The 56,082-nt window shown below is 61.9% G+C and carries 53 protein-coding genes and 4 pseudogenes (1 of these 57 cut by a window edge); 26 read left to right on the top strand and 31 right to left on the bottom strand.

The features are described 5' to 3' along the window. Positions 1-1,150, top strand: the 3' portion of a protein-coding gene (locus tag ACZYTC_RS30965; protein WP_441773532.1) for a PQQ-dependent sugar dehydrogenase. It extends 167 nt beyond the left edge of the window; the window shows 1,150 of its 1,317 coding nt (coding positions 168-1,317); the start codon falls outside the window, past its left edge; its stop codon occupies positions 1,148-1,150. A 314-nt stretch (positions 1,151-1,464) separates the two neighbouring features. Here the strand turns inward: ACZYTC_RS30965 and ACZYTC_RS30960 are convergent, their stop codons facing one another. Then, a complete protein-coding gene (locus ACZYTC_RS30960; protein WP_488991369.1) occupies positions 1,465-2,043 on the bottom strand; it encodes a GMC family oxidoreductase in 579 nt (192 codons plus the stop codon). Positions 2,044-2,099: 56 nt separating this feature from the next. Here ACZYTC_RS30960 and ACZYTC_RS30955 point away from each other — a divergent pair, with 56 nt between their 5' ends. Then, positions 2,100-2,318 (top strand): FCD domain-containing protein, encoded by a 219-nt coding sequence (locus ACZYTC_RS30955; RefSeq protein ID WP_488991368.1) that lies wholly within the window; start codon positions 2,100-2,102, stop codon positions 2,316-2,318. Between the two features lie 59 nt (positions 2,319-2,377). Here the strand turns inward: ACZYTC_RS30955 and ACZYTC_RS30950 are convergent, their stop codons facing one another. The 10 genes and pseudogenes from ACZYTC_RS30950 to ACZYTC_RS30905 form a co-directional block, all read right to left on the bottom strand. Continuing rightward, positions 2,378-3,454, bottom strand: a complete 1,077-nt coding sequence (locus ACZYTC_RS30950) for an ABC transporter ATP-binding protein (protein ID WP_488991367.1) — start codon at positions 3,452-3,454, stop codon at positions 2,378-2,380. Further along, positions 3,451-4,251, bottom strand: a complete 801-nt coding sequence (locus ACZYTC_RS30945; protein WP_454817329.1) for an ABC transporter permease — start codon at positions 4,249-4,251, stop codon at positions 3,451-3,453. The genes ACZYTC_RS30950 and ACZYTC_RS30945 overlap by 4 nt, the downstream gene beginning before the upstream one ends. 1 nt (position 4,252) lies before the next feature. Beyond that, a pseudogene (locus ACZYTC_RS30940) lies at positions 4,253-5,044 on the bottom strand (ABC transporter permease); the annotation flags it as partial. A gap of 232 nt (positions 5,045-5,276) precedes the next feature. After that, on the bottom strand, positions 5,277-6,287 hold the full coding sequence (locus ACZYTC_RS30935; protein WP_441773528.1) for an ABC transporter substrate-binding protein: 1,011 nt from the start codon (positions 6,285-6,287) through the stop codon (positions 5,277-5,279). 18 nt (positions 6,288-6,305) lie between these two features. Then, positions 6,306-6,656: an NIPSNAP family protein gene (locus ACZYTC_RS30930; RefSeq protein WP_434960334.1), complete on the bottom strand. Its 351-nt coding sequence runs from the start codon at positions 6,654-6,656 to the stop codon at positions 6,306-6,308. 4 nt (positions 6,657-6,660) lie between these two features. Further along, positions 6,661-8,124 (bottom strand): aldehyde dehydrogenase, encoded by a 1,464-nt coding sequence (locus tag ACZYTC_RS30925; protein ID WP_488991366.1) that lies wholly within the window; start codon positions 8,122-8,124, stop codon positions 6,661-6,663. A gap of 4 nt (positions 8,125-8,128) precedes the next feature. After that, a complete protein-coding gene (locus ACZYTC_RS30920; RefSeq protein ID WP_434960332.1) occupies positions 8,129-9,166 on the bottom strand; it encodes an LLM class flavin-dependent oxidoreductase in 1,038 nt (345 codons plus the stop codon). Then, positions 9,163-10,098 carry a flavin reductase family protein gene (locus tag ACZYTC_RS30915; RefSeq protein ID WP_488991365.1) on the bottom strand — a complete coding sequence of 312 codons (936 nt, stop codon included), beginning with the start codon at positions 10,096-10,098 and terminating at the stop codon, positions 9,163-9,165. The genes ACZYTC_RS30920 and ACZYTC_RS30915 overlap by 4 nt, the downstream gene beginning before the upstream one ends. After that, entirely contained in the window at positions 10,095-10,940 is an 846-nt protein-coding gene (locus ACZYTC_RS30910) for an alpha/beta fold hydrolase (protein ID WP_488991364.1), read from the bottom strand. Before ACZYTC_RS30910 ends, ACZYTC_RS30915 begins: the two co-directional genes overlap by 4 nt. Before the next feature lie 15 nt (positions 10,941-10,955). Continuing rightward, the gene (locus ACZYTC_RS30905) at positions 10,956-11,558 is read right to left on the bottom strand and encodes an amino acid synthesis family protein (RefSeq protein ID WP_488991363.1); all 603 of its coding nucleotides are present in this window, start codon (positions 11,556-11,558) and stop codon (positions 10,956-10,958) included. A gap of 94 nt (positions 11,559-11,652) precedes the next feature. Between ACZYTC_RS30905 and ACZYTC_RS30900 the strand changes: the two genes are divergently transcribed. Further along, positions 11,653-12,351, top strand: a complete 699-nt coding sequence (locus ACZYTC_RS30900) for a GntR family transcriptional regulator (protein ID WP_434960328.1) — start codon at positions 11,653-11,655, stop codon at positions 12,349-12,351. Positions 12,352-12,725: 374 nt separating this feature from the next. Here ACZYTC_RS30900 and ACZYTC_RS30895 read toward each other — a convergent pair. Beyond that, positions 12,726-12,889, bottom strand: a pseudogene (locus ACZYTC_RS30895) (IS6 family transposase); the annotation flags it as partial. Positions 12,890-12,954: 65 nt separating this feature from the next. Between ACZYTC_RS30895 and ACZYTC_RS30890 the strand changes: the two are divergent. Next, on the top strand, positions 12,955-13,848 hold the full coding sequence (locus ACZYTC_RS30890; RefSeq protein WP_488991362.1) for an ATP-binding cassette domain-containing protein: 894 nt from the start codon (positions 12,955-12,957) through the stop codon (positions 13,846-13,848). 41 nt (positions 13,849-13,889) lie between these two features. Here the strand turns inward: ACZYTC_RS30890 and ACZYTC_RS30885 are convergent, their stop codons facing one another. Next, a complete protein-coding gene (locus ACZYTC_RS30885) occupies positions 13,890-14,087 on the bottom strand; it encodes a hypothetical protein (RefSeq protein WP_434960326.1) in 198 nt (65 codons plus the stop codon). 50 nt (positions 14,088-14,137) lie between these two features. Between ACZYTC_RS30885 and ACZYTC_RS30880 the strand changes: the two genes are divergently transcribed. Further along, the gene (locus ACZYTC_RS30880; protein WP_434960325.1) at positions 14,138-14,260 is read left to right on the top strand and encodes a hypothetical protein; all 123 of its coding nucleotides are present in this window, start codon (positions 14,138-14,140) and stop codon (positions 14,258-14,260) included. A gap of 29 nt (positions 14,261-14,289) precedes the next feature. Further along, positions 14,290-14,556, top strand: coding sequence for a ChaB family protein (locus ACZYTC_RS30875; RefSeq protein WP_488991361.1), 267 nt, complete (start codon positions 14,290-14,292; stop codon positions 14,554-14,556). A 53-nt stretch (positions 14,557-14,609) separates the two neighbouring features. On the opposite strand, the gene ACZYTC_RS30870 is transcribed toward ACZYTC_RS30875, so the two are convergent. From ACZYTC_RS30870 to ACZYTC_RS30860, 3 genes are all read right to left on the bottom strand, one after another. Then, a complete protein-coding gene (locus ACZYTC_RS30870) occupies positions 14,610-15,050 on the bottom strand; it encodes a DUF6691 family protein (RefSeq protein WP_434960323.1) in 441 nt (146 codons plus the stop codon). Then, positions 15,047-15,454 (bottom strand): YeeE/YedE family protein, encoded by a 408-nt coding sequence (locus tag ACZYTC_RS30865; RefSeq protein WP_434960322.1) that lies wholly within the window; start codon positions 15,452-15,454, stop codon positions 15,047-15,049. The genes ACZYTC_RS30870 and ACZYTC_RS30865 overlap by 4 nt, the downstream gene beginning before the upstream one ends. Positions 15,455-15,609: 155 nt before the next feature. Continuing rightward, positions 15,610-16,467, bottom strand: a complete 858-nt coding sequence (locus ACZYTC_RS30860) for a universal stress protein (protein ID WP_454817305.1) — start codon at positions 16,465-16,467, stop codon at positions 15,610-15,612. Positions 16,468-16,676: 209 nt separating this feature from the next. Here ACZYTC_RS30860 and ACZYTC_RS30855 point away from each other — a divergent pair, with 209 nt between their 5' ends. The 5 genes and pseudogenes from ACZYTC_RS30855 (at position 16,677) to ACZYTC_RS30835 (ending at position 23,295) form a co-directional block, all read left to right on the top strand. Beyond that, on the top strand, positions 16,677-18,080 hold the full coding sequence (locus ACZYTC_RS30855) for a bifunctional enoyl-CoA hydratase/phosphate acetyltransferase (protein WP_488991360.1): 1,404 nt from the start codon (positions 16,677-16,679) through the stop codon (positions 18,078-18,080). Beyond that, on the top strand, positions 18,077-19,327 hold the full coding sequence (locus ACZYTC_RS30850) for an acetate/propionate family kinase (protein ID WP_488991359.1): 1,251 nt from the start codon (positions 18,077-18,079) through the stop codon (positions 19,325-19,327). Before ACZYTC_RS30855 ends, ACZYTC_RS30850 begins: the two co-directional genes overlap by 4 nt. Before the next feature lie 77 nt (positions 19,328-19,404). After that, a pseudogene (locus tag ACZYTC_RS30845) lies at positions 19,405-20,099 on the top strand (HAD family hydrolase); the annotation flags it as partial. 238 nt (positions 20,100-20,337) lie between these two features. Next, positions 20,338-21,234: a universal stress protein gene (locus ACZYTC_RS30840; RefSeq protein WP_488991358.1), complete on the top strand. Its 897-nt coding sequence runs from the start codon at positions 20,338-20,340 to the stop codon at positions 21,232-21,234. A 213-nt stretch (positions 21,235-21,447) separates the two neighbouring features. Further along, entirely contained in the window at positions 21,448-23,295 is a 1,848-nt protein-coding gene (locus tag ACZYTC_RS30835) for a heavy metal translocating P-type ATPase (RefSeq protein ID WP_488991357.1), read from the top strand. Between the two features lie 46 nt (positions 23,296-23,341). Here ACZYTC_RS30835 and ACZYTC_RS30830 read toward each other — a convergent pair whose 3' ends face one another. Continuing rightward, positions 23,342-23,827, bottom strand: a complete 486-nt coding sequence (locus ACZYTC_RS30830) for an NUDIX hydrolase (RefSeq protein WP_488991356.1) — start codon at positions 23,825-23,827, stop codon at positions 23,342-23,344. Positions 23,828-23,841: 14 nt separating this feature from the next. On the opposite strand from ACZYTC_RS30830, the gene ACZYTC_RS30825 reads away from it, so the two are divergent. After that, positions 23,842-24,765, top strand: coding sequence for a universal stress protein (locus tag ACZYTC_RS30825; protein ID WP_434960315.1), 924 nt, complete (start codon positions 23,842-23,844; stop codon positions 24,763-24,765). Between the two features lie 54 nt (positions 24,766-24,819). Here the strand turns inward: ACZYTC_RS30825 and ACZYTC_RS30820 are convergent, their stop codons facing one another. Both ACZYTC_RS30820 and ACZYTC_RS30815 read right to left on the bottom strand, forming a co-directional pair. After that, positions 24,820-26,079 carry an MgtC/SapB family protein gene (locus ACZYTC_RS30820; RefSeq protein WP_488991355.1) on the bottom strand — a complete coding sequence of 420 codons (1,260 nt, stop codon included), beginning with the start codon at positions 26,077-26,079 and terminating at the stop codon, positions 24,820-24,822. A gap of 33 nt (positions 26,080-26,112) precedes the next feature. Next, a complete protein-coding gene (locus ACZYTC_RS30815; protein ID WP_488991354.1) occupies positions 26,113-27,726 on the bottom strand; it encodes a bifunctional aminoglycoside phosphotransferase/ATP-binding protein in 1,614 nt (537 codons plus the stop codon). A 459-nt stretch (positions 27,727-28,185) separates the two neighbouring features. Between ACZYTC_RS30815 and ACZYTC_RS30810 the strand changes: the two are divergent. From ACZYTC_RS30810 to fixJ, 3 genes and pseudogenes are all read left to right on the top strand, one after another. Then, positions 28,186-28,832 (top strand): annotated as a pseudogene (locus ACZYTC_RS30810) (BON domain-containing protein). A gap of 99 nt (positions 28,833-28,931) precedes the next feature. After that, a complete protein-coding gene (gene fixL / locus ACZYTC_RS30805; RefSeq protein ID WP_488991401.1) occupies positions 28,932-30,473 on the top strand; it encodes a sensor protein FixL in 1,542 nt (513 codons plus the stop codon). Beyond that, entirely contained in the window at positions 30,463-31,080 is a 618-nt protein-coding gene (gene fixJ, locus ACZYTC_RS30800) for a response regulator FixJ (protein ID WP_434960312.1), read from the top strand. Before fixL ends, fixJ begins: the two co-directional genes overlap by 11 nt. Before the next feature lie 49 nt (positions 31,081-31,129). On the opposite strand, the gene ACZYTC_RS30795 is transcribed toward fixJ, so the two are convergent. Continuing rightward, positions 31,130-31,780, bottom strand: a complete 651-nt coding sequence (locus ACZYTC_RS30795) for a BON domain-containing protein (protein ID WP_434960311.1) — start codon at positions 31,778-31,780, stop codon at positions 31,130-31,132. A gap of 207 nt (positions 31,781-31,987) precedes the next feature. Here ACZYTC_RS30795 and ACZYTC_RS30790 point away from each other — a divergent pair, with 207 nt between their 5' ends. The 4 genes from ACZYTC_RS30790 (at position 31,988) to ACZYTC_RS30775 (ending at position 36,491) form a co-directional block, all read left to right on the top strand. Next, positions 31,988-32,398 (top strand): response regulator, encoded by a 411-nt coding sequence (locus ACZYTC_RS30790; protein ID WP_434960310.1) that lies wholly within the window; start codon positions 31,988-31,990, stop codon positions 32,396-32,398. Positions 32,399-32,488: 90 nt separating this feature from the next. After that, the gene (locus ACZYTC_RS30785) at positions 32,489-33,193 is read left to right on the top strand and encodes a cyclic nucleotide-binding domain-containing protein (RefSeq protein ID WP_434960309.1); all 705 of its coding nucleotides are present in this window, start codon (positions 32,489-32,491) and stop codon (positions 33,191-33,193) included. A 58-nt stretch (positions 33,194-33,251) separates the two neighbouring features. Then, the gene (locus tag ACZYTC_RS30780) at positions 33,252-35,624 is read left to right on the top strand and encodes a phosphoketolase family protein (protein WP_488991353.1); all 2,373 of its coding nucleotides are present in this window, start codon (positions 33,252-33,254) and stop codon (positions 35,622-35,624) included. A 132-nt stretch (positions 35,625-35,756) separates the two neighbouring features. Beyond that, complete coding sequence (locus ACZYTC_RS30775; RefSeq protein ID WP_441773509.1) at positions 35,757-36,491, top strand: CBS domain-containing protein; 735 nt, start codon at positions 35,757-35,759, stop codon at positions 36,489-36,491. Positions 36,492-36,589: 98 nt separating this feature from the next. Here ACZYTC_RS30775 and ACZYTC_RS30770 read toward each other — a convergent pair whose 3' ends face one another. Further along, complete coding sequence (locus ACZYTC_RS30770; RefSeq protein WP_488991352.1) at positions 36,590-37,420, bottom strand: universal stress protein; 831 nt, start codon at positions 37,418-37,420, stop codon at positions 36,590-36,592. Positions 37,421-37,700: 280 nt separating this feature from the next. Here ACZYTC_RS30770 and ACZYTC_RS30765 point away from each other — a divergent pair, with 280 nt between their 5' ends. Both ACZYTC_RS30765 and ACZYTC_RS30760 read left to right on the top strand, forming a co-directional pair. Further along, complete coding sequence (locus tag ACZYTC_RS30765) at positions 37,701-37,994, top strand: hypothetical protein (RefSeq protein ID WP_434960305.1); 294 nt, start codon at positions 37,701-37,703, stop codon at positions 37,992-37,994. Continuing rightward, the gene (locus tag ACZYTC_RS30760; protein ID WP_488991351.1) at positions 37,966-39,453 is read left to right on the top strand and encodes an NRAMP family divalent metal transporter; all 1,488 of its coding nucleotides are present in this window, start codon (positions 37,966-37,968) and stop codon (positions 39,451-39,453) included. Before ACZYTC_RS30765 ends, ACZYTC_RS30760 begins: the two co-directional genes overlap by 29 nt. 740 nt (positions 39,454-40,193) lie before the next feature. Here the strand turns inward: ACZYTC_RS30760 and ACZYTC_RS30755 are convergent. Genes ACZYTC_RS30755 through ACZYTC_RS30740 form a run of 4 tightly spaced genes read right to left on the bottom strand, consistent with a single transcriptional unit; the run spans position 40,194 to position 44,904 of the window. Continuing rightward, positions 40,194-41,174 (bottom strand): ABC transporter permease, encoded by a 981-nt coding sequence (locus ACZYTC_RS30755; protein WP_434960303.1) that lies wholly within the window; start codon positions 41,172-41,174, stop codon positions 40,194-40,196. An 11-nt stretch (positions 41,175-41,185) separates the two neighbouring features. Then, complete coding sequence (locus ACZYTC_RS30750) at positions 41,186-42,676, bottom strand: sugar ABC transporter ATP-binding protein (protein WP_434960302.1); 1,491 nt, start codon at positions 42,674-42,676, stop codon at positions 41,186-41,188. Between the two features lie 23 nt (positions 42,677-42,699). Then, positions 42,700-43,749: an ABC transporter permease gene (locus ACZYTC_RS30745; RefSeq protein WP_488991350.1), complete on the bottom strand. Its 1,050-nt coding sequence runs from the start codon at positions 43,747-43,749 to the stop codon at positions 42,700-42,702. 12 nt (positions 43,750-43,761) lie between these two features. Beyond that, positions 43,762-44,904 (bottom strand): sugar ABC transporter substrate-binding protein, encoded by a 1,143-nt coding sequence (locus ACZYTC_RS30740; RefSeq protein ID WP_488991349.1) that lies wholly within the window; start codon positions 44,902-44,904, stop codon positions 43,762-43,764. A gap of 98 nt (positions 44,905-45,002) precedes the next feature. Between ACZYTC_RS30740 and ACZYTC_RS30735 the strand changes: the two genes are divergently transcribed. Further along, the gene (locus ACZYTC_RS30735; RefSeq protein WP_434960299.1) at positions 45,003-45,377 is read left to right on the top strand and encodes a nuclear transport factor 2 family protein; all 375 of its coding nucleotides are present in this window, start codon (positions 45,003-45,005) and stop codon (positions 45,375-45,377) included. Positions 45,378-45,547: 170 nt separating this feature from the next. On the opposite strand, the gene ACZYTC_RS30730 is transcribed toward ACZYTC_RS30735, so the two are convergent. The 6 genes from ACZYTC_RS30730 to ACZYTC_RS30705 form a co-directional block, all read right to left on the bottom strand. Continuing rightward, the gene (locus ACZYTC_RS30730; RefSeq protein ID WP_434960298.1) at positions 45,548-46,438 is read right to left on the bottom strand and encodes a sugar phosphate isomerase/epimerase family protein; all 891 of its coding nucleotides are present in this window, start codon (positions 46,436-46,438) and stop codon (positions 45,548-45,550) included. A 59-nt stretch (positions 46,439-46,497) separates the two neighbouring features. Further along, the gene (locus tag ACZYTC_RS30725) at positions 46,498-47,391 is read right to left on the bottom strand and encodes a sugar phosphate isomerase/epimerase family protein (protein ID WP_434960297.1); all 894 of its coding nucleotides are present in this window, start codon (positions 47,389-47,391) and stop codon (positions 46,498-46,500) included. A gap of 110 nt (positions 47,392-47,501) precedes the next feature. After that, entirely contained in the window at positions 47,502-48,209 is a 708-nt protein-coding gene (locus ACZYTC_RS30720; RefSeq protein WP_434960296.1) for a GntR family transcriptional regulator, read from the bottom strand. A gap of 310 nt (positions 48,210-48,519) precedes the next feature. Then, positions 48,520-49,320 (bottom strand): SDR family NAD(P)-dependent oxidoreductase, encoded by an 801-nt coding sequence (locus ACZYTC_RS30715; protein ID WP_434960295.1) that lies wholly within the window; start codon positions 49,318-49,320, stop codon positions 48,520-48,522. Positions 49,321-49,401: 81 nt separating this feature from the next. Continuing rightward, a complete protein-coding gene (locus ACZYTC_RS30710) occupies positions 49,402-50,370 on the bottom strand; it encodes a VOC family protein (protein ID WP_434960294.1) in 969 nt (322 codons plus the stop codon). Positions 50,371-50,398: 28 nt separating this feature from the next. Beyond that, positions 50,399-51,313, bottom strand: coding sequence for a fumarylacetoacetate hydrolase family protein (locus ACZYTC_RS30705; protein WP_434960293.1), 915 nt, complete (start codon positions 51,311-51,313; stop codon positions 50,399-50,401). A gap of 208 nt (positions 51,314-51,521) precedes the next feature. On the opposite strand from ACZYTC_RS30705, the gene ACZYTC_RS30700 reads away from it, so the two are divergent. Genes ACZYTC_RS30700 through ACZYTC_RS30685 form a run of 4 tightly spaced genes read left to right on the top strand, consistent with a single transcriptional unit; the run spans position 51,522 to position 55,448 of the window. Beyond that, positions 51,522-52,247: an SDR family NAD(P)-dependent oxidoreductase gene (locus ACZYTC_RS30700; RefSeq protein ID WP_434960292.1), complete on the top strand. Its 726-nt coding sequence runs from the start codon at positions 51,522-51,524 to the stop codon at positions 52,245-52,247. Positions 52,248-52,280: 33 nt separating this feature from the next. Beyond that, the gene (locus tag ACZYTC_RS30695; RefSeq protein ID WP_434960291.1) at positions 52,281-53,381 is read left to right on the top strand and encodes a zinc-binding dehydrogenase; all 1,101 of its coding nucleotides are present in this window, start codon (positions 52,281-52,283) and stop codon (positions 53,379-53,381) included. Then, a complete protein-coding gene (gene hisD / locus ACZYTC_RS30690; RefSeq protein WP_434960290.1) occupies positions 53,374-54,687 on the top strand; it encodes a histidinol dehydrogenase in 1,314 nt (437 codons plus the stop codon). The genes ACZYTC_RS30695 and hisD overlap by 8 nt, the downstream gene beginning before the upstream one ends. Then, on the top strand, positions 54,684-55,448 hold the full coding sequence (locus ACZYTC_RS30685; RefSeq protein WP_434960289.1) for an SDR family NAD(P)-dependent oxidoreductase: 765 nt from the start codon (positions 54,684-54,686) through the stop codon (positions 55,446-55,448). The genes hisD and ACZYTC_RS30685 overlap by 4 nt, the downstream gene beginning before the upstream one ends. The last annotated feature ends 634 nt before the right edge of the window (positions 55,449-56,082 follow it).

Here is a 56,082-nt window from a genome sequence, read left to right as displayed (position 1 = left end):
CAAGATTGCCCCTGCCAGAGGTTGGGCTTCCGGCGCGGCTCCAATCGCTGGCAAGGGAGTGAGCATAACCGCGATTGCCCGGGGGCTGGAGCATCCTCGCTGGCTCTACGTCCTGCCGAATGACGACATCCTCGTCGCCGAGACCAATGCGCCACCAAAACCGGAGGATTCCAAAGGATTGAAGGGATGGGTCACAAAGCTGGTGATGAAGAGGGCCGGTGCCGTCACGCAGAGCGCCAACCGTATCTCGTTGCTGCGCCGGCATCCCGGACGCGAGACCTATGACCGCTTCATTCTCATGGACGGCCTCAACTCGCCTTTTGGCATGGCGCTGCTCGGCGATGGACTCTATGTCGCGGATAGCGATGCGCTGTTGCGGTTTCCGTTTCGGCTCGGACAGACACGCGTCAACGACGCCGGAGTGAAGGTCACGGATTTGCCGGCCGGGTCCATCAACCACCATTGGACCAAGAACGTCGTTTCCAGCGCGGACGGTAGGACACTCTTTGTGGCCGTCGGCTCCAACAGCAATGCCGGCGAGAATGGCATGGCTGCCGAAAGCGGCCGCGCGGCGATCTGGGCCGTCGATCCGAGGACCGGGAGCCATACGATTTTTGCCTCAGGCCTGCGTAATCCGGTCGGGATGGGCATCGAACCCAGGACAGGAGCCCTATGGGCTGCCGTTAACGAGCGCGATGAACTCGGCAGCGACCTGGTGCCCGACTATATGACCCGGGTGCGCCGAGGCGCCTTCTATGGCTGGCCGTATTCCTACTATGGGCATCATGTCGACCCGAGGCCGCAGCCGCCGCGGCCAGACCTGGTTGCCAAGGCCATCCCTCCGGATTACGCGCTGGGACCGCATACAGCGTCACTCGGCCTAGCATTTGGCGAGCATGGCGCCTTCATTGGCCAGCACGGTTCCTGGAACCGCAATCCGCCCAGCGGCTACAAGGTGATCTTCGTTCCCTTCCACAAAGGCAGGCCCTCCGGTCCGTCCAGAGACGTATTGACGGGATTTCGGGATGAACACGGGAACGCCTATGGAAGACCTGTGGGCGTGGCGATCGATGGCAAAGGCGCTCTGCTGGTGGCGGATGATGTCGGAAACACGGTATGGCGTGTATCGCCTGCGTTGCCCACCAATTGATATCCAGGTTGGTTGAGCTGGAGGAAGAGGCTTTGCCGGTGGCGGCGCCTTAACCGGTTAGAGCGGGCAGAGTGGAACGATATTTGAGAGACATGACCGACGGCTCGCGCCGGTTAAGGCGACGCCCCCCATCAGCGCTGCGCGAGTTCAGTGACTAGTTTCGACGGCCAAGCCTTGCAGCTTTCCAGTACGCGGACCCATCCGGGAAATAGCATGGTTGGATACCCTTTGCCTGCGGAACGGTAACCGCATCCGGTGCCGATATGCATCGTGGGCCTCGGCAATGGGCAATAACCTCGTTGTCGCGCAACAACTCAAAACAACCGCTCTTCCAGCTCTTCGTAAGGCATATTGATGTCGGGGACATTGATATTGGCAGCGGGAATGGATGGAAACAGGGAGGCATCGCAAACACGCAGTCCGTCGAGCCCCTTCACCCGGCCCTGGGCGTCCGTAATGGCCAGGGGGTCCCCGTTCGCGCCCATCCGGCAAGTTCCGCAAGCATGCTTCACACCAGTGACAGCCTCGTCGAGGAAACCATTCAGGGCGACTTCATCGCCGATCATGCGCTCCAGCAGGGTGTCCGTGAGCGGACCGCCCAGATCGAGCAGCATGCCGGCCAGGCCGGTGAGAGCCGTGTTGCGCAGGCTCGGAAAGCCGAAGCGCCGCGCGCGATCGGAAAGGCGCGCCGCCGGGACCCTTGTGCGCGTCCCTTGCTTCCCCAGCGCGCGCAGGACGCCCGCGCCCAGGCGGAAGGCATCGGAAAGTCGCACCCGGTCACGCTCATCGCTCATCATTCGAAAGTCGACATGCATGCCGGGCATGCCCTCGGCCTGTCTCACGAGACCGACCGTACCGCTCGAATAGAATTTGTTGACCCAGAAGAACAGCAACCGGCACGAGGCAGGCGCGAGCGCGCCGGCAGGTGCCAGATCAGGCCTGATGAGGAGTGTTCGAGCAGGTTCTTTCCCACCCCCGGCTCGTCGAGAATGGGAGCAAGCCCGAACTCCTTAAGTTGTTCGACCGATCCCACGCCGCTCTGCTGGCGAACTTCCGCCTCACGAACCGGGCAAGCGAGTCACATGGGAATGCCATCATGAAGCACCGGGCCGTCTTCAAGGCCATCCGATTGCGCGAGCCCGAGGCTGCCCGGCAGGCGATGATGTAGCCCGCGATGAGATCACCGAAGCGTTGCGCAAGGCCAAGACCTAGACCCTATAGCATTGGTCAACCGAAGACGTGGGCCGATCCTGCATCGAACCGCAGCCACGCGGCGTCTCCACGCCCCAGGCTGGCAATGGCCTCGTGGCCGAACGGCAACCGCACGGACAATTCGTCACCCCTGCCCGTCCTGGTCACGACGTGAATGTTGTTGCCCAGGAAGGTGATGTCGCTGACCGTGACGGGCAGTCCCCGTTCCTGCTGGGTCTTCGACAGGAACAAGCGCTCCGGACGCAACATGACGGAGGCTTTGCTGCCCGTGGAGGCCAAACCGTGTACCGGCACATCGGACACCGTCATCGAATCGCAGATCGAAATATCGGCGCGGCCTATGGTGGTCGAAAGCACGTCGCAGGGCAGGAAATTACTGTCGCCTATGAATTCGGCCACGAAGCGCGTCGCCGGATTGGCGTAAAGTTCCGGCCCGGTTCCGATCTGGTCGATCACGCCCTTGGAAAAGACGGCAATGCGATCGGACAGGCGCAGTGCCTCCTCCTGATCGTGTGTCACATAGAGGATCGTTACGCCGGTCTGCTGATGGATGCGCCGGATCTCGTACTGGATTTCCTCGCGAAGCTTCTTGTCGAGCGCAGACAGGGGTTCGTCCATCAGAAGGACCGGCGGATCGTAGGCTAATGCCCTGGCGAGCGCCACGCGCTGCTGCTGGCCGCCCGACATGTTCGCCGGCTTGCGATCCTCATAGCCCTCCAGCCGGACCAGCCGCAGCATCTCCTTGACCTTGGCATCGACCTCGGCCTTGGGCTTGCGCCGGACCTTGAGGGGAAAGGCGATGTTTTCGCCGACGGACAGATGCGGAAACAGGGTGTAGCGCTGAAACACCATGCCGATATTGCGCCGATGAGAAGGGGTGGACAGCAGGGTCGTCCCGTTCAGCCTGATATCGCCAGCCGTCGGGTTGTCGAAGCCGGCAAGAATGTAGAGCGTCGTGCTCTTGCCCGAGCCGGAGGGACCGAGAAAGGTGAGGAATTCGCCCTTCTCGACCTCGAGATTGACGTTCTGAACCGCGACGACCGCTCCGTATTCCTTGCGGATGCCTTGGATTTGCAGGAAGGGCTGCGTCATGATTTCAATCCTTTGCGCACAAGTGCGACAAGCGCCATGAGGACCAGGGTCAACAGGATCAGCAATGTCGAAGCCGCCGCGACGACCGGTGTCAGATCCTGGCGCAAGGTCGCCCAGACCTTGACCGGCAAGGTCTGCAGAGTGGGGCTCGCCATGAAGATCGCCACCACCACCTCGTCCCACGAGGTCAGGAAGGAGAAGATGCCGGCCGAAAACAGGCCGTGGCTGATCGAAGGCAATGTGATCCTGATCTTCGCCTCGAGCGGCGACGCTCCGCACAGGATGGCCGCGTCCTCAATCGACTTGTCGAAACCCTCGAGCGCACTGCTGATCGAGAGGATGGAGAAGGGCAGCGCGAGCACCAGATGGGAAATCACGAAACCCGTCATGGTGCCGTTCAGCCCGATCTTCAGGAAAAAGGCATAGAGGCCGACGGCCAGCACCACCACCGGCAGGATCATCGGCGTCAGGAACAGGGCCTTCAGCCCTTCGCGGAACCAGAAGCGGCCGCGCACCAGGCCGAAGGAGGTGACGAGTCCCAGCAGAACAGAAAGCACCGTCACGATGGCCGCGATCTTGAAACTGGTCCAGGCCGACTGCAGCCAGCGGGGATCGGCGAACAGATCCGAATACCATTTCAGCGTCCAGCCCGGCGGCGGAAAGATCAGCCATTGCGACGAGCCGAACGACAGGGCCGCGATGAACAGGATCGGCAGGAGCAGGAAAGCAGCCGTCAGGGCGGTGATGGCGAGCAGGACAAATTTCCACCAGCCCAGGCGTTCGAAATTCAGCAGCATGCTAGCGCCCTCCCGGATTCTGGCCGCCGAAGAACCGCAGTTGCACAGCATAAAGCGCGAGCGTGACGACGAGGAGTACCAGCGCCGCTGCCCCGCCCATGCCCCAATTGACCAGCGATTGCACGAACTGGGCGATGAGTTCCGCCAGCATCATGTTGGCCGTACCGCCAAGCAGCGCGGGGGTGACGAAATAGCCGAGCGACATCACGAAGACCATGAGCGCGCCCGCAACCATGCCCGGTAGCGCCAGCGGCAGGAGAACGCGCGTCAGCGATTGCCAGCGCGTGGCGCCGCATAGGGCCGCAGCCTGAAGAATTGCCGGATCGATCTTCCGGATCACGCCGTAGAGCGGCAGTACGATGAAAGGCAGCATGATGTAGACCATGCCGATCGTCACGCCGACGAGATTGTTGACCAGGGCGAGCGGCTTGTCGATAAGGCCAAGGCTCATCAGCAGCTTGTTGATCACGCCGGTGCGCTGCAACAGCACCATCCAGGCATAGGTGCGGGCGAGCAGGTTCGTCCACATCGACAGCAACAGGATCGCAAAGACGAGGGCGGCGAGCTTCTTGGGCATGATTGCCAAGGCCCACGCCACGGGAAAGCCGATGGTGAGCGACACGATCGTCACCACCGCCGACACCAGGAACGTGTTGAGGAAAATCCGCAGATAGGTGGAGGAACCCAGCAGTTCGGCGTAGTTGCCGAAACCGGCTACGGGCTCGAGGACACTGCGCAGCAGCAATAGGGCTACGGGCACGACGAAGAAAAGGGCGACGAAGACAAGGGCCGGCATGATCCAGGCCAAGCCTCGCGGCCGCGCCGGAAGCGAAACGGCCAGCGCCGCGGCGCTGGCTTGTATCTGCTGGGACATGGCCGTCCTTTCCGCATGGAGCTACGTCGGAATATGGGTGCCGTGGAGCAAAGCCCGTCCTGTCAATGTTCGAGGTTTCCACCGAACCTCGAACGCCCTGGACAGGAGACAGGTGGGAGGGATCGCCCCTCCCCTCCGGGGCCGATGCGATCTACTTTGCCTGCCAGGCGTACCAGCGCTCGCCGATCGCATCGCGGTTGGTAGCCCAATAGGCCATATCGGCGTTGATCTGGCTAGCCTTCTGCTGATCCGGAAGTGTCTTGACCGTCTCCGCATCCATGATCTTGGCGGAATCGAGATTGATCGGGGCATACCCCGTCGCAGCAGCCATATCCGCCTGGGCCTGGGCCGAGGTAGCGAAGGCGATGAACTGCATGGCAGCATCCTTGTTCTTCGTGCCCTTGGGCACGACGAGCGAATCCGCTGCCGTGATGTTCTGCTCCCAGGAAGTCTCGACCTTGACGCCGGTCTTCGCCAGAGCCGTCATGCGCCCGTTCCAGACGCTGCCGAACGGCGCTTCCGCGGATGCGATGAGCTGCTGCGATTGCGCACCGCCCGACCACCAGATGATGTCAGCCTTGATGGTATCGAGCTTCTTAAACGCGCGATCGAGGTCCAGCGGGTAGAGCTTGTCCGCGGGCACGCCGTCAGCCAGCAGGGCGGCTTCGATGACGCCCGGCGCCGACCATTTGTAGAAGGTACGCTTGCCGGGAAACTTCGTCGTATCGAACAGATCCGCCCAGGTCTTCGGGCAGGTCGCAACCGCATCGGCATTGCAGCCGATCACGAAGGAATAATAGAAGCTGCCGACCGAATAGTCGGTCACGAAGCGCGGGTCGAGCTTGGACTTGTCGATGACGCCGAAGTCGAGCTTTTCGAGCAAGCCTTTCGGACCGGCCTGCGCAGCGTAGTCACCTTCGACGTCGACCACGTCCCAGGTGACGCTGTTGGCCTCGACCATGGCCTTGATCTTGCCGTAGTCGGTCGGGCCGTCCTGCACGACATTGACCCCGGCCTTGGCCGTGAACTTGTCCGCCCATGCCGCCTTCTGGGCATCCTGGGTGGTTCCACCCCAGCTTGAGAAGACCAGGTCCGCTGCGGCTGCAGGCGAAGCCATGATCAGCAATACCGCACAGGCGGCGACTATCGACGTCGATTTCATGTTCCCACGCTCCGGTTGTCAGGGCTCTTGTCTGGATGCGCCATGGTGACCGGCCACCTTCGAAGGGGAGAAGGCAGCCGGTTTCATGATCTTGTTTTCGGCGATTTCAATGAGGTCGCGGATTTTTGGCAGGAAGGCCTGCCAGCGCGGATCGGCGGCGAGCGAGGCCCGGCGCCGTTCCCGGTCATCGAGGCTCGTATAGGCCCAGATATGCATGATTTCGTTGATCGGCCCGATCTCGGAGAAGAAATAGCCGACCAGATGCCCCAGATGCTCCTTCTGGATCGCGATGCCTTCCTCCTCGACGACCTTGAGGTAAACGGGCACGGCACCGTTCCTGAGCCTGTATGTGCGCACCTCGTAGTACATGGTGTCACCGCATCACGAAGGGATCGGGGATGGGATCGTCGGAGGTTCGGAGCCAGACCGTCTTTGTCCGGGTATAGTCCAGCGCCGCGGCCAGGCCGCCTTCGCGGCCATGCCCGGAAAGCCCGAAGCCACCGAAAGGCGCGATCGGCGAAACGGCGCGGTAGGTGTTGACCCAGACGACGCCGGCCCGAATGCCCTTCATCAGGCGATGGGCACGCGTCAGGTTTTGGGTGAACACGCCCGACGCCAGCCCATAGACGGTGTCATTGGCGAGACGCAGGGCTTCCGCTTCGGTCTCGAAGGAGACGATGGAAAGAACCGGCCCGAAGAATTCTTCCGCCAGCGACGGCGAATCCACGCCGTCACAATCAAGAATGGTGGGAGGATAATAGAAGCCCTCCCCTTCGGGCACCCGGCCGCCGGTAACGATCCTGGCACCCATCGCGGACGAGCGCTCGACCAGCGCGTCGATATGCTGGCGCTGGCGCGCCGTGGCGAGGGGCCCGACCTCGGTTGCCATGTCGAGCGGGCTGCCGATGCGCACGGCCTCGGCCTTGCGCTTGAGAAGGGCGACGAAGCGGTCCTTGACGCTTCTCTCGACGATCAGGCGCGAGCCGGCCACGCAGGACTGGCCGGTTGCCGCGAAGATCCCCGCGACCTGGGCATTGGCCGCGCTTTCAAGATCGGCATCGGCAAACACGATGAAGGGCGACTTGCCGCCCAGTTCCAGCGAGGTGGAGGCCAGATTCTCGGCGGAGTTGCGCACGACATGGCGCGCAGTTTCCGGCCCTCCGGTAAAGGCCACATGGGCGATCTTGGGGTGCCGCCCGAGCGTCGCGCCGCAGGAAGGGCCAAAACCGGTGATGATGTTGACGACCCCCGGTGGGAATCCGGCGTCATGCACCAGCCGGGCGAATTCCAGGAGCGGTGCCGGCCCGTCCTCGGAGGCCTTCAGCACCAGGGTGCAGCCGGCGGCGAGCGCCGGGCCGACCTTGACGGCAGATAGGAAGAGCTGGCTGTTCCAGGGCACGACCATGGCGACCACGCCGATCGGTTCACGACGCAGCCAGACCTCCATGTCCGGCTTGTCGATCGGCAGATAGGCGCCCTCTATCTTGTCGGCGATGCCGGCATAATAGCGGTAATACTCCGCGACATAGGCGATCTGGGCGGAGGTCTCGCGGATGATCTTGCCGGTGTCGCGGGTCTCGAGTTCGGCCAGCCTGGGCGCGTTGGCGGCGACGAGATCGGCCAGCTTGTAAAGCAGCTTTCCACGCTGGGTAGCCGTCATCGCCGGCCAGGGGCCTTCGTAAAGCGCCCTGTGTGCGCTCTCGACCGCCCGGTCGACGTCGGCCTCGCGCGCTTCGGGCATATACGCCCACGCGGTGCCCGTTGCCGGGTCGATACTTTCGAAGGAAGCCTCGCCATCGCAAAAGGCCCCGTCGATGTAGAGCTGGAAACGCTGCATCGCCTCAATCCTTGAAGGCAGGCATGACGTCGGCGATGAAACGTTCGAGCGAAGCCTTCTTGCGCTCGAAACTCACGCCGGTATCGATCCAGAACGAATATTCGTCATAGCCCAGCGCCTCGTAGTGCTTGAGGCGGGCGATGATTTCGTCGACCGTGCCGAGCGCCAGATTGGCGCGCATGACTTCGGGCGAGAGCGTGGCGTTCGCCGCGATCTCCTCCTCGCTCAGCCGCTGGATCAGCCCCTGATGGATCGGCCGCTCATTCTTGAACCAGGCGAAGAAGTAGTTGTAGTAGACGCTCAGTTCCCGGGTCGCCTGCGCCACATCGGCCGCGTCCGCGCCGACATAGGTGTGCAGTAGGAGCATGATCTTCGGCCTGGGGACCTCGGGCGCCTTGGCACGGGCCGCCTCGAAGCGTTCCATCAGGCTTTCGATCTCCCGATCGCCGTTCCAGAGCGGGGTGACCTGCACATTGCAACCATTGACGACTGCAAACTCATGGCTGTTGGGGTCACGGGCGGCGACCCAGACCGGTACCGGATCCTGCAATGGTTTGGGCGCGGAGGTGGTGGCCGGGAATTTCCAGAACTCGCCCTCATGGGCATAATCCCCAGCCCAGATACCTCTGACGGCGGGAATGAGTTCGCGCATGCGCTGGCCGGCCTGCCAGGCATCGAGACCGGGCAGCAGGCGTTCATATTCAAAGGAGTAGGCGCCGCGTGCGATGCCGAGGTCCAGACGCCCATCGCTGATCAGGTCCGCCATCGCGGCCTCGCCGGCCAGCTTGATCGGATGCCAGAACGGCGCGATCACCGTGCCGGTGCCGAGGCGGACATGGCTGGTGCGCCGTGCCAGATCGGCAATGGTGACGAAGGGGTTGGGCGCAATGGTGAAATCCATGCCGTGATGCTCGCCGGTCCAGATGGCGTGCATGCCTCCCTTGTCGGCGATTTCACACAGCGCCACGAACTCGTCATAGAGCTGCTTGTGGGTCTGGCCGGCATCCAGACGCTCCATATGGACGAACAGCGAGAACTTCATGGGCGGGCCCCCTTCATGGGAATGGAATGCACCTTGCCGGCCGTCTCGTTCCCGAAATAAACGCCGAAATTGCCGATGGAGCTTTCCAGGGCAAAGCGCGAGAGGATGTCAAAAGTGGCCTGGTCCTTGACCTCGCCTGCCCCGATCGCGTCCGGGCGGACGAACCGTCCTGTCCGTGGCTCGCCCTCGCCGGCAAAGGCACGGTAGACGATGTGCTGGCAGCCCGACGTCTTGTCCTCATAGACCGAATAGAGGAAGCCGATCGTAACGGGCAGCCCCGTCAGGTTCCCGAGATGGTTCGCCAAGACCTCGGTGGGATTGCCATCGCCGCCCAGGCAGGCCGGCAAGATCATCGGCCGGTCTCCGAGCAGCAGCACCTCACCCTGGCGCTCGAGAACGGCGGCGAATTCGATCTTGCCCTCGGCCGCAGCCGATACCGCCCTGGCGGACAGGTTGGGCGTGAAGTAGCCGCCGCGCGCATAGCCCAGGCCGTTCAGGCCGGAATTATCGAAAGCAAGGATTCGCCCGACGAGGATGACATGGTCTCCGGCCCCGACCACCTCGTGCATCGCGCACTCGAACCAGGCCGATACCCCGGACAGGATAGGACAACCATTTTCGCCAACCCGCCAGTCCACTGTCGCAAAGCGATCATCGACCGGCCGTGCGAAGGTGTTGGACACATCCTTTTGCACCTCGGACAGAATATTGATGGCAAAGGAGGCCGCCCGCGTCATCGCCTCGTAATTGCGCGAACTCCTGGCGAGGCAGACGAGCAAAAGGGGCGGGTCGAGCGAAACGGACGTGAAGGAATTGGCCGTGAAGCCAATGGGTTTTGCGCCAGCGTCGTGCGTCGTCACCACGGTCACGCCGGTGGCGAAAGCGCCGAAGGCATCCCGCAGTGCCTTGGGATCGAAGTTTTGCGCGTTCATGCCGGCCTCTCCTCTGCCACCAGCCATTCCGCCAGGGAGGCATTGACCGCATCGGGCGCCGTCAGATTAACCATGTGGCGATGCCCCTCGATGATACGGGCCCATCCCTTCGGGGCGGCGGCAGCCATCGCCCTTGCCATCTCCGGCGTGGAATTGGGATCGCCCGAGGCGGTGAGGAAAAGCGCGGGGCAGGCCACCGAGGGCCAGCAATCGGCATATGCTTCATCTCCGCCGGCAAAGGCGGTGTAGGCGGCCGCATATCCTTCCGGATCGACCTGTTCGAGCCAGGTTCGGGTCAGGTCGCGTGCTTGGCGATTGTTAGGTTCGTCATCGAACCATCGCGCCAGCGGGCCTTCCTTGTCGATGCCTGCCGCACGGATGGCCTCGGCCCGGGCCAGCACGGCCGCCTTCGCCTGAGGATCACGCCGATAGACACCGTTCAGGCAAGCGACACGGGCGATAAGCCTGGGAAAGTTGGCAACGGCGCCCCCCGAAATCATCGCACCCATGGAATGGCCGGCGAGGCTGGCGCGATTGAGGTTCAGATCGTCGAGAAATCGGCCAAGCCAGGCGACAAAATCCGGGATGGCGCTCCCCGCTGGCAGCCTTTCGCTCTCGCCATGCCCGGGCATGTCCACGGCGATGACACGGTGCGTTTTCGAGAATTGCTCGATCTGGGGGGCCCAGGCTTCAAGACGCATGCCGACGCCATGGATGAGGACCAGCACGTCGCCCTTGCCCGCTTCGAAATAGGCGGCGCCCCTCGAACTCTTCTTGCGCGGGAGTGTCTCGCCCTGCGCCCGACCGATATCGGCGGATGTCGTCGCGGACTCAGTCTGCATGACGGCCCCGCTCGTTCAGACGCCGGCCGGATTGGTGACATCCTGTCCAAGATCCTTCAGATCCTGGTAGCGATCACCGATACGGTGATGGGGGCGCCCGCCAACGGAGGCGCCCAATGCCACGACGATCTCGTCGGCGGCAGGAGCATCCGCGATAGCGGTTTGAATGGTCAGGTAGTGGGAACGTCGCCCCTCATCATTCTTGTCCATCAGCGGGATCATGATGGGAGCATTGGCCGGGCCGCGTGTGTTGCAGAAGGCGAGATAGGATTTGGCACCAACCGCCTGACGATAATGATTGCCGAAGCGCAGCGTATGGATCAGGGCGGAGGCATGCTCAATCTCGCCGTCCAGTCCGACCACGGCGGACTTGCCGTAGCCTTCCACCGCCTCGCCAGAGCCGACCGCGTCAAGGATCATCTTGGTCAGCAATTCACCCAGGACGGGTGCGGCGGCATGGATCTCGGGCTTCAAATCATCGACGAAACCCCTGCCCGCCCAGGGGTTCTTCACCACGGCTATGGCCGCGAAAAGCTTCAAGGGCGTGGAGGCAGCCCTGCCCCCCTCGATCAGCGTTGTTTCGACATGGAGCAATGTCTTGCGGACCTGAGCAGTCATGGCACGTCCTCACATAATCATGCTATCTTATGGTATACCATATTATCACGTGTCAATGCCTTGCCGGGATGATTTTTTGCGGCTACACCAAGACATGAGCAAGAACGCTGACAATCTCGCCGCCCTCAGAATCGAGAATCCGCCTGCGACATTGCGAGAGATCGCCCTCGACAGGATGCGGCGGGCGATCATCAATGGCCTCTTCGAGCCTGAGGAGCGGCTCGTCGAACGCACGCTGTGCGACCAGCTCGGCGTTTCCCGATCCGTCATTCGCGAGGTCATTCGCCATCTGGAAGCAGAGGGGCTGGTGACGATGCTCCTCAACAAGGGGCCGATCGTGGCACGGCTCGATTGGGACGATGCTCGCCAGATCTATGCCATTCGCGCTGCAGTTGAATCGACGGCCGTTGCCGACTGCGCCCGCCTCGCCGATGCGAACGTGAAGAGGCGGCTAAGGAAGGCACTGGACAATCTCGATCGCACGTCGCGGCAGCGTTCCCCGGCCGCCATCATCGACGCGACGACCGAGTTCTACAAGATCATCTTCGAAGCCGGTGGCCACAAGATCGCCTGGGATATCGTCAGCCGTCTGAACAGCCGCATCTCTAGGTTGCGCGTGATGACGCTTTCGACCGCCAATCGCATGGTCACCGGCCCGGCGCAGATACGCGAGATCTTCGACGCCATCGAGAAGAACGATCCGGACGCCGGAGCCGCGGCCTGTCGACGGCACATTTCGGCCGCTGCGACGATTGCCGAGGTGGTTTTGGGAGATATGCGACCGAAAGCCTAGTGCTCTGAGGCGGATTACGAAGATGCGCTCGCCGAAGTCGAACGGCTTAGGGGAGCCGAAACCGGCACGCCCGAGGGTGGTCGCCTCGATGTCCTCGCGACTTTGATCGATGTCCATGAGGCCAAGTATCATCCGATAGACCCGCCGGATGCGATGGAGGCAATCCGTTTCAACATGGAGCAAAGGGTCTCACCCGGAAGGGTCTTGAGCCAATGATCGGGCCGCGCAACCAGGTTGCGGATATCCTGAGCCGCCAGCGCAGCCTTGCGATCGAGATGATCCGGCCGGGCCGGTTCGACAAAGCCGCGTAAGAGGAACTGGCTCTGTTGCAAACTGGAAGCAGAGACGTGGGATTCCAGTTCGTTAACCCCGTATCACGCAGCGAGGATCTCGAATTGATCGGCGAGCGATGGAGCTGGATTATAGGCGTATCTTGCCTGTCGTTTTCGCATCATGTGGATCATCTCAATCCATCCAGGATGTCCGAGGCGTAAGTCGTTGATTTGAAGTCAAGCATGGAATGTACATGGCGTTTGATAGCGCAGGCTGGCTTGGGGGCAGACGAGACTCACATGGATTACGGCGGGCTATGGCTGGATTGCCTTGGTCGTACCGAACGGCGTGGCAGCACCGGCCTATTTTTCCGGAACTCTCTCGTTCGGCGGCCTGATGGTTACAGTCGGTGCATTCAATCAGGTCCAATCCTCGCTACGCTGGTTTGTTGATAATTTCAGTGTGATCGCAGATTGGCGAGCCACGTTGCTACGGGTTTCGAGTTTTCGACGGGCAGCGGCAGAAGATGACGAGGCAGGCGACGAGAGCGATCGAATCGTCTTGGCGGAAGGAGATTCCGGACACTACCGCCTGGATCGTCTCGCCGTGTTCTTTCCAGGTGGAAGCACGCGACTGCGGGAGGAAAGCGCCAACCTCGAGGCCTGCGAGAGGGTGGCAATTGTCGGAGAGCGACGCAGTGGCAAGACATCGCTTTTTCGGGCCTTGGCCGGGCTTTGGCGGTGGGGATCGGGTACGGTAACCCGCCCGCGTGGAGAGGCGATCATGTATATGCCGCGCACCCCTTATCTGCCGCCGGGCAGTTTACGCGAGGTCCTCGCCTACCCCGATCCCATACACCTCTTTGAGACCGACGCTTACGAGACAGCTTTCAAGGAAGTTGGCTTGGCGTCTCTCTTGCCCGCCCTCGACACATCAAAACGTTGGGATCGCGATCTGAATGAAGACGAGCAGCAAGCGGTTGCGTTCGCCCGCCTTGTGCTGCACAGGCCAGCCTGGATCATCATGGACGAAGTGCTGGATGCGGTAACGGGAGAGGCGCATCGACGCTTCCTCCAGATCCTCAACGAGGATCTAAGACATAGTGGTGTCCTCCACATCGGCCGCAGTGAAGGCCACGATCATGTCTTCGGGAAGATCCTCCACCTCATTCTTGCAAGGACACCCGTTGAACCGACGGAGAAGGTGCACACCGCACCAGCATGATTGGCCGAGCACGAACACGTATAGCTCCCGCGAGCATGCCCCTATTTTTCTCCCGTGAACCTTGAAACATCTGCAGTACCGCACTTGAACCCCGTTCCTTTGCGATAGATCAACGTCATCATCCCTGCTCCAATCAAAATAAGAAGACCATCGTGTCCGGACCGGGCCGCTATAGCGGGCATCAAGAGTATTTTAGTCGGCTGAACAGGATGTCCATAGTCACTCAGGCTGTCGTCCATGACGTTGCCATCCTCAAGACAGGCAGAACCCCAGCAAAGGAGAGGCCATTATGATCGAAGTCATCGTGGACCAATTTACGGCCGACCTGAGGACGTTGGCCTGGTTGATAACGCTTCTCGTCGCAACCAGCCTGACTACCCTTGTCGTCTACAGGATCCTGCGCCGGCGCTGAGCCGTTTTCTCCCGCTACGGAAACCGGTCATGCCATATCCCACGACTGAAGATCTACCGCTCCTGTTGCGTGCGAGGTTGCCCTATCATGCGCAGGAAATCTACCGGGCAGCGTTCAATCACGCATGGGAAAACTATAGCCGGTGCACGCGAGACCGGCGCGAAGGGATGGCCGACGGGTCGCCTGGGCCGCCGTCAAAACCAGATATTACAAGGATGGCGATCACTGGGTCGAGCACGCATGACCGTCCTCTTCTTTCGAGCGCCTATTTCATGATTGCTCGTACCAAGGCATAGGACAGCATCATGGAAATCGAGACCTGAAAATCTCCCTCCGATTGCCTTCCAAATCAGTTGCCAGTTCTGGTACCGAAACGATCATGCAGCAGCATCCCCAACGTCATTGCTGCCACAAATGGGAAGACTAGCGCCCGCCCCGTCGACAGTGCGGCTACCGCAGGTCCAGGACAAAATCCAGCAACGCCCCATCCCACGCCGAAGATCGTCGCCCCGAGAAGCAGCGGCCTATCGATCTTCGTATTTGTAGAAAGATGGAAGCGATCATCCAGACATGGGCGGGATAAATGGCGCTGAAGGAAGACACCAGGAATCGCAACCATCGCCGCACCGGCGAGGACGAAAACCAGGCTTGGATCCCAATGACCGCTGGCAATATTCAAAAACCCAAGCACGCGGGCAGGATCGATCATTCCCGATATCGAAAGGCCCAAACCAAAAAGGGTGCCGGCCAGAAGCGAGATCGCCAGTCTAAGAATAGCCTGCGCGTTCATCGCACCAGCTCCATCAGGGACGCTGTCAATATACCGGCAGCCAGGAACATGACCGTCGCGGCAAGCGATCGGCGTGAAAAGCGAGCAAGGCCGATAATGCCATGACCGGAAGTACACCCCGATCCCATGCGCGTACCAAAACCGACCAGAAGGCCTGCAAGCATGACCCATGGCCATGATGCAGAAATCGTCATGGCTGGAAGGGAACCGTTCAAGCCTGCGAAGACGAGCGGGCCGAGAACCAGCCCCAGGACAAAGGCGCCGTTGTCAAGAACCCGCTGTCCAGCCAGAAGGCGGCCAACAATCCCACTGATGCCGGCGACCCTCCCATTGGCAATGAGCAGGAGCACGGCTGAAACACCGATCAACAGCCCACCAAACAACGCGTTCCAATAGGCAGTCATGACGTCCTTCCCGGTTGGGCCGGCCGTAAAGCGCCCCGCGAATGCAGGTTCATTCCATTCTCTTTCAAAGCTTCCATGCCGGTATGGAGCGAGCGCGCGCAGATGTGCAATGTGGCTGGCGCAAATGCAAGGCGGGGCGGGGCGGGGAGACTTGGTCAATGAGCCATGAGGACGGGCAAGTCTGCCTTGTCGAGAACATGCTGGGTCAACCCGCCGAGGAAAGCCTGCCGCAAGCGGCTGTGAGTATAGGCTCCCATCACCAGAAGCGTCGCCGCGGCGTGATGGCAGGCTGCCAGGATCCTCTCGCCATCGCTTCCGGTAAAATCAGGCACCAGCGCCGCATTCTCCACGACCACGCCATGCCAGTGCAAATAATCCCCGAGATCCGCGATCCCGGCCTGCCGATCCTGTTCGGAGGGGATGGTAATGATCGAGATTTGCTCCGCCTCATGCAGCAACGAAATGGACTGGCCGACAACACGAGCGCCTTCCAGACTGCCATTCCAGGCGATGACGACATGCCGGAGAAGGTTGTCCGGCAATCGTTCCCCCAGCATCAACGCCGGCCGCCCCGATGAGAACACCGCCGCATCAAAAGCTGCGGCTTCGAAGGGACCTGCCTTGGCGGGATTGTCGACGATGATGAGATCACTGACTCGGCCGTTTAGCGCCACCAGCGTTTCAACATCGCCCCCTTTCTCATTCCAGGAGGCGAAGGTGGCATCCAGCCTTTGATTGGGCTGCATCGCAACCCGAGCACCGGCGCACCAGCGCTCGAAAGCCTGTTGTCCCGTTGTAGCGAGGGCCTTGGCTTCACAGGAGTCGTTGCATTGCGGCAGGATGCCGGCCGCACCGACCGGAAGGATCGAGGGCACCGCGATCTGCAGGTCGGGCCTGACATAGAGTGCATTGATATGGGCATGGGTGCGCTTGGCCAGCCCCAACGCAGCCTCGAGGCGGCGCTCGGGCCTCACGCCTGGGCCGGTTGGAACCAAAATGCAGCGAAGAGGCACGGCAAATCTCCTTGGGTGATCATCTCCTTCTAAGATCCGGATGGGATGCTGCATTGAGCTGAATCAAATTCCGCCACGCCCGCGGCTAAAACAGTGCGCGTTGCGGTGCGGATGCTCACCCTTGATCCGCATCAAGGTCGACCATCACCTCGTTGGCATAAGGTTCGGGCCTCTACTCGCCGATGCACCGGAACCTATGCGCAGCAGACATGGACGAACTGACTTTCCCCCACACGCTGGTCAATCGCCCCTTCGACGAGTTGGCGATCGGAGATGCCGCAAGCCTGAAACGGACACTCCGCGATGACGACATCAGGCTCTTCGCCACGGCATCTGGCGACCTCGACCCAATGCATCCCGAGCCTACATATGCGGCCCGCTGCGTCTTCGGCCATGTCGGCACGCATGGCATGTGGACGACGGGATTGATCTCCACGCTCCTGGGCACGCAATTGCCAGGCCCGGGAACGATCTATCTCAGCCAGCAAACCGAGTTCCGTCACCCCGTCTCGGTTGGTGACACGGTAACGGCGACCGTGACGGTCTGTGACAAGAACCCCGAAAACTGCGCCGTCAGGCTGGCGACACGCTGCGTCGATCAAGTCGGGCGAGAGGTGCTCACCGGCTTGGCAACCGTCATCGCGCCGAGGGAAAAGGTCACGCTTGCCCCGATGGTGCTGCCGTCCGTACCGATCCAGCGTCAGCATCGCTTCGACCCCTTTCTGCGTGAAGCGCGCGCCCTGCCACCTCTCGTCACGGCCGTGGTCCATCCGTGCCAACCAGAAGCCATCCAGGCCGCGCTTGAGGCGCGCAATGAAGGATTGATCGATCCCATCCTGGTTGGACCCGAATCCAAGATCAGGGCTCTTGCCGACCTGGCTGGTTTGAGTGTGGACGGTGTGCGGATCGAGGCGACCGAACACAGCCATGCTGCCGCCGAACGGGCCGTCGCTCTGGCGGCCAGCGGCGAGGCGGCCGCCCTGATGAAGGGCAGCCTCCATACAGACGAACTCCTCGGCGCAGTGGTTTCCCAACGCTCCGGCCTCCGCACACAAAGGCGAATCAGCCATGCCTATGTCCTGGACGTGCCAGCCTATCCGAAGCCAATCGTCGTCACCGACGCGGCGATCAACATCGCTCCTACCCTCGAGCACAAGCGTGACATCTGCCAGAATGCCATCGACCTGCTGCACACGCTCGGCATTGCCGAACCCAAGGTCGCGATTCTCGCCGCCGTCGAGACGGTGAATTCCGCCATGCCCGCGACGCTGGATGCGGCAGCACTGAGTGTCATGGCCATACGAGGCCAGATCACCGGGGCCAAACTCGATGGCCCGCTTGCCTTTGACAATGCCGTCGATCTGGTTGCTGCCCACATGAAGGGCATCGTCTCGCCGGTCGCCGGCCAGGCGGATATTTTGGTTGCTCCGGATCTCGAGGCCGGGAACATGCTGGCCAAGCAACTCATTTACCTGGGAGGAGCGGACGCAGCGGGCCTCGTTCTCGGTGCACGGGTGCCCATCATCCTCACCAGCAGATCGGACTCGCTAGGGGTCCGCCTTGCTTCGATCGCATTCGCCAAGCTTGTGGCCAAAGGAAGGTCTTCTCGATGACCAGCATTATCCTCACTTGCAATCCTGGTTCGTCCACGATCAAGCTCGGCCTGTTCATGCGCAAGGGCAACGCGGCCGAACGGCTCGGCATGGGCGTCATCGATCTTCGACGCAAGCCTCTCGGTCTCCATATCGTGGAAGGCCCCCAGGCCGTGGACATCCCCCTCAAAGCTAGGGACAGTGATGATTTTCACGACGTCATCGATGAGACATTCGATGTCCTGGCCAAGCATTTTTCCCTTTCGGGCCTGACAGCCGTCGGTCATCGGGTCGTCCATGGCGGCGATACCTTCGCAGGGCCGACATTTGTCGACGATGTCACGTTGAACGCCGTCGAGGGATTGGTGCCCCTGGCGCCTCTACATCAGCCCCAAAGTGTACGGCTGATCCGGGCCATCCGGCATCTGCGCCCCAATCTGCCGCAGATGGCTTCCTTCGATACGGCTTTCCATCACACGCAGGCCGACATCGTTCGACGTTTCGCGTTGCCGCGTGATCTCTTCGACCAGGGGATCAAGCGCTATGGTTTCCACGGGCTGTCTTACAAGTTTATAGCCGGCAAATTGAAAGAGATTGCTCCGCGCCTGGCCGCGGGCCGTGTGGTGGTCGCTCATCTGGGAAGTGGTGCAAGCCTGTGTGCGCTCGCCAATGGCATCAGCCGCGACACTTCGATGGGTTTCTCCACCTTGGATGGCATTCCCATGGCCACCCGATGCGGAGCCCTGGATGCTGGCGTTCCCCTGCACCTGCTGAAGCAAGGTGGTTACTCGCTGGAGGCCCTGGAGGACTTGCTCTACCACCGTTCCGGCCTGCTTGGGCTTTCGGGCTTGAGCGCTGACACGCGTGACCTCCTCGCCAGCGACGCGGTCGAGGCAGCCGAGGCCATCGATCATTTCTGCTTACGCATCGCCCGGGAGATCTGTGCGCTGGCGACCACTGTCAGCGGGCTGGACGCCCTGGTCTTTACGGCCGGTATCGGCGAGAACCAGCCTCTGATCCGCGAGAAGGTGTGTGCCCACCTGGCCTGGCTTGGCCTCGATCTCGACCGGCAGGCCAACGACCGGAACGCAAGGCGGATCAGCGCCGACACCAGCGAAATATGCGCCCTGGTCGTCGCGACCAGTGAGGAACAGGTCATCGCCGACGAGGTGCTGAGCCTTCTTGTCCAAGCAGAGCGGGCAGACGCTCCCGATCTTGCGGCGGGGGAAACCGCAACCGCACTCGCCGATGGGCGCACCTATCCCTGATGGAGCGGCACCATGGCATCGACGGCATCACCCGAGCCGACGCGCGTTGACGCCACAGACGATGCCGCGTTCTGGACGCGACCATTCATGATCTCGGTGCCATGACCGTGCTGTGCACCGACAAGACCGGCACCCTCACCTCGGCCCAGATCACCCTCGCCAGCAGTATCGACGTCCACGGCCTGCAGACGGGGCGGCCAGCCACTCTGGCGGCGGTCGCGGCGGATCTAGGTGGTGACCGAGGCTGTCCTGGATTTGTGCTCGCATAAGAACGACGGGGCTCCAGATCATACCCCTGCCGCCTGAAGAGCGGAGGAGAGCACTGGAGATCCTGCACAGTATGGCCCAAGAGGGCTTGCGCAGCATCGCCGTGGCGACGCGCCCATGGTCCGTACCAAGGCAGGAGGTCACAGAGGAGGACGAAAAGGGCCTGACCCTGGAAGGATTTTGTGCTTTCGCAGATTCTCCCAAGCCGACAGCCGGCCCTGCCATCGCCCATCTGGCGAAGATCGGCGTGCAACTGAAGATACTGTCGGGAGACGATCCCCTCGTCATGCGCAGATTGGCCGCTCTGGTCGGCCTCAAGGGAGAGGCAGTCCTGTCGGGGACCGATATCGCCAAACTTGACGATCAGGCTCTCGCTGTACAGGTCCGCTCTGTCGATGCATTTGCGAGGCTAACACCTGATCAAAAATCCCGCATCATCAAGGCGTTGCAAAATTCGCGCGCTATCGTCGGCTATCTCGGCGACGGCATAAACGATTCCCCTGCCTCGACAGTGATGCACTTGCCTTTCTAGGCCTGGAACACGAACTCGGCTTTGATCCAGCGCAAGCCTGGCAGGTTCCCAGGTGACGGCTGCCGATAGGCCGATGCCGAGAGCGCGATACTTGCCCGCCGCATGCTTCCCTTGAGCCAGATCAACGCCATGGAAGCTCGAAAAAGCAAGTCTGCCACCATTCCGATCAAGACACGCCGAGGGCGCGGTCTCCCGCAATCAGGAGGACTCCATGAAAGCCGACATTTCCTCGACCCAGCCACTGGATGTTACGGCTTCGGTTCACCCGGACAGTTACAAGAACATCACCGTTCACCTCGATGGCAGTCCCCAAGACGAGGCTCGGATTTCCCACGGCGAGATGCTGGCGGCCAGTTTTGGAAGCCATCTCACCGGCCTTTTTACCTGCCTCCTACCCGATATTTCGATTTACACCGGTGACATGGGCACCGCGGCCAGCATGGATATGGTGGATCAAATCCAGCAACGTGCCACTGCTGCGATCGAACAATTGCAACTGCGTTTCCAGCGCCTGTCCATCACCAACGAAATTCGACGCATCGAGGATGCCGCAGGGTGGTTATCCTCCCTTGTGGCAACACAGGTCAGAACCTCCGATCTGTTCATCGGCAGTTGCCCTCGCAAAGATGAAGCGGGAACCGATTGGAGACGGATGATCGAGGCCACACTGTTCGAAAGCGGCCGGAGCGTCTATCTGGTGCCTCCTGAACAACAGCCCAGGCAGCCGATCCAGACCGTGCTCATTGGCTGGACCGACACCAAGGAGGCCGGGAGAGCCGTGGCGGAGGCGCTGCCGCTCCTCAAGCTGGCGACCCTTGCCAAGGTTGTGACGGTCAAGGAGGACGAGCAGGTAGAGAACCTCAACGAGGACGTGGATCTGGCGGATATTGCGACTTACCTGGCTCGGCACGGCGTGGAAACGGTCGTTGAAGCCTTTCCTCTCGCCCAGGACGTAACGACCACGCTCCTGCAGGAGGCGCATCGCATCTCCGCAGATCTGATCGTTGCAGGCGCCTACGGGCATTCGCGCGTGAGGGAATGGATCATGGGCGGTACGACGGTTGAGCTCATCGAGAAGACCGATGTTCCGCTCCTGATGGCCCATTGATCGAGGCTGTCGAAAACCGAAACCTCCGCGCACCACAGCGCGGTCGGGAACATATGAGCGTCTGCCTTGGGCCAAATTGATGGTGCCGTACCGAACCTCGATCCTTGTTCATCTGAAGGCGATCTCATGGCTCGCGAACTATCCGTAAAAGACCGACACGAAGCGATTGCGAAGAATGTGTCTCACCATCCAACATCGCCCGGTCCGTCGCGGATGGCTTCGGCAGCGCTCGCCACGATTCCCGCTATTGCGCTGCTGGCAGGATTGCTCGCTGTCGCACTGGGGCAATCGCAGATCGCTCGGCTTCTATGGCTTGGGGGTACGGCGCCGGTCCTCGTCGTCCTCATAGTCACGATCTTGCGTGGACTGGCGCAGGGCAAGATCGGCCTGGACATCATTGCGGCTTTGGCAATGGCGGGAGCCATCGCGGGCGATGAAGCCCTCGCCGGCGTCGTCATCGCCCTGATGTTTGCCGGAGGCCAGGCCTTGGAGCAATTCGCGCAGGGCCGAGCCAGTTCCGCGATGACGGCCCTGCTCAGTCGCGTCGCTCGCAGCGCTCAACGCTATCAAAGTGGCAAGCTCCTGACGGTGCCGATCGAGTCACTATCGCCTGGCGATCGCATCTTGGTGCGCCCCGGCGATGTCCTGCCCGCCGATGGCCTACTAATCGGGCCAGATGCAACCTTGGACGAATCGGCCCTGACCGGGGAACCCATGCCTGTGCGAAGACCTGCAGGCGATGCACTTGCGAGCGGCGTCGTGAACGCAGGGTCCGCCTTCGATATGCGGGTTTCCAGGCCGGCACGAGAAAGCACATACGCCGCGATCCTTCGCCTGGTGGAAGGCGCTCGTCAATCCAAGGCCCCAATGGCGCGCATGGCCGATCGCTACGCCATCGGCTTCCTGATGCTGACCCTGGGGATGGCCGGGATGGCCTGGTGGATCTGGGCCTCCCCGCATCGCGCGCTCGCGGTCCTTGTGGTTGCCACCCCCTGTCCCCTCATCCTCGCCGTACCTGTCGCCCTCGTCGCTGGCATGTCGCGCTGCGCCGGGCGCGGTGTGATGGTCAAGACTGCCGGCACGCTCGAGGCGTTGGCCAGGATCCGCACGGTATTGCTCGACAAGACGGGGACGTTGACTCGCGGCTATCCGTCGATCGCCGTGATCGAGCCCAAGCCATCTGTGAGCGCCGAGCAACTCCTGCGCCTTGCCGGTTCGGTCGGTCAGGCGTCCCATCACGTCATGTCGCAGGCCCTGGTCGAGGAAGCGCGCCGGCGCAATATCAACCTCATTCCGCCGGGTGAGGCCCATGAAAGCGCGGGAGACGGCGTGGAAGGACTTGTCGAGGGGGCGCGCATCAGGATCGGGCGTCAGGACTTCGTCTTGCCTGGCGCTGGCGCGGAAAAGGCCTCCTCGATACCACTAGGCCACGCTGCCCTCTGCATCTCCTCGGATGGACGTTATGTCGGCCGTGTTCTGTTCAAAGACGAGCTACGCCCGGATGCGCATTCAACCCTCGGTGCATTCCGTACCAATGGGATCGAGCGCATCGTCCTGCTGACCGGTGACCGCATCGACATTGCTCGGCCCATAGCGCGATCGCTTGGCCTGGACCATGTCATTGCGGATGCAACGCCCGAAGACAAGGTGGCCGCCGTGAAAGCGGAAAAGTGCCTTGCGCCCACCATGATGATCGGAGATGGCATCAATGACGCACCCGCCCTCGCATTCGCTGACGTTGGCGCCGCGCTCGGGGCACGAGGTGCAGTGGCCGCTTCCCAAGCGGCCGACGTCGTGGTGCTGGTCGATAAGCTCGAACGTGTCGCAGAAGCTGTTGCCATCGCCCGCCGAACCCGTCGGATTGCCCTGCAGAGCGTACTCATCGGCATGGGCCTCTCGCTGGTCGGCATGCTGAGCGCCGCCTTGGGTTATCTGGACCCTGTGGCTGGAGCATTGCTCCAGGAGGCGATCGACCTTGCCGTCGTGCTCAACGCCTTGCGGGCTTTGGGACCGGCATTGCGATCCGCTAACGCGCCCGTGGCCGACTTGTCTGCGGCATGAGGCGAGCCGACGATCCATCGTCTGAGATATCGACCTGAAGGCAAGATCACGCCGGCGTAAAACGGAGGTCAGGCTCAAGATGCTCAGCCAGTCGCTCGAGGAAGGAGCGCTGAGCAGGCAGTATCTTGCGATGCGCTTGCGCCATCACGAACCATTGTGCCTTATCCGCCTCGGGAAACTGCACGATGCGCCGGCTACGAGGCGGCCACTCCATCTCGAACATATTGCTGCGCAGTTGGCCGGGGTCAAAATCGCCCGCCACCGCCCAGGCAGATACCTGTTTGCCGCCAGGTTGAAGGATTTCACCCAGATCAATCGTCCCGGTATCGGGACACGGCGTCCCGAGTTCTTCCTCAAACTCGCGCAAGGCGGCGCCATAAGCATCCTCGTCAGCACCGTACTCTCCCTTGGGGATCGACCAGGCCTGCTCGTCTCGTTTCGCCCAGAATGGCCCTCCGGGGTGAACGAGGAGAACCTCGACGTCGAGGTTCTTCAGCCGATAAAGCAAGATCCCTGCACTCATCTTCGCCATCGGTCACAATTCCTTTGCGCAAGATCAAGGACGTCTTCCCGGGATCCGCTACTCCTTCAGAGACGATGATTTTTTCATCCCGCAGGCGGAGCGAAAACATGACCTATACCAGCATGCTGGTCCATGTGCAGGACAACAAGGAAAGCGACGAAAGGATCAAGCTCGCGGGATTGGTGGCCTCACGCTTCAACGCCAAGCTCATCGGTATCGGCTGTGTGCCCGCGATCGATACCGCGGCAAGGGAGCGTGTGAAGCCGGTTTTTCTCGGCCACGATGCAGCCCATAGCCGCCCGGTCCTGCCCTGGTATGGCGACGAGGACCTGGAGCCTCGGTTCCGCAGTGCGGCGGTCTCCAATCGTGGTGACCTGGAATGGAAAACCAGCATGCAATTTCCGGCTGATGCGCTGTACCATGAAAGCGCCAGGGCCGATCTCCTCATCGTTGGACAGCGCGGCCGCAGCCCTGTCAACCAGCCGCACTTGGCGCTGGATCCGGCAGAAGTTGTGCTGCGTTGCGGCAGGCCGGTTCTGATCGTGCCACCCAGCCTGTCACAATTGGCAGCGGACCACGTCCTCGTGGCCTGGAGTAACACCCGCGAAGCCCGCAGGGCCGTGATTGACGCACTTCCGTTTCTGAAGGAAGCCTCGCGCGTCAGCATCGTCGAGATCGTCGAAGAAGGCGGCAGGGACAACGCCGCGAGGCGTGTCGATGCCGTTGCGGAGTTTCTCCGGCTGCACGACGTCGAAACCCATGCCGAGGTCCTTGAAACGATCGACGGCACGGTTTGCGAGACCCTTCTGGTCCATGCCGAGCAGCAGCATGCCGACTTGATCGTTTCCGGAGGCTACGGCCACGCACGGGCCAGGGAATGGATGTTTGGTGGCGTCACCCGCGATCTCCTGCATTATTCATCCAAATGCTGCCTGCTGAGCCATTAGCGGGCGGATCCGGATTGCACCACTTTCGGGAAAGCAGGCCGGAGGGACGCAGCACTATCGCATGCCCATCAGGTAAATTGCGGCTCCGCCCGCCGCCATAGCAAGAAGACTGATCAATCCAAAAGGTAGAGCGCAGCGCCACCCACCGGCATAGGCAGCCAGGGCCACCTTCGCCGCCCCGTTCACGCCAACAGCCAAGCCGATGGTCAGGGCCGCAGAGTTGGGTGCCATGTCCGCAGGGCTCATCCGAGCAATCGAAATAGTGATCGCATCGACATCCGCTATCCCAGATATAGCGGCGAGCACCATCAACCCCGCCCCGCCATAGGCCTGCTGCAACAGCTTACCGGCCACCAGGACGACAGCCATGAAGGCCGCCAGCTTGAGCGCCGAGCCAATCTCGAGCGGATTGGAAAGCTCGAGTTTCGGCGCCTCATGGTCAACCCTCCTGATCGCCAAGGCACAGGCACCGATCGCCTGGACCGCCGCGGCAGCCAGAACGGGAGGGGCAAGGCTTGTGAGCAGGGCGGGATTGAGCAGGGAAGCGACAAAACCGACACGAAACGCCATGATGGCGCCGGCCGACAGCATACCCGCAACCAGAATCGGCGAGGATTGCGGGTGGGTTCCAGCCATGCGGGCGAGCGCCACCGTGGTCGCCGTGGAGGATGACAGGCCCCCTGCAAGGGATGCCAATATGACGCCGAGCCTGTCGCCAAACAGGCGGATGGCGACATATCCGCCGAAAGAAATCCCCGCGATGAGGATCACAAATAGCCAAAGCTGCCATGGATTGAGTGCCTGCCATGGGTCCACAGGGCGATCGGGAAGGATGGGGAGCAGCACGCAGGACATGGCAAGAAGCACGAGTACGGCCTGGATCTCCGGCCAGGACAGCCCCCGCACCCACCCATGCAGTTGCTCCCGCAAGGCCAGCAGAATGGTCGTCGCCACGCCGGCGGCGGCAGCGATCTGCACCTCACCCACGACCGCATAGGTACCGAGGATGAAGGTGAGCAGGCCCGCCACCAGTGAGGTGGCCGAGAAGTTGCCTTCTGCCTTTGCCTCAAGCCAATGGAATGTCGTGAATGCCCCGGCAAATCCTAAGAATACAAAGCCGAGAATCAGCGGCCCGGCGGGAAGAGACAGGGCGCCGGCGACACCCCCGGTAAGCCCTGTAAGCGCAAATGTGCGAAGCCCGGCGGCTCTCTGGTGGTCTTCCTCCTCGCGTGTCCGCCAGCCCCTTTCCAGGCCGACGAGCAGGCCGATGCCGAGCGCGACCGCAAGGCGGGCAAGAATCTCGGTCTGGTTCATGCCAATTCCGCCACGCCGTGCGAGGCGCCACGCTCATCGATCGTGGTAAGACGGCTTACCGTCCGCGCATCTGAGCGCCAGACATGAAAGGGCTTCATCTTCGATGTCCTTGCGCGATAAGGCTGCGTTGAGACGATGCCATGAAACGCGCCCGAGATCATAGCCGGCCTGCTTTCGTACGACCTGGACGTCGGCATCGGAGGCATCGTTCCTGCGGGCAGACACGCGATGCTCCATGACTGGCAGCGGGGCTTCGAGCCAAAAGCCAGTGAAGCTGACGCCGGCACGCAGCGCAATTCCCTCCGCGACATGCCGCTGTGGCGCACGGGCATAGACGGCGTCCAAAATGACGCTGTACCCCGCGGCCAAGACAAGATCGGCCTTGCGGCTAAGCGAGTCATAGACTGTGCCAGCCGCAGACGGCCCATAACCGGAGGACGGCAGCGATTGCGTTTCGGCGATGCCGGCGATGCGCTTGCGCTCGATATCGCTGCGCAGGACGATGGCACCGGGTGCTCTACCCAGAGCTGGTGCCAGCGCCATGGCCAAGGTGGTCTTGCCCGTCCCCGAAAGCCCGCCGACGGCCGCCAGCCGCGGCGGCAGCTTCACCAGGAAACGATGAGCAAGTTCGAAATACCGCCGAGCCTCCGCCCGACTGGATTCAGCCTCTTCGGGCGCCTGGACCAGGGCAGTCGCCGCCGCGATCTTGGCTCGCAAGGCCGCCCTAATGGATAGGAAAAGGGGTAATGCGGCGAGGCCGACCAGATGGCCCTCGGCTGCACCCCACAAGTATCGATTGAGCACTACATTGGCATGATGGCACAGGCCACGGTCCCAAAGGTCCATCAACAGAAAAGCCAGATCGTACAATACGTCGCAGGTTGCGATCGCCTCGTCGAATTCGATGGCATCGAACAAGGTGGGCTGCTCGTCGATCACGGCAATGTTGCGCAAATGCAGATCCCCGTGACAGCGCCTGACGAAACCAGCCTCGCCACGCTCGATCAAGAGATCGAAACAATCGCGATACGCACGGCGGGCCGCCTCGGACAAGGCTTCGACCTCCTGGACCGGAAACAAGGCTGGGTTTTCGCCAAACGCCTCCTCGTTTTGCCCGATATATCGCTCCAGGCTCAAAGTAGCCTGCAGCCCATCCCGGATCGGTGCTTTCTCATGCGATACCAGGATTGCCGCAACGATATCGACCAGAAGGCTCTCGCCGATGGCGTTGCGATCGGCGAGCCGATCGAGCGTCTTCGTCTCGTCGAAACGCTTCATCTCCACGACCCAGTCGACGACCTCCCCTTCCCCCCTCAGTTGCAGACCGTCATGGGACCGCGTGACAGGTATGGCGTCGAGGTAGATTTGCGGCGCATAGGCGCGATTGATCTCGACTTCCTGCTCACATGCGCGCTTCCGATACTCCACCGTCGACAAGTCCATGAATGGAAAGCGCACGGCCCGCTTAAGCTTGTAGACGCGATCTCCAGCCAGGAAGACGACCGCACCATGGGTATCGATGCGCTGCACGCGTTCGATCCTGCCATGGCTGGCCGGCGAAAGCAGAAACTCGATCACATCCTCCTGGCTGGCAACGACATGGGAGGGGCCAGGAAGAGGCATTTTCAACGTTGTGGAAGCAACCATGGTTCATCCTCATCGGCTTTGCCGGGCAGGCACCTGGCACCATTGGAGGGGATTGGGCCGCGCAGGTATTGATCCAACGCAACATTGTTGAATTTGGCGCGTGAACACGCAGCACAAAGGCACGAATGGCCGTTCTACCATCCTGACGATGCCCAGGCTTTCTGGCAGCAAGAGTGAGGGCCAAGTGCCGATGCGGAAGAGACACGAGACAACGCCACGTCCAATCTGAATAACCGATCTATATTCAATAAATCCGAATTATTATTTATTTTCATTTCTATATAAAGAATAAATACGAAATTAAATTCAGAATATAGTTTTAAAATATAAATACAACGTACAACCACTTAAGAATTTGCGCCTCAGATCAGTCATCTTGATCGAAATCAACTTCTCCATTCCTGGAGTGTGATGGACTGAGGTGGCTGGCAATGTGGCCAGGATCAATGGAGGCCGAATATGAATGACAAGGCCATGCGTCAATCGATCATTGACGCCCTCGACTTCGATCCAAGCATTGAGCCGCTCGTATCGGTGTCGCAGCCGAAAACGGCGTCGTCACGCTGAGTGGTCATGTCGGCAGTTACGCCGAAAAGATCGCTGCCGAAATGCTGGTGCGTCGCATCAAAGGCGTTCGTGCGATTGCCGAGGAAATCGAGGTTCGCTACCCCGACAACAAGAAGACGGCCGACGACCAGATCGCGTCGCGAGCCATTTCGGTCATCTCGTGGGACGCCATGGTCCCCGAAGGCGTCGTCAAGGTGAAGGCCGAAAAAGGCTGGGTCACCCTCGCAGGTACCGTCGACTGGCAGTTTCAGCGCGAGGCCGCCTACCGGGCCGTTCGCAAACTCACCGGTGTCATCGGCGTCACCAACGGCATTGAGGTCAAGGCCCGCGTGCAGGTCCCGGACGTCAAGGCCAAGATCCTGGCCGCGCTGAAACGGGATGCCGAGTTCGAGGCCGACGGGATCAAGGTGAATGTGGTCGGCGACAAGGTCATACTCGACGGCAAGATCAAGGCCTGGCACGAGCGGCAGGTGGCCGAGCGAGCTGCCTGGTCCGCCGCCGGTGTATGTAGTGTCGAAGACAATCTGCACGTCGCCTGAAACAGGGAGGCGTACCGCCCTGTTTTGAACGATTCTTCTTGATAGATCACGTCCGCTTTCCTCTATAGGGAATGTCCTTTGAGGAGGCCGGGCGTGGTCATGCCACAGCAGCATACGTCTATTCAGGACCGGGTGCTCCGAACCGGCCTCGAATGCACGGGTATCGGCACCTGGACCTTTGATATCGCCTCTCAGACATTGACCGTGTCGGCCACGACGCGTGTCCTCTTCGGCCATGGCATCGATCAGCCCTTCGATTTTCACACGTTCCTCTCACTGCTGGACCCCACGGACCGAGAAGCGACGACAACGGCCTTGGACGCCTCGATCGGGTCGGGTGCCGCCTTTGACATCGCCTGCCGCATAACGGCGCCTGGCAAAACAAGTCATTGGCTGCGTCTGCGGGGAGGCGTCCTGAAGGATGACGACGGCAGGCCCCTGCATCTGGGCGGCATCGTGATCGATATCGACGAGGAAAAGCGCCTCGAGGAAGCCCTGCGCACACGCGAAGAGCACCTTCGCTCCATCCTGGAAACCGTTCCTGACGCCATGATCGTCATCGACGAGGCCGGGACCATGCAGTATTTCAGCCGGGCAGCCGAGAGGCTTTTTGGCTATTCCAGATCCATTGCCATCGGTCGGAATGTCAATAGCTTGATGCCGGAACCGGACCGTACGCGCCATGATGGCTACCTTCATCGCTATCAAACCACAGGGTATCGCCACATCATCGGCATCGGACGCATCGTCACCGGCAAGCGTGAGGACGGCACGACCTTTCCGATGCATCTGTCGGTGGGCGAGATGCAATCGGGGGGGCGTCGCTACTTCACCGGCTTCGTGCGAGACCTGACAGAACATCAACAGACGCAAGCCCGACTTTCCGAATTACAGTCAGAACTTGTCCATATGTCCCGGCTGAGCGCCATGGGCGAAATGGCATCCGCCCTTGCCCACGAACTCAATCAGCCCTTGACCGCAATCAGCAATTATCTGAAGGGTTCGCGACGCTTGTTGAGCGCCTCAGGCCTCACTGAGCTCGACAAGGTCGAAATCGCCCTTGATCAGGCGGCCGAGCAAGCCCTGCGCGCGGGACAGATCATTCGGCGTTTGCGCAGTTTCGTCACCCGAAGCGAAACTGAAAAGAGGATCGAAAGCGTCGCCAAGCTCGTCGAGGAGGCGGGCGCGCTCGGCCTCGTCGGCGCTCGCGAACAAGGGGTCTTTCTGCGTTTCGATCTCGATCCCTCCTGCGACCTCGTTCTGGCCGACCGCGTTCAAATCCAACAGGTTCTGGTCAACCTTTTCCGCAATGCGCTTGAGGCAATGCAAGGATCCGTGCGGCAAGAGCTGACGGTTTCCAATACCCCGCTCAGCGACGACATGGTACTCATCCGCGTCGAGGACACCGGCCACGGTATCGCCGGCGACATCAGATCGAGCCTGTTTCAGCCCTTTTTCACCACCAAGCAGACTGGCATGGGCGTCGGCCTTTCCATCAGTCGCACGATCATCGAAGCCCATGGCGGACAGCTTTGGGCCGAGACGAACGAAGCGGGCGGCGCCACATTCCATTTTTCGTTGCCATCCGGTATCTCCGCCGACTTCAAGAATTTGCCCGAGACTTCTTCTGATGCCGAATAATGCCAGGGTCTTTATCATCGACGACGACGCGGCCGTGCGGGACTCGCTCGCCTTCCTCCTGTCGGCCTCCGGCTTTTCCGTTACCGTTTTTGAAACCGCCGGGCGTTTTCTCGGCGCCTTGCCCCAGCTCGGTTTCGGCTGCGTGATCACGGACATTCGCATGCCCGAGATCGATGGCATCGAATTGCTCAGGCGTTTGAACTCCGCGGCCGTTCATTTGCCGGTCGTCGTCATGACCGGCCATGGCGATGTGCCCCTTGCCGTGGAAGCCATGAAGCTGGGCGCAATGGACTTCCTGGAAAAGCCGTTCGAGGACGAACGCCTTGTCAATGTCCTGCATACAGCATTCGAACAAAGCACCAGGGCGACGAAAGTCGCCACCGACACGCGCGAACTGGCCGCTCGTCTCGCCTCCCTCAGCCCGCGCGAACGCCAGGTCATGAACGGCTTGGTTGCCGGCCTGTCGAACAAGATGATCGCCAAGGACTACGACATCAGCCCGCGCACCGTCGAAGTCTATCGTGCCAATGTCATGACGAAGATGCAGGCCGGCAGCATCTCCGAGCTGGTCAAGCTGGCGATCCGGAGCGGTGCCCTGAACGATTGACGCCTTTTGGCGGCGTTGCCGGCATAGCACGATCGCGTCTTGCGATCGATCACGCCACGACCAGATCGTTGGAGACGTCTGTCACGCCAGGCGCCCGCCAGGCGGTTGCCGCCGCGATCTGCCGCTCATGCTGCGACTTGACCGTGCCCGTCAATTTGACCTGCCCACCTTCGGCGCTCACCTGGATGGTTTGAGGATCGAAGAACCATGACCTGTCCAAGGCATGAGTAATGTCGTCACTGATATTGGACACGTTTACCTGCGGCTTGATGGTAATAAAATTGGTAACGCCCAGCACGCCAGGCAGTCGCCAAACGCATTGTTCCGCCGCTTCTTTCTGGTAGTTCCATTTCACTTCACCGTTGAGAGTAATCCAGCCATCCTCGACCACGGCCTGAACGCTGGCGGAAGGAACATAGACGTCTTCATTCAGGCGAAAGGCCGCCGAGGCTGCGATCTTATCGTCACTGATGCGAACATCGCCAGGAAGCTTGATCTCGATGTGCTCGATCACGGCCTTGACCCCTTTGACCCGACGAGCCGCCATTTCCGCGCTGCCTTTCTCGGCAAAACTCGCGACATGGCCCGTAAGCGTCACGACACCATCCTCGGCCGTCGCACCAACATGACCGGCCGCCACGCTCGGCTCCCAGGCCAGCTCGTCGAGAACGGCTTGCTGCAGCTTGCTATCGTTCGACATTGCTCTCTCCGTCTTTCATCGTCATCTCGGGCGACCACCACCCCAGAGACAGGACGAAACTCCCATTGAAGGGCGCGGCATGCCTTGACACCGATCAAGTCGTGCCGGGCCGGGCACCTTGAGCTGTATCAATTCGCGCCGGGGAACACGGGATATGCTCACTGACTGCGCCGACCCGCTTCAGTCAATCCGGTGCCGGAAACAACGATGTCAACTTCGCCCCCCCTCTCCGTCATTGCTGTTATCGACGATGATCGCGATGTCCTTGGGTCGCTCCGCTTTCTGCTGGAAGCGGAGGGTTTCAAGGTGAGGACATATATGAGTGGCGCCGATTGCCTTTCGCAATTGACCTCATGTTCACCCGATTGCTTCGTTATCGATTACAAGATGGCCGAGATGGACGGCCTCCAGCTCGCACTCCATCTACGAGAACGCGGACAGCGCGGCCCCGTCATCCTGATCACCGGCTATCCCGACGAGACGATCGAGCACAAGGCACGCCGTATCGGCATCCAGCGTGTCGTCATCAAGCCGCATATTGCGGAAAGCCTGGTCGTGAATGTCCGAGCCGCCATTGCCGACACAAGCTTCCGCAGCGATATCCGCAAAAGTCCTTAGGGGGTTCTCCCTAGGGATTCGACCGAAATTTTCGAACGCTTCATTCAAGCCTACGACTTGGTCATCCACCGCATCCAGGAGATGGCCACGATGTTCTCGCGCAACGAATTGCTCGCCCCTTCGAATGCCGATCTACCGTCTCTGTCTTCATCGCGAACGGTTGGTAGCGCTCATTTCGGCTCCTCCCTTTTCAATCTCCATCCGGCATTGCTTGGAACTATTCACACCTATGACAAGGGAGAGGAGATCTATGGTGACGACGAACCAGCGAACTATGTCTACGAAGTCGTCAGTGGCGCCGTTCGCACCTGCAAACTCCTGGACGATGGCCGCAGACAGATAGGCGCCTTCCATTTGCCCGGCGATATTTTCGGTTTGGAATTGGACTCGACCCATCGCATGACCGCCGACGCCGTCGTCGACACCACGGTGCGTCTTGTCCGCCGCAGAAGCTTGGAAGCGGCTGCGCTCAGCGATATCGGTGTCGCCAACGCTTTGCGCACTTTGACCTCGCGCGATCTCAGGCATGCCGAAGACCACATGATCCTGCTGGGACGCAAGACAGCACTCGAGCGCGTCGTCACCTTTCTGCTCGAAATGGATCGCCGACTTGCGGTGGCCGGCATGCTCGAGCTGCCGATGTGCCGGCGCGACATCGGCGACTATCTCGGTCTGACGCTCGAAACCGTTTCACGCGTGATCTCCTTGCTCCACGCCAAGGGAGTGCTTGGTCTGTCGAGCGCTCGCCAGATCGTTTTGCGCAATCGGCAACTTCTCAGCGGCATGTCCGTTTAATTGGAAGCCTGCCCGACGACGCTCCCGTTTTGCTTTTCCGGAACCCAAAGGCCTTGTCATGACCACAGCCACAGCCCTCACGCGGGAGGAACTTGCACTCATCGACCGCTATTGGCGTGCCGCCAACTACCTCTCGGTCGGACAGATCTATTTGTTGGACAATCCGCTCCTGCGCGACGCCCTTACGCTCGATCATGTCAAGCCACGTCTGCTCGGCCATTGGGGTACCACGCCGGGGCTGAACTTCCTCTATGCGCATCTCAATCGCGTCATCAAACGCGACGATCTCGATGTCATCTTCATATGCGGCCCGGGCCATGGTGGGCCTGCCATGGTGGCCAACACCTATCTTGAAGGCACCTACAGCGAAATCTATCCGGAGATCACCGAGGACGAGAACGGGCTGCGGCGTCTGTTCCGCCAATTCTCCTTTCCAGGCGGCATCCCCAGTCACGCATCGCCTGATACCCCCGGCTCGATCCACGAAGGCGGAGAATTGGGTTATGCGCTCGTCCACGCCTATGGCGCGGCGTTCGACAATCCCGATCTGATCGTCGCCTGCGTGGTGGGGGATGGTGAAGCCGAAACCGGCCCCCTCGCTGCCTCCTGGCACTCCAACAAATTCATCAATCCCGCTCATGACGGTGCGGTACTGCCGATCCTCCATCTCAATGGCTACAAGATCGCCGGCCCTACCATTCTAGGGCGTCTCGGCGATGATGAAATCCGCAAGCTTTTCGAGGGCCTCGGCCATGAGGTTTTCTTCGTCGAAGGCTCCGAGCCCGCCTTGATGCACCAGGCGATGGCCAGTACCCTCGATCAGGCCCTCGTCCGCATTCGCACGATCCAGCAAGCGGCGCGGACCAATGGCAGCAGCGGGCTCCCGCGCTGGCCGATGATCGTGCTGCGCAGTCCCAAGGGTTGGACCGGCCCCAAGGAAGTCGATGGCCTGAAGACCGAAGGCTTCTGGCGCTCGCACCAGGTGCCGCTCAGCTCTCTTGCAGAAAAGCCCGGTCATCTCGCTCTGCTCGAGTCCTGGATGAAGAGCTACCACCCCGACCAGCTCTTCGATGCACAGGGCCGCCTCATGCCGGAGCTGCGTGCCCTTGCTCCTTCAGGATCACGGCGCATGGGGGCCAGCCCCCATACCAATGGCAGCGCGAGAAGCCACCTCCAATGCGCCGATGCACGCGGCTTCGCCGTGGAGGTGAAAGCACCCGGCAAGGTGAATGCCGAAGCAACACGAATTCTCGGGCATTATCTGCGCGAGATCATGCGGCTGAACGCAGCGGCGCGCAACTTTCGCATCATGGGGCCTGACGAGACTGCCTCCAACCGGCTGGATGCCGTCTTCGACGTGACCGACCGGACCTGGATGGAAGCCCGCATTCCCGAAGACGTCCATCTGTCCCCCGATGGACGGGTGATGGAGGTGCTCAGCGAGCATCTGTGCCAGGGATGGCTCGAAGGCTATCTGCTGACAGGCCGCCACGGGCTGTTCAATTGCTACGAGGCCTTCATCCACATCGTCGATTCCATGTTCAACCAGCATGCCAAATGGTTGAAGGTGTCGCGCGAGCTCGCCTGGCGCCAACCGATCGCCTCGTTCAATTATCTGCTCAGCTCCCATGTCTGGCGGCAAGATCACAATGGCTTCAGCCATCAGGATCCTGGCTTCATCGACTTGGTCGCCAACAAGAAGGCCGACATCGTCAGGGTCTATTTGCCACCCGATGCCAACACGCTCCTCTATGTCGCGGACCATTGCCTGCGCACCTATGACCGCATCAACGTCATCGTCGCGGGCAAACAGCCAAGTCCTCAATGGCTCGACATGGAAACGGCCATTCGCCATTGCCGCGCCGGCATTGGCATGTGGGATTTCGCCTGCAATGATCAGGGTGACGAACCTGACGTCGTGATGGCGTGCGCCGGCGATGTGCCGACGCTGGAAACACTCGCCGCAGTCGATCTCCTGCGTCAGCATTGCCCTTCGCTGAAGATCCGTGTCGTCAATGTCGTCGATCTCATGGCCTTGCAGGATCCCGGCCAGCATCCGCACGGGCTCGACGCTCGCGATTTCGACGGCCTTTTCACCACCGACAAACCGGTGATCTTCGCCTATCACGGCTATCCCTATCTCATCCACCGCCTGACCTATCGGCGAACCAATCACCACAACTTCCATGTTCATGGCTTTCAGGAAGAGGGGACGACCACCACGCCCTTCGACATGACGGTATTGAACAGGCTTGACCGCTTCCATCTCGCCATCGCGGCGATCGATCGTATTCCAGGCCTTCTACCGGGCGCCGCTCACATAAAGCAGGCCCTGCGCAACAAGCTGATCGAGCACGAGGACTATGTACGCCGCCATGGCGACGACATGCCCGAGATCAAGAACTGGGTCTGGCCGCATGGCACAAATTGACATTTGCCTGATCCATCCCGGCGGCCAGTGCTTGAGTGAGATCAATGCGGCTGTGTCTTTCACCGATAATACTAGTCACCATGCGGTCACACCCGGTGTCCCGGCTGGCCGCCGATCAAGAAGGAGGCCATCATGCGGGTCGCGGATGTAATGACACGAAACGTTGTCAGCGTGACGCCCCAAGCCACCCTGTCGCAGGCGATCGACGCCATGGTCCGGGCACATATAAGCGGCCTGCCTGTCATCGCCGAAGACGGCCGGCTAGCCGGCATTCTTAGCGAAGGGGATCTGCTCCGCCGGCCCGAACTGGGCACGGAAAAGCCCCGGGCGAGCTGGTTCAGCGCCTTGTTCAAGGCCGGGCATCTGGCACAGGCTTACGCACAGACCCATGGGCGCCGGGTCGATGACATCATGACTCGCGACGTCGTTGTCGTCGATCAGAATGAACGCATCGAGGAAGCCGTGCTCCTCATGGAGCAGCACGGCATCAAGCGCCTGCCGGTCGTCGAGGATGGCCGGGTCATCGGCTTGTTGTCCCGCGCCGATCTTGTGCGCGTATTGGCCGAGTTCCTGCGCCAGCCCTATGAAGAACAACCGGTCGGCGACAAGGCCATCCTTGCGGCTATTCAGGCCGAACTGGAGGCGCAGCCATGGGCACCGGCTGGTTCCATCAGGATGGAGGTCCATAACGGGGTCGTGGAGCTGAGCGGTGCGATCACGGATGAAAACCAGCGCAATGCCGTTCGGATCATCGCCGAAAATACGCCCGGCGTGCAATCGGTGCGCGACAATCTCCTCTGGATCGAACCAATGACCGGAATTGTACTGACTTCATCCGAAACTTCGGACGGGACCAAGCCGACCTGATCCCATTTACGCTCAGAAGGAGCCGTCACATCAACTGGCGGAAAACAGCGATCGAGACTCGCTCGATCGCTGTCCGCTAAGTTTTCCGGAAGAAAACCTCAATTGCTCAGCAACAGGGAGGTGGAGCACTTCCTGAGCATGTCATGTGTCTCCCCGCCAATCGTCCAATCATGCAGGCGGGCGTGGACCCGAGCTCCCATGACGATGAGGCCGGTCTGGTTCGCCTTGGCAAAATCGTTGATTTGCCGTGCCATCGAGCGCCCGTCATCCCCCAAGAGGACAGATTCTGATTTGACGCCGTGATGGGCCAAAAAACTCACCACGTCGTTTATTTGTTGTCGGGCGGTCTGCTGTTGTTCGTCCCCGGCAATGTCGATGACGTTGACCTTGCTCGATTTGCGCAGCAAGGGCAGTGCGTCGAGTACAGCGCGCCGAGCCTCACGACAATCCTTCCAGGCAATCACGGCACGCGAGCCCAGAGGACTGATTTTGACCGATGTCGGTACCACCAACACCGGACGACCTGCGCGAAAGATCAGGTTGGCAGGATCGATAGCGTGATAGGAAGAAACGTCGTTCCCCATCCGGCCGACGAGAATGATATCGGCAGCCCTCGCTTCGCTGGCCACGAAATCGTTCGGGTTGTCGATTGAGCCGCGCCACTCGATATGGCATTCGCGAGTTTGCGCACCACGATAAAACAACTGCTTGGCACAGCGTAGGTCGGCCTCGGCTCGCTCCAAATGGATATTGATGGGATCCAGGCAAACCGACTCTTTCGTTGAAAGCGTCACTTGCACCTGCGGAGCGCTCACCGAAACCCCGATCAATCGAGCGTTGAAAAGTTCCGCGATATCACACGCAAGACCAACGCGAACCGCATTGTAGCCACCCGTATCGACGTAAACCATGACTGCGGCGTAGGTCATTGAGCGTTGCTCCCCCAATCAGCATGCGCTCAAAGTAGTCCATGCGCGGCTCCCGGCTTTGACGATGATCAAAGATAAAGCGCCAGGCGGCATAAGAGAGTGAGACAATGAGGACAGGCTCCCAACGAGTATCCGGCACAGCCTGACCTGCCATCATCTGATGTTGATGCGGATCAATGCGATACATGTTCCGGGCGTCGATATTTGATCCTCCTCATTTTTCCACTGGACGATCGACATTGCTCGACCGGCGTGGCTACCAACTGCGGAGGGTAAACTCATGGGCGAAACGAAGAAGAGAATCTACGAAGCCTTGATCACGGGAGCCGCAAAGGGCTTGCATAGCGCGCCACTCTACGCCTATGTCGCCAACAAAGTCCCAAGATCGGACAACAAACGTGTCATTCGCGCAGCACTCCAATCCTTACGCGATCCTGAACTGACCGATCCGGCTAGCCTTAGGGCAATCTGTTCCTTGGCGGTGGAGCGGCGACTGATCGATTTGGGGATAGAACCCAGGCACGCCGGATCCAAGCACAAGAAGAATGCTCATCCTTCTGGCGAGCAGGTCTGACAACACCCTTCGCACGATTGCGAACAACTGGGACCTTTTCATCTGCCTGCCGGTGTCGGGTCCATCTGAAGTCACCCGGCGGCTCCAATTCGTTCTTATCCGGACGTTCGGTTCCGACTTCGCGCTATCTGGAGAGGAAGCAGCCATGTCACCGTCCGAAGATGTCGGTGGGACACCCCATGCGAAAGCTCTTCGCACCCTGTGGGCGCGGCTGAAGGAACATCCGCTTGCTCGGGTGGGGCCTGGCCTTATCACCGGTGTCGCCGACGACGATCCCAGCGGAATCGCGACCTATTCCCAGGCTGGCGCCCAGTTCGGCTTGAACATGCTCTGGACGATGCCTCTCACTTTCCCGTTGATGGCCGCGATCCAGTCCATATGCGCCCGGATCGGCCGCGTAACCGGAAAGGGGCTGGCCGCTAACATCAAGCTGGCTTTCCCGCCCTTTGTGCTCCGGGGCGTGGTGCTGCTCCTTCTGCTCGCCAACATTCTGAATATTGCAGCCGACGTCGCGGCCATGGGTGAAGTTGCCGAGCTTGTCATCGGCTTCAACCGCCATCTGATGACGGTGACTTTCGTACTCGGAACCCTGATTCTGCAGGTTTTCATTCCATATCATCGCTATGTCGTTTTTCTCAAATGGTTGACCCTGTCTCTTCTCGCCTATGCCGCCGTTCTGTTCACGGTGCATGTTCCCTGGCGAGAGGTTGGATTGCGAACAATCTGGCCAAAATTCACGCTCAACGCCGATGCGGCCGCGGTCGTGACCGGGGTGTTCGGCACCACGATCAGCCCGTACCTTTTCTTCTGGCAGGCCTCCGAAGAGGTCGAGGACATGCAGCGCGGGCGCGGAGCCGCCCCTCTCCTCAACGACCAGCCCGAGGCCGCAAGGGAACTGCGCCGAATTCGCTGGGACACCTGGAGTGGCATGTTCTATTCCAATATCACCGCCTATTTCATTATCCTGGCGACGGCTGTGACGCTCAATGCAGCCGGCGTTACCGACATCAGCACTGCTGCACAAGCGGCGGGCGCCCTGAGGCCACTCGCCGGCGATTTCGCCTTCCTCTTATTTGCACTTGGTATCCTGGGAGTGGGGCTGATTGGTGTCCCCGTCCTGGCGGGCTCCGGCGCCTATGCACTCGCCGAGGCCATGGGTTGGAAGGAAGGGCTCGAACTCAAGGTGACGAACGCCCGCGGCTTTTATAGTGTGATCGCCGTCAGCGTTCTCGCCGGAATGATCATCCAATACTCGCCGATCAGTCCTATGAAGGCCCTTTTCTGGAGTGCCGTCATCAACGGCATCGTGGCCGTGCCCCTGATGGTCGTGGTCCTCTTGCTGGCATCGAGAAAATCGACGATGGGAGCATTCACCGCACCCAGATCCATCGTCATCCTTGGGTGGGTGGCGACAGCCATTATGGGCATGGCAGCCATTGCGATGTTCATTCCGGATTGATCGAGATTGCTTGACAGACGTCCCGGTCACAAAGCTGAGTTGTGCAGAGCTCCATTTTTCCCAACAGAGCAATTCAAACACGACATCATGGCTTTCGAGAGAAATGGCGGAGAAGCGCCGCATTCGAATTGAACCTGTATATATAAGATACACTGATATCGTATAAAGGTATCGGGAACCTCAGCGTCAGGCTCAATGCTATGGCATTAACGACCAAAAACAAAACCCCTATCGAGTAATTACATCGATCAGGGTTTTTGACATTTGATTTGGTTGCGGGGGCTCACAATCCGATATCGATATCCGCCACAAGCGGCTGTTTTGAATCATAAGCCTAGATATAACTATCATCGAATCGTAAAAATCCAGTAAACAACGACACCAAAATCGCCTTACATTCCATTTTATATTTTGATGAGCATTATACTATTCTCTACATTGACAAGAACGGAATGCGCTAACATGTTCTTGCTGCACTCGATCATCCCGCCACAGAGGGCTTTCAGCTGTACATCATCGTTTTCAAGATGCCATGTTTGGATGCGGGACCGGCGGTCTTCGCCCTGCCAGGTGCTCGCTGAGCAACGCAACGAACGGCTTCTCGATGAGTCCTGCTCGCTTCAGCTGCCCGTCCTTCGTCAAGCCGATCTTCACCGAAGTCCGTCTTAGCGGCAGGTCGGCTCGATCCTCCAGCATTGCTGCGCTCTGTGAGCGCGAGGTCTCATCCCCTTCGACAATGATTATTTGACAATACCGATCTTGCCGCGATCGGTGGTCACCGCCACCGCGATCAGGATGATCACGCCGAAGGCGACGTCCTGCATGGCACTGGGAAGGCCGGCAATGGTGGCGCCGACGCGGATCAGAACCGCAGTCAGCCCGCCGACCAGGCTGCCCGTCAACCCGCCGATGCCCCCCGATATCGCCGTGCCGCCCACCACCACGCCGACGAGCGAGGGCAGCAGGAGATTGCTGGCGATGGTGGGGGCGCTGTAGAGCGTCTGCGACAGCAGCATCAGCCCGCCCAGCGCCGCGCACAGGCTGGAGACGGCGAAAGCAAAGGCCCGCGTGCGGCCGCAGTGTACGCCGGACATATAGGCGGCGAGCTGGTTGGCGCCGAAGGCATAGACGTCCCGGCCGCCGCGTGTCCTGCGCAGTACCAGCGTCAGTATCAGCCAGACGCCGACCACGGTCAGGAAGGCGTTTGGCACGCCGCCCGTGCGCCCCGCCAGCCAATCGAATGCCGCCAGGCCGGGCCCGATGCCGATGGTGGTCGCGCCGCTCAGATAAAGCGCCAGCCCGGAAAACAGGCCAAGCGAACCGAGCGTCATCACGAAGGACGGGATCTGGAGCCAGCCGATCAGAAACCCCTGCACGGCGCCGATCACGGCAGCACCCGCCAGCACCACGGGAACGCAGCCCGAGCCGAGCGTCGGCGCCAGCATCGCCGCCACCACGGCGGCCAGCGTTGCCATGGCCGCCGATGACAGGTCGATGGTGCCGAGCAGGATCGGCAGGGTCGCTCCGATCACCAGGATCAGCAGGGGTGCCGCGTCGAAGGCCAGCGCATTTAGGGCCCGCCAGCGCAACAGGCCGGGCGAGATCGACACGACGACAAAAAACATCACTGCAAGGGCAAGGCAGGGGCCGAGCCTTCGCAGCAGCGGCATGGCGGCGAGAAGTGGCGATGGAGCCGGGCTCGATTGATCGTTGATGGCCATGTCTTCCTCCCTCACACCATCGCCTTCACGATGCTCTCTTCGGCCGGGCGCTGCTGCTGCACGCCGCCGAAGCGCTGGCTGATCCGGCCATCCTTCATCACCACGATAGTGTCGGAGAGCAGCAGCATCTCGTCGAGCGTGTCGCCGACGAACAGGATCGACAGGCCCTCTTCCGCAAGCGCGCAGATGGCGTTGAACAGATCGGCTCGCGCGCCCGGATCCAGCCCACGGGTGGGATGGTCCAGAACCAGCAGTTTCAAGGAGCGCCCGAGCAGCCATTTGCTCAGCACGGCCTTTTGCTGGTTGCCACCGGAGAGGAGCTCGATGCGCTGGTCGAGGGATGCTGCCTTGATCTTCAGCCGCCCGGCCCATTCCTGCGCTTTTGCGCGTTCGCGCCGGCCCGAGAGCAAACCGAGGCCGGGGCCGTAATCCGTGCCGAAGGTGACGGTCATGTTTTCGAGGATGCTCATGCCGCGCAGCATGCCCTCGGTCTTGCGCTCGGCCGGCACATAGCCGATGCCGAGCCTCACCGCGTCACCGGGGCTGTCGATGCTCACCAGACGGTCCTCGAAGGCGATGGTGCCGGTAATTTTCTGTTGCAGGCCAAACAAGGCACGGCAGATGCTCTCGGCGCCCGAGCCCTGCACGCCGATCAGGCCCATGATCTCCCCGGGCGCGACGGCGAGATCGATGCCCTCGATCTGCCCCGGCACCGACAGGCCGCTGATATCGAGACGCCGGGCTTGCCCCACCGCCGGCGCGGTTTGGCGAGGCGCGATCGAGCCGGCGCGCTGGCGCCCCACCATCAATTCGTAGAGCTCGTCCGGATCCGTGTTGCCGCCGGCCCGTTCGGCGACATTGCGGCCATCGCTCATGACATAGACGCGATCGGAGATGGAGAGCACCTCGTCCATGCGATGCGAGATGAACACCACGCTGGCGCGCGAGCGGATGCGGCGAACCTGGCGGAACAGAGCCTCGATCTCGCCTGGCGTCAGCACCGAGGTCGGCTCGTCGAACAAAACGACGAGATGGCCGTCCACCAGTTCCTCCAGCGCCAGGACCTTGGCGAGTTCCACCATCTGCCGCTCGGCGAAGGTGAGTTCGTCCACCGGCATGTCGGGCGGCACGTCGAGCTCCACCTTGTCGAGCTGGCGGCGGGCCGCCTCGTTCATGCGCGACCAGCGATAGAAGCCGCCACGGCAGAAATCTGTCGGCTTGCCGAGGAAGATGTTCTCGGCCACGCTGAGATTGCCGATCAGGGATTGTTCCTGATGCACCAGCCCGATACCGGCTCGGGCGGCTTCGAGCGGCGAGGAAAAGCGCACCGGCCGGGACCGCAGGGTCATTTCGCCGGCGTCCGGGCGGTAAAGCCCGCCGATGATCTTCATCAGCGAGGATTTGCCCGAGCCGTTCTGCCCGATCAGCCCGAGCACCTCGTGCTCGCGCAGGTCCGCGTCGACATTGTCGAGCGCGACCACGCCCGGGAAACGCTTGGTCATGCCGCGAAGACTCATGATCGCCGTCATTTCACCACCCTCGTCTTGCGGCGCAGGTGCCAGGTCGAACCGGTCACCGCGATGATGATCACCACGCCCTCGATCGCCTTCTGCAGGAGAGGATTGGTGCCGGTTTGAACCAGACCATTGCGCAGGGTCACCAGGATCAGCACACCCATCACGGAATGAAAGACGCCGCCCCGTCCGCCCGACAGCAGCGTGCCGCCGATCACGCAGGCAGCGATGCCGGGGAACAGCAGCCCCTCACCCGCGGTCGGATTGCCGACGCCGATCTGCGCGGCGACGAAGATGCCGGCAACGGCGCTCAGGCTGCCCGAGATCACGAAGGCGGCGATCTTGTAGACATCCACGCGGATGCCGGCCTGCCGCAGCAGTGCCTCATCGGCGCCGATCGCGTAGCCCATGCGGCCGAGCCTGGTCAGGCGCTCGACGGCAAAGCCGGCCAGGGTGACCAGAGCCGCCAGATAGACCAGCGCGCTGAGTCCCAGATGCTTGTCGAGCGCCAGTCCGATCAGCCGCGGATCGAGGATCTGTGGCTGCCGCCCGGGAAAGAGCAGCGCGGCGAACCCTAGCGCGATCAGCCACGAGGCCAGCGTGACGATCAGCGAGGGCATGCGCAGGAAGGTCGAAACGGCACCGTTGAACAGCCCGAACGCAGCGCCGGCGCCGAGGGCGAGGACAGGTGCTGCCCAGCCCAGATCCTGTCCGGTGATGGAATTGGCCACCAGCACCGAAAGCACGATGCTGGCAAGCGAGGCGATGCCTTCCGTCGACAGGTCGATGGCGCCCTGCAGCAGCACAAAGGTCATGCCGACCGCCACGATCGCCGGCACCGTCGCCGCCTCGAGAATCGCCTGCAGATTGGCGAGGGTGAAGAAATTCGGCGCCGCGATCGAAAAGACGGCCACGAGCAGGACCAGCACCGCCAGCGGGCCGAAGGTCTTCAGCTTGAAGTGCCGCGCGGCGGTTCTACCCGTCGAACGCTGCCGGCGCAGGGAGGGAGCCTGGCCGCCGAACGCATCGGCGACGGGGGAGGAGATAGGCAGGTTTGGCATGAGACCCGTCCGTCAGTTGACGCCGACCGGAATCTGGCCCCGTGACCGGGCCCAGAAATTGGCCTTTAGCGCCTGATAGCCATAATCGGCGGGATTGGGCTTGCTGCCGAGGATGGCCTCGACATTGGCCTTGGTCGCCAGGGTCTGTTCGAGATAGAAATCCCGACGATCCTGGGAGAGCTCGCCGAGCTTCACATCGCCGACCGCGGCGGCATAGGCGAGCGCCGCGGCAACGGCGCCGTGCATGCGCGAATTGACCCGCATGCTCGACAGCATCTCGCCGGCCTGGATCAGCCGCAGCGCGTCGCTCGAGCCGTCCGAACCGGTGACAGGGATCTTGCCGGCGAGGCCCTTCTCCCGCAAGGCGGCGACGACGCCCAGCGCCATGGCGTCATTCTCCGAAAACACACCCTTGAGCTGATCTCCGTAGCGCGCCAGCCAGGTGCGGGTGATGGTCTGCGCCTTGGTCTGGTCCCAGTCGCCGATCTGGGTGTCGAGGATCTTCATAGCCGGGCATTCCGCCGCGGCCTTGTGCAGGCCGATCTCGCGCTGCTTGGCCGGCGGATTGTCGGGCGTGCCCTTGAGCACGACGATGCCGCCGCCTTCCTTGCCGAGGGCCTCGCACAAGGCCCGGCCGTTCTGATAGCCGGAATCGACACCGTCGAAGGAAATGTTGGCCACCCAGGCTTCCGGGGCGGTATCCCAGGGATGGATGTCTTCCGGCCGGTTCCACAGCGTGGTCATCAAGGCCCCGGCCTGCTCGGCGCGGTCGACGAAGGCCTTGGTGTAGGCGGTCGAATCGGGAAACCAGGTGAAGGCGCAGCCCTCGCAGCCCGCGGCGAGGATGGCGCCGAGCTGCTGCAGGTGCTTCTGCCCATCAAAACCGCTTTCATAGACTTCGAGCTTGGCGCCGACGGAGTTGGCGACCTGCTCGGCGCCCCAGATCACTTCCTGCCAATATTCGGCGCTGGTGGTACCCACCGCCAGGTAGATCTTGGTCGGTTTTTCCTGCGCCTGGACCGGCTGGCCGGGCAGGGCACCGGCGACCAGGACGGCCGAAGCCAGCAAAGCTGGAAATTGCAGTGACAGTCTCACCTTGTCGTTCTCCCATTGCTGAAGCGGTTCCGCGCCCCTGCTGCCGACGGCGATCGCCACGGCTGGGGTCTTGCCTCGGGAACCTTGGCTAGACATTCTCAGAGAAAATATATATTGTAAAGCATAATCAATTTTACGATGAAAAATGGGGATATGGAGTGACGATCGAGGCGCAAATCCACGAGCTGGAAGAGGAACGCTACCGGGCGATGCTGGAGGCCGATGTGCCGGCCCTGGAGGCGCTGCTGGCGGATGAGATGCTCTATGCCCATTCGAACGGCGCGCGCGACACCAAGCACAGCTATCTGGAAAAACTGGCGAGCGGCTTCTTCGACTATATCGAAATCCGGCGGCCAGAAGAGACGATCGTCATTGCCGGCGCCACGGCGATCGTGGCCGGACGCATGGCTGGTCATGTCCGTGTCGGAGGCCAGGATCGCCATCTCGACAATAGCAGCCTGGCCGTGTGGGCCCTGCGGGACGGGCGCTGGCAGCTCCTGGCCTATCAGCCCACCGTGCTGCCAAAGAGCTGAAGATCAGCGCAGGCGCATCGGCGCTGAATGCACCGATGTCATCCCTTCCCGGAATAGCCGGCTTCCAGCCGGCTATTCCTTGCCAATGGGCGGCGTAGCTCCAAGAGCCGGCTGGAAGCCGGCGATTCCAGAAAGAGCGCAATAATCGTCGGCGACTGGAGTTGACCGCTCTAGTTTGCCGCCGCCACCTCCGGGTGGCGATAGGAAATGCCGGCCGCGTCCAGGACGGCGCGGGTCGTATCGCCCGAACGCCGCCCTGCCTCCCGGGCCGACAGGGCATCGACCTCCTGCGAAAACACTTCAGGGCCGACATGGCGCAATTGGCCCTTGGCCGCGATGATGCGCAGGATTTCCACCACCTCGAACTCGCCTTCCCCCGGGAAGTTGCGGTGATTGACGGTGTCGTCGAAGGTGGAATGGCCGATCTGGCGCCGTCGCCCGTCATCCACCTGGACGCCGGCGAAATACTGGCCCGGCAATGATCGCAGCAAATCGAGATCGGCATGGCCCTTCGAGAAATGCCAGATATCGACCAGGATGCCGGCATTGGCGGGGGTGACTGCACCGACGATCGCCCAAGCATCGGCCAGATTGGGCAGGCCCCAGAACGGCATGAATTCGAGATCGACCCAATAGCCGTGCCAGGCCACCCGTTCGCACAGGCGGCCGAAGCCATCCACCAGCCGGCTTTGCTCGACCGTGCCCCTGTCATAGCCGGCCACGGCGAGGATCGAGGTCAGGCCGAGCTTTTCGCAGATGCGCAGGCTGTGATCTGTGCTGACGTCGAAACGCGCCCGCAACTCGGGACTGCATTCGGCGGGCACGCGGATCGGCGCCCAATCGGTGAGGGAATCGAGATAACGCAGCGGCGCCCCCGCGTCGGCGGCCATCGCCTTCATGTCCTGCGGCTTGAGGCCGGATTCCAGCGCTTCGAGATAGGTCTCGGGCGCGATGGCGAGGCTGGTGAAGCCACCCGCCCTGGCCGCCTCGACATGGCCGCGAAAACCATGCACGCGCGCCGAGGCCGGCCAGAAAACGAGGTCGACGCCCTGCTGGGACATCTGCAATCTCCTTGGGTGGGAAGCGCCCGTGCCGGCGGCACGGGCGCGCCGGAGTGGGCTCAGGCTGCCGCCTTGGCCGCGTCGAAACGATGGGGAATGCCGGCAAGATCGAAGGCGCGGGCAAAGGAGGACTGGCAGCGCTGTCCGATCTCCTCGGCCGACAATTTATCGAACGCTGCCGAGAAGATTTCCGGCCCGAAACGGTTCAGGCCGCCGATCCGGTGCAATTGCTGCAGCAGCTCGACCACCGGAAAACCACCGTCACCCGGCGCGACGCGATGGAAGACGCAATCGTCCAGCATCGAGCGGCCCGGCTTGAGCGCGGCATCCGCATCGGCGATCTGCACCGTCGAGATCTTTTCGCCGGGGATGGTATCGAGCAGGGCCGGATCAGGCTTGCCGCGCAGATAGTGCCAGAAGTCGAAGACGATGCCGCTATTGGCCTTGTCGGCCGTCTTCACGATCTTCCAGGCCGTTTCGAGATCGGGCATGCCCCAGAACGGGATGAATTCGAGGTCGCAGCGCATGCCCATGGTCGCAGCGCGGTCGCAGGTCTGGGCAAAGCCCTCGATGAGCTGGTCGATCGAGACCTGGCTTTGCGGGCAGGTGATGATGGCGCTCATGGAATCGACCTGCAGCGCCTCGGCGATGCGGAAGAAATCCTCTCCTTCATAGCCGAAGAACGGGATCGGAAACTGCGCCGGATCGAGATTGTCCGGGAACCAGTGGGTTGCCCAGCGCGCATAGGGGTCGAGCTGGGTCAGCTTCACGCCATTGTCGTCGGCGAGCACCAGCATATCCTTGGTGGAGAGGCCTTCCAGCAGCCACTTCGTGTAATTGTAGGGCGTGATCGAGATGGCGTCGCAGCCGGCAAGGCGCGCCGCCTTGAGCTGCTCGGCCAGCGGCAAGGCCCGTACCGTGCCTACCCACATGATTGTCGACGAACGATCCATGATTCCCTCCCGGCATCCTCTTGTTGGATGGCAGGAGACTAGGAAGCGGAACCGATCCTGTCAATAAAAATAGATTTCTTTTTTTATAATCTATTTAATACTCAAGCCGATCAGCCGGCCGCGCGTTCGCCGGCCTTCTCCTGAAGGAAGGGAGCAGCGAGCAGGATCTCGGTGGTACGGGACAGGTGCATATCGATCAGCTCGCAGGCGCGCCCGACGTCACGGGCAAGCGTGGCTTCCATCAATTCCCTGTGCTCGAGATTGATGTCGCGGCTGACGGGCTCGGCCGGCACCGACAGTGCCCGATAGCGCTCGGTCTGCTCGTAGAGGGCCTTGCGGATCCTGAGCAGCGTCGGGCTCTTGCAGGCCGCCACCAGCGCGGCGTGAAAGGCGGAGTGTGCGATCACCCAATCATCATTGATGCGGCCGGGATCGCCGGGATCGCGCACGTCGAGCCGCGACAGGCGATGGAAGCTCGCCACCACACCGGTCTCCCAGTCGAGATCGCCCTTGCGGATCGAGTCGGTCAGGCACAGGCTCTCGATCTGTATGCGCGTGCGCGTGAGGTCGATCAGGTCCTCGCGCGAGATGGGCGCCACCCGAAAACCCTTCTGCGCCTCGGCGATCACCAGGCCGTCGGCGCTGAGGCGCGACAGCGCCTCGCGCACGGCTCCCAGGCTGACATCGAACCGCTTGCAAAAATCCCCGATCTTGAGCTTGGAGCCCGGCGGAATACGACAGGCCAGCACATCGGCGCGAATGCGCTCATAGATGTCGCCTGCCAAGGTTCGGGATTTCGCGTCGGCAAAGGAAGTCATGCATGCATCCGTTCAGGTGGTTCCCAACAATAAATATACATAAGTAAGCCAAAAATAAACTTTTTCCGGCACAACTCCCCGGAATCTTGCGGTCCTATCGGCATGACATCGCCCGCCTGCATTGCCATCGCGCGGCGGAAGCTCTTGGTGCCGCAAGATTCCTATCGGGTACATCCATCGAGCCGTCCCTCCTGCAACCGACCGCGCGCATCGGCGACCTCTTCCCGGGACGACTGCGGTCTCGCCCCGCGCCGCCTCGGCGCGAGGTCCCATCGTCGCCGCGCGCGCGCCGCGCCGGCCGCCGCCGGCGTCAGATCAGGCTGCGGATGCTGCCGCCATCGACGCCCCAGACCGAGGAGGTGACGAAGGAGGCGAGGCTGGAGGCCAGGAAGACGATGACATTGGCGACCTCCTCGGGCTCGCCCATGCGCTCGAGCGGCAATTGCCTGAGCTTCATTTCGTAGTCGACCGCCTCGCGCGGCGGCAATTTGTGATGGGCCGACAGCGCCTCGGCAAAGCCGCCCGGCGCCGACCAGAGCGGCGTCCAGATCGGACCGGGCGCCACCGCGTTGACGCGCACGCGCGGCGCTTCGGCCCGAGCCAGGCTCTTGGTGACGGAGAGCAACGCCGCCTTCAGAGCACCGTAATCGGCCGGGATCGCCTCCGGCTGGCGGGCAAGGTCGGAGGTGTTGTTGATGATCGCCCCGCCACTTTCACGCAGCCTCGGCAGCAAGACGCGCGTGACGCGGATATTGCTCATGAAGTTGACGGCGAAAGTGCGCTCCCAATGCGCATCCGTAAGCTCCTCGAAGGGATGGCCGTCCACGATGCCGACATTGTTGACGAGCACATCGAGCCGGCCCTCGCCTCCGGCGAAAATCGCCGCAAGCCCGGCCTCCACCCCCTGCCCCGTCGACAGGTCCGCCACGGCGGTCGCGACCGTGGCACCGATACCGCGGATGGCGACGGCCGTCGCCTCGAGCCCGCCCGCATCGCGATCGATGAGCTTCAGGCGGGCGCCCTCCCTGGCGAAGGCCAGGGCCGTTGCCCGGCCGATGCCGCTGCCCGCGCCCGTGATCAGGACGTGCTTGTCTTGAAGTCCGGTGTCCATTCCAGTTCCCTGTCTGCGTCAACAGGCACCGCCCGGCCGTCTGTCGGCGGCGTGCAGGCCTTCCTCATTGCCTGGGATGGATCAGCGATCCATCTCGTAATTGTGGACGAAATCGTCCGGCGGCGTCGGCCCCCACAGCATGAGCGCGTCCTCGGGCGCGAATTCGCGCGTATCCCACTCCGTGCCCTTGGGGATGTAATCGATGTCGCAGGAATATTCGGAAAAGCCGCCCCAGGGATCCTGGACATAATGGAAGTAGTTGGAGCCGATGGTATGCCGCCCCACGCCCCAGCCGCGCTCATAGCCCTTGTCCGCCATGAACAGCGCGCCGCGACCGATCTGTTCGATGGCCCCGACATCCCAGGAACAATGATGGAGGCCGGGCCCATTCGACTTGGCAAAGGCGATGAGATGATGATCGGAGCCGTGAATGCCGTGCAGGAAGGCGACGATGCCGCCCGAACGGTCGGACAGGCGCAGGCCCGCCACCCGCTCATAATAGCGGATGGCGCCATCGACATCGCTGCTGAACACCAGGCAATGGGCGAGCCGGGATGGGCGTATACGCTTGAGATCGGCGTGCCCCAGGCCCGAGCCGCGCTGCCCCGCGGGTACGGAGACGAAGGTTCCGGCGCTCTTCTGGTCGAGCGAGGTCTTGGGTGCAGCCTTGATCTCGATCAGCACCTCGTCATGGCCGACAAACCAGAAACCGTTGCTGGCGAAGCCGGGCGGACTATCCATGAGGCGGATGCCGAGCCCTTCCAGATGCGCCTTGAAGCGTGGCATGTCCTCGGCATAGGCCCCGAAAGACAGATGATGCAGCTTCTTCTGGGCGCTCCCCTCGATCACCGTGCCCCAGACATGATCATTGCCGAAGGTGCGAAGCTGGAGGGCATTGCCCTCCTCGCGCACCTCCAGGCCGAACAATTCATAGAATTCGCGCGCCTTGGTGCCATCGGGCACCTGCAGCACGAAGTGATCGAGCGAATGGACGCCGAGATTGCCCCTTCGCTCGGCAGGGACGAAGTCCCCGGTGCGAATGCCGGTCATGTTCTCCTCCCGAGGATTTTTGGGCGCGTCAGGCGTTCGCGGCCCCTGCCGCCACGGCAAGGTCCGCCCCCTCCGATTCCGCCGAGGATATCTCGTCGCGCACCGGATTGGCGAGCAGGCCGAGGCCTTCGATCTCCACTTCGCAGACATCGCCGGCGCGCATCAGCAGGCGTGGCGTACGGGCCCAGCCGATGCCGGCAGGCGTGCCCGTTACCAAGACGTCGCCCGGCTCCAGGGTGATCGCCTCGCTGATGGTGGTGATGATGGTGGCGACGTCGAACAACATGTCGTCGGTCACCGCCGACTGCACCACCGCCCCGTTCAGCCGGGTCTCCAGCCGCAGGCCCTTGCCGCCGGCGGGCACCTCGTCCGCAGTGACGAAGGCCGGGCCGAAAGCGCCCGTCTGGTCGAAATTCTTGCCCACCGTCCATTGCGGCGCCTTGAACTGATATTCGCGCACCGAGCCTTCGTTGAAGATCGAATAGCCGATGACGTGATCGAGGGCACGGGCGCGGGGGATGTGGCGCCCGCCCTTGCCGATCACCGCCACCATCTCGCCTTCGAAGTCGAAACTGTCGGACACCAGCGGGCGCATCAGCGGCTGGCCATGCCCGATCAGGGTCGTGGCGAAGCGCGCGAACAGCGTGGGGTAGTCCGGCTGCTCATAGGGCGATTCCTTGGTGTGGTCGGCATAATTCAGGCCGACGCAGATGATCTTCGGCGGCCGGGCGAGCGGCGGCCGGTAGCGGATCGCTTCCGGATCGATCACCGGCGCCGATGCCAGGGCGCGGCCGACCCCGCGCAAGTCGTCCTCGCCGGCGGCGATAAGCTTTTCAAGCTCGACCGGATGTGCGGCCTCGCCCTCGACCACGCCACGCAGCTCCCCTGCGGTCTCCACGGCGAGACCCTTGCGGCCTCCCCTTTCGAAACTGACGAAACGCATCGGATCTCCTCACTGTGAAATTCTATTCTTGCTCGTACATTCTCTATAAAAAATGATATGTCAATGAAAAATAGATTTTTGTTGACGTCACCGCTATTGAGGGCTACTCGATCCGACAAGCGGCACGCCGAGGCGTTGCGGCGGAAGGACGGCCACCGGCCCGTGCGTTCGACACGGGCCGGTCACAGCCGGCCAGGGAGGACCACCAATGAATCGACTACAAGGAAGGGTCGCGCTCGTCACGGGCGCGGCGCAGGGCATCGGCCGCGCCATCGCCGAGCTGTTCGCGGCTGAGGGAGCCGACGTGATCGCCACCGATATTCGCCACCCGCCCGAAGGCGTCGGGGCCGAATTGGACTTCGAGGTGCTCGACGTTTCCAGGCAGGACGACTGGACACGCGTCATCGACACGGCAGTGGCGCGTTTCGGCAAGCTCGATATCCTCATCAACAATGCCGGCATCGTACTCGCCTATGAGACCATCGATGCCACCGACGACGCCGGATGGGACCGGGTTGTCGCCGTCAACCAGACCGGCACTTTTCTGGGCATGCGCAGCGTCATCCCGCATATGCGGGCCGCAGGCGGAGGCTCGATCGTCAATCTATGCTCGATCTGGGGCAGTGTCGGCGCGCCGGGTGCCGCCGCCTATCAGGCGGCCAAGGGCGCCGTGCGCAACCTGACCAAGAACGCCGCGATCTCCTACGCCAAGGAGAACATCAGGGCCAATTCGGTGCATCCCGGCATCATCTGGACGCCGCTGATTTCGGCCCAGCCCGAGGCAATGAACGAGGCCATCGTGGCGATGACACCGATGGGCCGCATGGGCCGTCCCGACGATATCGCGCAGGGCTGCCTGTTTCTGGCCAGCGACGAGGCGGCCTTCATCACCGGCGCCGAGCTCGCCATCGATGGCGGCTATCTCGCCCAATAAGCCTTCTCGCCCTCAACATTGCGGAGAAACCCGATGAAAGCGCTGCGCTTCCATGCCGCCGGCAATGTCCGGCTCGACGACATTCCCGCTCCCCCGGCGCCCGATCCCGACGAAGTCGTCGTCGCAGTGCGCCAATGCGGCATCTGCGGCACCGACGTGCATGAATATCTCGAAGGGCCGATCTTCGTGGCGGCCACGCCGCATCCGCTCACCGGCGCTTCGGCACCTCTGGTGCTCGGCCACGAATTCTCGGCCGTGGTGACGCAGGCCGGCGCCAAGGTCGGACGGGTCAAGCCGGGCGACCGGGTCGCCATCCTGCCGCATCTCAATAAGCCCGGGGACTATTTTGTCCGGCGCGGCCTCGGCCATATCAGCGACACCACCGCGATCGTCGGCCTGTCCTCGGCCTATGGCGGCATGGGCGAGTTCGCGGTGCTGCCGCAAGCCAATGTGGTGCGCCTGCCCGACGGTGTCAGCGACGAACAGGGCGCATTGTTCGAACCGGCGGCCGTCGCCGTCAATGCCGTCGACCGAGGAGGCGTCTTTGCCGGCGCGAGCGTGCTCGTCACCGGCGCCGGACCGATCGGCATCCTCGTGGCCATGGCCGCCCGGGCCGCCGGCGTCACCCGCGTGCTGGTCTCCGAAGCCAATCCGGGGCGCCGCCACAGGCTCGCATCCCTCGGGCTGGACGTCACGATCTGCGATCCGGCCGGAACCGAGCTGGCTGAAGCGGCAAACCGGCTGACCGAGGAGGGCCTCGGCGTCGACGTCGCCATCGAGTGCGCCGGCCACGAGCGCGCCCTAGCCGATTGCATCGGCCATGTCCGGCGCGGCGGCACGGTGGTCCAGGTCGGCATCTTCGTGCACCCGCCGCGCGTCGACATGCGCCTGCTGACTTCCAAGAGCATCACGCTCACCACCAGCTTCGGCTTTCCGATCACCATCGGGCCGCGCGTCATCGGCATGATCGCGGCCGGCCAGCTTCCGGTCGAGAAGATCATCACGGGCCGTATCGGCCTTGCCGAGGCCGTCGAGCGCGGGCTGGCGGAACTGGCACGCCCCGGCAATGACCAGCTCAAGATCCTGATCGCCATCGCAAACGATACCCAACGCAAGGACACCATCCATGGCTGAATGGCTCAAGCAAAGCCGCGGCGGCGAAGCCCGGCCCCAGAACGACAGGAAGGTCCGCGACACCGTCGAGACCATCCTGGCCGACATCGAGGCGCGTGGCGAAGCTGCCCTGCGCGATTATTCGAGCCGCTTCGACGGCCTTGTCCGCGACGATTTTCGCCTCTCGCCCGCGGAAATCGAGGCCTGCATCGCCCGCCTTACGCCGCAGGAACTGCGCGATATCGAATTTGCGCAGGCCCAGGTGCGGAATTTCGCTGAAAAGCAGAAGGCAAGCCTGCAGGAGCTCGAAGTCGAGACCCTGCCGGGCATCACGCTCGGCCACCGCAACATCCCCGTCTCCTCCGTCGGCTGCTACGTGCCGGGCGGCAAATATCCCCTGCTCGCCTCGGCCCATATGTCGGTGGTGACGGCCAAGGTGGCGGGTGTGAAGCGTATCGTCACCGCCGCGCCGCCCTTCAACGGCGCGCCGGCCCCCGCCATCGTGGCGGCGCAGGCTTTGGCCGGCGCGGACGAGATCTATGTGCTCGGCGGCGTACAGGCGATCGGCGCGATGGCGATCGGCACCACGGCGATCCGCCCGGTCGACATGGTGGTCGGCCCCGGCAACGCCTATGTCGCCGAAGCCAAGCGCCAGCTCTTCGGGCGCGTCGGCATCGATCTCTTCGCCGGTCCCACCGAGACACTGGTGATCGCCGACGATACCGTCGACGGCGAGATCTGCGCCACCGACCTGCTCGGCCAGGCCGAGCATGGGCCGACCTCCCCCGCCATCCTGCTCACCACCTCGCGCAAGCTGGCGCAGGACACGCTGGGAGAGATCGAGCGCCTGCTCGCCATCCTGCCGACTGCGGCGATTGCCGCGATCGCCTGGCAGGATTTCGGCGAAGTGATCGTCTGCGAGTCGCATCAGGAGATGCTCGAACTCGCCGACGGTATCGCTTCCGAACATGTGCAGGTGATGACCGATCGCGACGATTGGTTCCGCGACAACCTCACCAATTTCGGTGCCCTGTTCCTCGGCGCCCGCACCAATGTCGCCTTCGGTGACAAGGCGATCGGCACCAACCATACCCTGCCGACCATGAAGGCAGCCCGCTACACCGGCGGCCTGTGGGTCGGCAAATTCATCAAGACGGCAACCTGGCAGCGCATATCGACGGATCACGCCGCCGGGACGATCGGCGCCTATTGCTCGCGCCTGTCGATGATGGAGGGCTTCGTCGGCCATGCCGAGCAGGCCAATGTCAGGGTACGGCGCTTCGGCGGCAGGCCGGTACCCTATGGCAGCGCGGTAGCCGCCGAATGAGCACCCTGCCCCTCACGCCCTCCTTTCGGCTCGACGGACGGCGGGCGCTCGTCACCGGCGCGTCGAAGGGCATCGGGCTTGCCGCTGCCGCCGCCCTCGCCCAGGCCGGCGCGGCGGTGACCCTGGTCGCCCGCAACGAAACCGCGCTTGCCGAAGCCGGCGCGGCGATCCGCGCGTTCGGCGGCACGGCCGACTGGCATGCCGCCGACATCGCGGCGGCGGAGGCCGCCCCACGCCTCGCCGCGCTAGGCGCCTTCGACATCCTCGTCAACAATGCCGGCATCTCCAGGCCATCCGCCTTCCTGGACACAAAAGCCGGCGATTTCGATACCGTGATGTCCACCAATGTCCGCGCGGCCTTCTTCCTCGCCCAGGCCGTGGCGCGGCGGATGTCCGAACGTGGCCGGGGCGGCTCCATCATCACCATGTCGTCGCAGATGGGCCATGTCAGCGGCCCCAAACGCTCGGTCTATTCCGCTTCGAAATTTGCCGTGGAGGGCATGACCCGCGCCATGGCGATCGAGCTGGGGCCGCACGATATTCGCGTCAACACCATCTGCCCGACCTTCGTCGAGACCGAACTGACCCGCTCCAGCCTGGCCGATCGGGAATTCCACGATTGGGTGATGGCCAAGATCAAGCTGGGCCGCCTCGCCCGCCTGCAGGACCTGATGGGACCGGTCGTCTTCCTCGCCTCGGATGCGGCGGCCATGATCACCGGGGCCTCATTGATGGTGGATGGTGGATGGACCGCCGGCTAAGCTAGGGCCGCCCATCCGGTGGGTTCGAGAGGTCGAGGAAGTCCGCTCAGCAGGCCCAGCGTCGGGGCACGTCGAAACAGCTCTGTCGCAAACACATCGTCTGGGCCGATCTACTTTCGGCTACCCCGTCACCATGTTTACACCGTCATTTTGACTGCTCGGTCGCTGGTATCTCGCTTACAAACCGGCCTCAGAGATCTGCAAGTGAAGATGACCGAGCGCGGCACTTGCGTCGATTATTTCAACATCTACCGCTGTGTGGCATGGCTTGCGCCGTTGCTGCTTGAATGATTCAAGCGGAGGAAAGGCATAGGGCTGCGCAAAGCAGTATGATTTAACTAAGAGTTCGTCGTGCATTCGTACCAGATCACACAAATCGACGCGGCCGCAGGAGGCCCCAAGCGCCATCTCGACCTTCTGTGCTCAAACGCAAAAACCGCCCAGGTGATCAGACCTGGACGGTTATCGATTTATGACAGAATTGGTTGCGGGGGCCCACAACCAAGTCCTACGCGGCAGCACGCCACGATGCCCCTAACCGCGTTTTCCCGCGACGGAATACGATGTAGATGAACGACCAAACAGCTCATATCGAAGCCAGATCATCGTACTGCACCGAGCAATAACTTAAGCA

It is taken from the genome of Labrys sp. F242 (assembly GCF_057813875.1).
Note: the sequence above shows the minus strand (reverse complement) of the source record. Positions and strands in the feature narration are given on the sequence as shown.

What these genes read in the sequence shown, in the direction of transcription:
- ACZYTC_RS30950 (WP_488991367.1), bottom strand. Translation starts at nt 3,454, where the DNA reads ATGACGCAGCCCTTCCTGCAAATCCAAGGCATCCGCAAGGAATACGGA.
- ACZYTC_RS30945 (WP_454817329.1), bottom strand. Translation starts at nt 4,251, where the DNA reads ATGCTGCTGAATTTCGAACGCCTGGGCTGGTGGAAATTTGTCCTGCTC.
- ACZYTC_RS30935 (WP_441773528.1), bottom strand. Translation starts at nt 6,287, where the DNA reads ATGAAATCGACGTCGATAGTCGCCGCCTGTGCGGTATTGCTGATCATG.
- ACZYTC_RS30930 (WP_434960334.1), bottom strand. Translation starts at nt 6,656, where the DNA reads ATGTACTACGAGGTGCGCACATACAGGCTCAGGAACGGTGCCGTGCCC.
- ACZYTC_RS30925 (WP_488991366.1), bottom strand. Translation starts at nt 8,124, where the DNA reads ATGCAGCGTTTCCAGCTCTACATCGACGGGGCCTTTTGCGATGGCGAG.
- ACZYTC_RS30920 (WP_434960332.1), bottom strand. Translation starts at nt 9,166, where the DNA reads ATGAAGTTCTCGCTGTTCGTCCATATGGAGCGTCTGGATGCCGGCCAG.
- ACZYTC_RS30915 (WP_488991365.1), bottom strand. Translation starts at nt 10,098, where the DNA reads ATGAACGCGCAAAACTTCGATCCCAAGGCACTGCGGGATGCCTTCGGC.
- ACZYTC_RS30910 (WP_488991364.1), bottom strand. Translation starts at nt 10,940, where the DNA reads ATGCAGACTGAGTCCGCGACGACATCCGCCGATATCGGTCGGGCGCAG.
- ACZYTC_RS30905 (WP_488991363.1), bottom strand. Translation starts at nt 11,558, where the DNA reads ATGACTGCTCAGGTCCGCAAGACATTGCTCCATGTCGAAACAACGCTG.
- ACZYTC_RS30900 (WP_434960328.1), top strand. Translation starts at nt 11,653, where the DNA reads ATGAGCAAGAACGCTGACAATCTCGCCGCCCTCAGAATCGAGAATCCG.
- ACZYTC_RS30885 (WP_434960326.1), bottom strand. Translation starts at nt 14,087, where the DNA reads ATGGACGACAGCCTGAGTGACTATGGACATCCTGTTCAGCCGACTAAA.
- ACZYTC_RS30880 (WP_434960325.1), top strand. Translation starts at nt 14,138, where the DNA reads ATGATCGAAGTCATCGTGGACCAATTTACGGCCGACCTGAGGACGTTG.
- ACZYTC_RS30875 (WP_488991361.1), top strand. Translation starts at nt 14,290, where the DNA reads ATGCCATATCCCACGACTGAAGATCTACCGCTCCTGTTGCGTGCGAGG.
- ACZYTC_RS30870 (WP_434960323.1), bottom strand. Translation starts at nt 15,050, where the DNA reads ATGAACGCGCAGGCTATTCTTAGACTGGCGATCTCGCTTCTGGCCGGC.
- ACZYTC_RS30865 (WP_434960322.1), bottom strand. Translation starts at nt 15,454, where the DNA reads ATGACTGCCTATTGGAACGCGTTGTTTGGTGGGCTGTTGATCGGTGTT.
- ACZYTC_RS30855 (WP_488991360.1), top strand. Translation starts at nt 16,677, where the DNA reads ATGGACGAACTGACTTTCCCCCACACGCTGGTCAATCGCCCCTTCGAC.
- ACZYTC_RS30850 (WP_488991359.1), top strand. Translation starts at nt 18,077, where the DNA reads ATGACCAGCATTATCCTCACTTGCAATCCTGGTTCGTCCACGATCAAG.
- ACZYTC_RS30840 (WP_488991358.1), top strand. Translation starts at nt 20,338, where the DNA reads ATGAAAGCCGACATTTCCTCGACCCAGCCACTGGATGTTACGGCTTCG.
- ACZYTC_RS30835 (WP_488991357.1), top strand. Translation starts at nt 21,448, where the DNA reads ATGGCTTCGGCAGCGCTCGCCACGATTCCCGCTATTGCGCTGCTGGCA.
- ACZYTC_RS30830 (WP_488991356.1), bottom strand. Translation starts at nt 23,827, where the DNA reads ATGGCGAAGATGAGTGCAGGGATCTTGCTTTATCGGCTGAAGAACCTC.
- ACZYTC_RS30820 (WP_488991355.1), bottom strand. Translation starts at nt 26,079, where the DNA reads ATGAACCAGACCGAGATTCTTGCCCGCCTTGCGGTCGCGCTCGGCATC.
- ACZYTC_RS30815 (WP_488991354.1), bottom strand. Translation starts at nt 27,726, where the DNA reads ATGGTTGCTTCCACAACGTTGAAAATGCCTCTTCCTGGCCCCTCCCAT.
- fixL (WP_488991401.1), top strand. Translation starts at nt 28,932, where the DNA reads ATGCCACAGCAGCATACGTCTATTCAGGACCGGGTGCTCCGAACCGGC.
- fixJ (WP_434960312.1), top strand. Translation starts at nt 30,463, where the DNA reads ATGCCGAATAATGCCAGGGTCTTTATCATCGACGACGACGCGGCCGTG.
- ACZYTC_RS30795 (WP_434960311.1), bottom strand. Translation starts at nt 31,780, where the DNA reads ATGTCGAACGATAGCAAGCTGCAGCAAGCCGTTCTCGACGAGCTGGCC.
- ACZYTC_RS30790 (WP_434960310.1), top strand. Translation starts at nt 31,988, where the DNA reads ATGTCAACTTCGCCCCCCCTCTCCGTCATTGCTGTTATCGACGATGAT.
- ACZYTC_RS30785 (WP_434960309.1), top strand. Translation starts at nt 32,489, where the DNA reads ATGTTCTCGCGCAACGAATTGCTCGCCCCTTCGAATGCCGATCTACCG.
- ACZYTC_RS30780 (WP_488991353.1), top strand. Translation starts at nt 33,252, where the DNA reads ATGACCACAGCCACAGCCCTCACGCGGGAGGAACTTGCACTCATCGAC.
- ACZYTC_RS30775 (WP_441773509.1), top strand. Translation starts at nt 35,757, where the DNA reads ATGCGGGTCGCGGATGTAATGACACGAAACGTTGTCAGCGTGACGCCC.
- ACZYTC_RS30770 (WP_488991352.1), bottom strand. Translation starts at nt 37,420, where the DNA reads ATGACCTACGCCGCAGTCATGGTTTACGTCGATACGGGTGGCTACAAT.
- ACZYTC_RS30765 (WP_434960305.1), top strand. Translation starts at nt 37,701, where the DNA reads ATGGGCGAAACGAAGAAGAGAATCTACGAAGCCTTGATCACGGGAGCC.
- ACZYTC_RS30760 (WP_488991351.1), top strand. Translation starts at nt 37,966, where the DNA reads ATGCTCATCCTTCTGGCGAGCAGGTCTGACAACACCCTTCGCACGATT.
- ACZYTC_RS30755 (WP_434960303.1), bottom strand. Translation starts at nt 41,174, where the DNA reads ATGGCCATCAACGATCAATCGAGCCCGGCTCCATCGCCACTTCTCGCC.
- ACZYTC_RS30750 (WP_434960302.1), bottom strand. Translation starts at nt 42,676, where the DNA reads ATGACCAAGCGTTTCCCGGGCGTGGTCGCGCTCGACAATGTCGACGCG.
- ACZYTC_RS30745 (WP_488991350.1), bottom strand. Translation starts at nt 43,749, where the DNA reads ATGCCAAACCTGCCTATCTCCTCCCCCGTCGCCGATGCGTTCGGCGGC.
- ACZYTC_RS30730 (WP_434960298.1), bottom strand. Translation starts at nt 46,438, where the DNA reads ATGTCCCAGCAGGGCGTCGACCTCGTTTTCTGGCCGGCCTCGGCGCGC.
- ACZYTC_RS30725 (WP_434960297.1), bottom strand. Translation starts at nt 47,391, where the DNA reads ATGGATCGTTCGTCGACAATCATGTGGGTAGGCACGGTACGGGCCTTG.
- ACZYTC_RS30720 (WP_434960296.1), bottom strand. Translation starts at nt 48,209, where the DNA reads ATGACTTCCTTTGCCGACGCGAAATCCCGAACCTTGGCAGGCGACATC.
- ACZYTC_RS30715 (WP_434960295.1), bottom strand. Translation starts at nt 49,320, where the DNA reads ATGGACACCGGACTTCAAGACAAGCACGTCCTGATCACGGGCGCGGGC.
- ACZYTC_RS30710 (WP_434960294.1), bottom strand. Translation starts at nt 50,370, where the DNA reads ATGACCGGCATTCGCACCGGGGACTTCGTCCCTGCCGAGCGAAGGGGC.
- ACZYTC_RS30705 (WP_434960293.1), bottom strand. Translation starts at nt 51,313, where the DNA reads ATGCGTTTCGTCAGTTTCGAAAGGGGAGGCCGCAAGGGTCTCGCCGTG.
- ACZYTC_RS30700 (WP_434960292.1), top strand. Translation starts at nt 51,522, where the DNA reads ATGAATCGACTACAAGGAAGGGTCGCGCTCGTCACGGGCGCGGCGCAG.
- ACZYTC_RS30695 (WP_434960291.1), top strand. Translation starts at nt 52,281, where the DNA reads ATGAAAGCGCTGCGCTTCCATGCCGCCGGCAATGTCCGGCTCGACGAC.
- hisD (WP_434960290.1), top strand. Translation starts at nt 53,374, where the DNA reads ATGGCTGAATGGCTCAAGCAAAGCCGCGGCGGCGAAGCCCGGCCCCAG.
- ACZYTC_RS30685 (WP_434960289.1), top strand. Translation starts at nt 54,684, where the DNA reads ATGAGCACCCTGCCCCTCACGCCCTCCTTTCGGCTCGACGGACGGCGG.